54 protein-coding genes (1 of these 54 only partly in view) are annotated in these 55,122 nt (G+C 61.6%); 20 read left to right on the top strand and 34 right to left on the bottom strand.

Annotated elements, in window-relative coordinates; genetic code table 11:
- The 6 genes from ACTJK7_RS09700 to ACTJK7_RS09675 all read right to left on the bottom strand — a co-directional run.
- On the bottom strand, positions 1–677 hold the 5' portion of the coding sequence (locus ACTJK7_RS09700; RefSeq protein ID WP_011332768.1) for an ABC transporter permease. It extends 52 nt beyond the left edge of the window; the window shows 677 of its 729 coding nt (coding positions 1–677); the start codon lies at positions 675–677; its stop codon lies off the left edge, out of view.
- Positions 678–733: 56 nt separating this feature from the next.
- The gene (locus ACTJK7_RS09695; protein WP_011332769.1) at positions 734–1,516 is read right to left on the bottom strand and encodes a transporter substrate-binding domain-containing protein; all 783 of its coding nucleotides are present in this window, start codon (positions 1,514–1,516) and stop codon (positions 734–736) included.
- A gap of 333 nt (positions 1,517–1,849) precedes the next feature.
- A complete protein-coding gene (locus ACTJK7_RS09690; protein ID WP_108559897.1) occupies positions 1,850–3,538 on the bottom strand; it encodes an ATP-dependent DNA ligase in 1,689 nt (562 codons plus the stop codon).
- Positions 3,535–4,569, bottom strand: a complete 1,035-nt coding sequence (locus tag ACTJK7_RS09685; RefSeq protein WP_108559898.1) for a ligase-associated DNA damage response exonuclease — start codon at positions 4,567–4,569, stop codon at positions 3,535–3,537. Before ACTJK7_RS09685 ends, ACTJK7_RS09690 begins: the two co-directional genes overlap by 4 nt.
- Before the next feature lie 137 nt (positions 4,570–4,706).
- Positions 4,707–7,157, bottom strand: coding sequence for a penicillin acylase family protein (locus ACTJK7_RS09680; RefSeq protein ID WP_440780733.1), 2,451 nt, complete (start codon positions 7,155–7,157; stop codon positions 4,707–4,709).
- Positions 7,158–7,369: 212 nt separating this feature from the next.
- Positions 7,370–8,014 (bottom strand): glutathione binding-like protein, encoded by a 645-nt coding sequence (locus ACTJK7_RS09675; protein WP_039771345.1) that lies wholly within the window; start codon positions 8,012–8,014, stop codon positions 7,370–7,372.
- A gap of 147 nt (positions 8,015–8,161) precedes the next feature.
- On the opposite strand from ACTJK7_RS09675, the gene ACTJK7_RS09670 reads away from it, so the two are divergent.
- The gene (locus tag ACTJK7_RS09670) at positions 8,162–8,719 is read left to right on the top strand and encodes a cysteine hydrolase family protein (RefSeq protein ID WP_108559902.1); all 558 of its coding nucleotides are present in this window, start codon (positions 8,162–8,164) and stop codon (positions 8,717–8,719) included.
- Positions 8,720–8,865: 146 nt separating this feature from the next.
- Here the strand turns inward: ACTJK7_RS09670 and ACTJK7_RS09665 are convergent, their stop codons facing one another.
- Genes ACTJK7_RS09665 through ACTJK7_RS09650 form a run of 4 tightly spaced genes read right to left on the bottom strand, consistent with a single transcriptional unit; the run spans position 8,866 to position 10,585 of the window.
- On the bottom strand, positions 8,866–9,069 hold the full coding sequence (locus tag ACTJK7_RS09665; protein WP_003198420.1) for an SEC-C metal-binding domain-containing protein: 204 nt from the start codon (positions 9,067–9,069) through the stop codon (positions 8,866–8,868).
- 5 nt (positions 9,070–9,074) lie between these two features.
- Positions 9,075–9,575: an LEA type 2 family protein gene (locus ACTJK7_RS09660; protein ID WP_064382924.1), complete on the bottom strand. Its 501-nt coding sequence runs from the start codon at positions 9,573–9,575 to the stop codon at positions 9,075–9,077.
- Positions 9,576–9,606: 31 nt separating this feature from the next.
- Positions 9,607–10,083 (bottom strand): YchJ family protein, encoded by a 477-nt coding sequence (locus ACTJK7_RS09655; RefSeq protein WP_064382925.1) that lies wholly within the window; start codon positions 10,081–10,083, stop codon positions 9,607–9,609.
- Between the two features lie 4 nt (positions 10,084–10,087).
- Complete coding sequence (locus tag ACTJK7_RS09650; protein WP_011332778.1) at positions 10,088–10,585, bottom strand: DUF6231 family protein; 498 nt, start codon at positions 10,583–10,585, stop codon at positions 10,088–10,090.
- A gap of 199 nt (positions 10,586–10,784) precedes the next feature.
- On the opposite strand from ACTJK7_RS09650, the gene ACTJK7_RS09645 reads away from it, so the two are divergent.
- From ACTJK7_RS09645 to ACTJK7_RS09630, 4 genes are all read left to right on the top strand, one after another.
- Positions 10,785–11,480, top strand: coding sequence for an OmpA family protein (locus ACTJK7_RS09645; RefSeq protein ID WP_011332779.1), 696 nt, complete (start codon positions 10,785–10,787; stop codon positions 11,478–11,480).
- A gap of 89 nt (positions 11,481–11,569) precedes the next feature.
- Positions 11,570–12,292, top strand: coding sequence for an OmpA family protein (locus ACTJK7_RS09640; RefSeq protein ID WP_039771352.1), 723 nt, complete (start codon positions 11,570–11,572; stop codon positions 12,290–12,292).
- 162 nt (positions 12,293–12,454) lie between these two features.
- On the top strand, positions 12,455–12,733 hold the full coding sequence (locus ACTJK7_RS09635; RefSeq protein WP_085612355.1) for a DUF1145 domain-containing protein: 279 nt from the start codon (positions 12,455–12,457) through the stop codon (positions 12,731–12,733).
- Positions 12,726–13,484 carry a hypothetical protein gene (locus tag ACTJK7_RS09630; RefSeq protein ID WP_108559904.1) on the top strand — a complete coding sequence of 253 codons (759 nt, stop codon included), beginning with the start codon at positions 12,726–12,728 and terminating at the stop codon, positions 13,482–13,484. The genes ACTJK7_RS09635 and ACTJK7_RS09630 overlap by 8 nt, the downstream gene beginning before the upstream one ends.
- 149 nt (positions 13,485–13,633) lie before the next feature.
- Here ACTJK7_RS09630 and ACTJK7_RS09625 read toward each other — a convergent pair whose 3' ends face one another.
- Complete coding sequence (locus tag ACTJK7_RS09625; RefSeq protein ID WP_064382929.1) at positions 13,634–14,098, bottom strand: CopD family protein; 465 nt, start codon at positions 14,096–14,098, stop codon at positions 13,634–13,636.
- Positions 14,099–14,197: 99 nt separating this feature from the next.
- On the opposite strand from ACTJK7_RS09625, the gene dinG reads away from it, so the two are divergent.
- The 5 genes from dinG to pdxH all read left to right on the top strand — a co-directional run bounded on the left by dinG (position 14,198) and on the right by pdxH (position 22,062).
- Complete coding sequence (gene dinG / locus ACTJK7_RS09620; protein ID WP_007952008.1) at positions 14,198–16,342, top strand: ATP-dependent DNA helicase DinG; 2,145 nt, start codon at positions 14,198–14,200, stop codon at positions 16,340–16,342.
- A 95-nt stretch (positions 16,343–16,437) separates the two neighbouring features.
- On the top strand, positions 16,438–18,918 hold the full coding sequence (locus tag ACTJK7_RS09615; protein WP_440780735.1) for a beta-agarase: 2,481 nt from the start codon (positions 16,438–16,440) through the stop codon (positions 18,916–18,918).
- Between the two features lie 106 nt (positions 18,919–19,024).
- Positions 19,025–20,170: a serine hydrolase domain-containing protein gene (locus ACTJK7_RS09610; RefSeq protein WP_108559908.1), complete on the top strand. Its 1,146-nt coding sequence runs from the start codon at positions 19,025–19,027 to the stop codon at positions 20,168–20,170.
- 113 nt (positions 20,171–20,283) lie between these two features.
- Entirely contained in the window at positions 20,284–21,390 is a 1,107-nt protein-coding gene (locus ACTJK7_RS09605) for an OmpA family protein (protein WP_323150778.1), read from the top strand.
- A gap of 24 nt (positions 21,391–21,414) precedes the next feature.
- Positions 21,415–22,062, top strand: a complete 648-nt coding sequence (pdxH, locus tag ACTJK7_RS09600) for a pyridoxamine 5'-phosphate oxidase (protein WP_085655636.1) — start codon at positions 21,415–21,417, stop codon at positions 22,060–22,062.
- Positions 22,063–22,067: 5 nt separating this feature from the next.
- Here pdxH and ACTJK7_RS09595 read toward each other — a convergent pair whose 3' ends face one another.
- Positions 22,068–22,304, bottom strand: coding sequence for a hypothetical protein (locus ACTJK7_RS09595; protein WP_064382934.1), 237 nt, complete (start codon positions 22,302–22,304; stop codon positions 22,068–22,070).
- Between the two features lie 165 nt (positions 22,305–22,469).
- Here ACTJK7_RS09595 and ACTJK7_RS09590 point away from each other — a divergent pair, with 165 nt between their 5' ends.
- Complete coding sequence (locus tag ACTJK7_RS09590) at positions 22,470–22,934, top strand: glycine zipper 2TM domain-containing protein (protein ID WP_007969461.1); 465 nt, start codon at positions 22,470–22,472, stop codon at positions 22,932–22,934.
- A 64-nt stretch (positions 22,935–22,998) separates the two neighbouring features.
- On the opposite strand, the gene ACTJK7_RS09585 is transcribed toward ACTJK7_RS09590, so the two are convergent.
- The 3 genes from ACTJK7_RS09585 to nhaA all read right to left on the bottom strand — a co-directional run bounded on the left by ACTJK7_RS09585 (position 22,999) and on the right by nhaA (position 25,765).
- Positions 22,999–23,250 (bottom strand): pyocin S6 family toxin immunity protein, encoded by a 252-nt coding sequence (locus ACTJK7_RS09585; protein ID WP_011332788.1) that lies wholly within the window; start codon positions 23,248–23,250, stop codon positions 22,999–23,001.
- 18 nt (positions 23,251–23,268) lie between these two features.
- The gene (locus ACTJK7_RS09580) at positions 23,269–24,456 is read right to left on the bottom strand and encodes an S-type pyocin domain-containing protein (protein WP_440780737.1); all 1,188 of its coding nucleotides are present in this window, start codon (positions 24,454–24,456) and stop codon (positions 23,269–23,271) included.
- A gap of 121 nt (positions 24,457–24,577) precedes the next feature.
- Positions 24,578–25,765 (bottom strand): Na+/H+ antiporter NhaA, encoded by a 1,188-nt coding sequence (nhaA, locus tag ACTJK7_RS09575; protein WP_440780738.1) that lies wholly within the window; start codon positions 25,763–25,765, stop codon positions 24,578–24,580.
- 244 nt (positions 25,766–26,009) lie between these two features.
- Between nhaA and ACTJK7_RS09570 the strand changes: the two genes are divergently transcribed.
- Positions 26,010–27,104 carry a PLP-dependent cysteine synthase family protein gene (locus ACTJK7_RS09570; protein WP_440780739.1) on the top strand — a complete coding sequence of 365 codons (1,095 nt, stop codon included), beginning with the start codon at positions 26,010–26,012 and terminating at the stop codon, positions 27,102–27,104.
- A 133-nt stretch (positions 27,105–27,237) separates the two neighbouring features.
- On the opposite strand, the gene ACTJK7_RS09565 is transcribed toward ACTJK7_RS09570, so the two are convergent.
- Both ACTJK7_RS09565 and ACTJK7_RS09560 read right to left on the bottom strand, forming a co-directional pair.
- On the bottom strand, positions 27,238–28,851 hold the full coding sequence (locus ACTJK7_RS09565; protein WP_440780740.1) for an NAD(P)/FAD-dependent oxidoreductase: 1,614 nt from the start codon (positions 28,849–28,851) through the stop codon (positions 27,238–27,240).
- A gap of 95 nt (positions 28,852–28,946) precedes the next feature.
- Entirely contained in the window at positions 28,947–29,600 is a 654-nt protein-coding gene (locus ACTJK7_RS09560; protein WP_064382939.1) for a COG3650 family protein, read from the bottom strand.
- A 164-nt stretch (positions 29,601–29,764) separates the two neighbouring features.
- Between ACTJK7_RS09560 and ACTJK7_RS09555 the strand changes: the two genes are divergently transcribed.
- On the top strand, positions 29,765–30,133 hold the full coding sequence (locus ACTJK7_RS09555) for a hypothetical protein (RefSeq protein WP_064382940.1): 369 nt from the start codon (positions 29,765–29,767) through the stop codon (positions 30,131–30,133).
- Positions 30,134–30,168: 35 nt separating this feature from the next.
- Here ACTJK7_RS09555 and ACTJK7_RS09550 read toward each other — a convergent pair whose 3' ends face one another.
- Positions 30,169–30,768, bottom strand: coding sequence for a short chain dehydrogenase (locus ACTJK7_RS09550; protein ID WP_007959150.1), 600 nt, complete (start codon positions 30,766–30,768; stop codon positions 30,169–30,171).
- A 103-nt stretch (positions 30,769–30,871) separates the two neighbouring features.
- Between ACTJK7_RS09550 and ACTJK7_RS09545 the strand changes: the two genes are divergently transcribed.
- Positions 30,872–31,780: a LysR family transcriptional regulator gene (locus ACTJK7_RS09545; RefSeq protein WP_064382941.1), complete on the top strand. Its 909-nt coding sequence runs from the start codon at positions 30,872–30,874 to the stop codon at positions 31,778–31,780.
- On the opposite strand, the gene ACTJK7_RS09540 is transcribed toward ACTJK7_RS09545, so the two are convergent.
- From ACTJK7_RS09540 to ACTJK7_RS09500, 9 genes are all read right to left on the bottom strand, one after another.
- Entirely contained in the window at positions 31,729–32,244 is a 516-nt protein-coding gene (locus ACTJK7_RS09540) for a DoxX family protein (RefSeq protein WP_108559916.1), read from the bottom strand. The two genes, ACTJK7_RS09545 and ACTJK7_RS09540, sit on opposite strands and share 52 nt — an antisense overlap.
- Positions 32,241–32,999, bottom strand: a complete 759-nt coding sequence (locus ACTJK7_RS09535) for an HvfC/BufC N-terminal domain-containing protein (RefSeq protein WP_108559918.1) — start codon at positions 32,997–32,999, stop codon at positions 32,241–32,243. The genes ACTJK7_RS09540 and ACTJK7_RS09535 overlap by 4 nt, the downstream gene beginning before the upstream one ends.
- Positions 32,996–33,883 carry an MNIO family bufferin maturase gene (gene bufB / locus ACTJK7_RS09530; protein ID WP_085655644.1) on the bottom strand — a complete coding sequence of 296 codons (888 nt, stop codon included), beginning with the start codon at positions 33,881–33,883 and terminating at the stop codon, positions 32,996–32,998. The genes ACTJK7_RS09535 and bufB overlap by 4 nt, the downstream gene beginning before the upstream one ends.
- Positions 33,884–33,908: 25 nt before the next feature.
- On the bottom strand, positions 33,909–34,214 hold the full coding sequence (locus tag ACTJK7_RS09525) for a BufA1 family periplasmic bufferin-type metallophore (RefSeq protein WP_011332799.1): 306 nt from the start codon (positions 34,212–34,214) through the stop codon (positions 33,909–33,911).
- A gap of 157 nt (positions 34,215–34,371) precedes the next feature.
- Positions 34,372–35,073, bottom strand: a complete 702-nt coding sequence (locus tag ACTJK7_RS09520; RefSeq protein WP_003222380.1) for an ABC transporter ATP-binding protein — start codon at positions 35,071–35,073, stop codon at positions 34,372–34,374.
- Complete coding sequence (gene livG, locus ACTJK7_RS09515) at positions 35,074–35,841, bottom strand: high-affinity branched-chain amino acid ABC transporter ATP-binding protein LivG (RefSeq protein WP_064382944.1); 768 nt, start codon at positions 35,839–35,841, stop codon at positions 35,074–35,076. It lies immediately after the preceding gene.
- Positions 35,838–37,094 (bottom strand): high-affinity branched-chain amino acid ABC transporter permease LivM, encoded by a 1,257-nt coding sequence (locus ACTJK7_RS09510; protein WP_064382945.1) that lies wholly within the window; start codon positions 37,092–37,094, stop codon positions 35,838–35,840. The genes livG and ACTJK7_RS09510 overlap by 4 nt, the downstream gene beginning before the upstream one ends.
- Complete coding sequence (gene livH, locus ACTJK7_RS09505) at positions 37,091–38,014, bottom strand: high-affinity branched-chain amino acid ABC transporter permease LivH (protein WP_007959165.1); 924 nt, start codon at positions 38,012–38,014, stop codon at positions 37,091–37,093. Before livH ends, ACTJK7_RS09510 begins: the two co-directional genes overlap by 4 nt.
- Before the next feature lie 231 nt (positions 38,015–38,245).
- Positions 38,246–39,373 carry a branched-chain amino acid ABC transporter substrate-binding protein gene (locus ACTJK7_RS09500; RefSeq protein WP_064382946.1) on the bottom strand — a complete coding sequence of 376 codons (1,128 nt, stop codon included), beginning with the start codon at positions 39,371–39,373 and terminating at the stop codon, positions 38,246–38,248.
- Between the two features lie 351 nt (positions 39,374–39,724).
- Here ACTJK7_RS09500 and ACTJK7_RS09495 point away from each other — a divergent pair, with 351 nt between their 5' ends.
- Positions 39,725–40,030 carry a DUF2288 domain-containing protein gene (locus tag ACTJK7_RS09495; RefSeq protein ID WP_085655640.1) on the top strand — a complete coding sequence of 102 codons (306 nt, stop codon included), beginning with the start codon at positions 39,725–39,727 and terminating at the stop codon, positions 40,028–40,030.
- Positions 40,031–40,363: 333 nt separating this feature from the next.
- Here the strand turns inward: ACTJK7_RS09495 and ACTJK7_RS09490 are convergent, their stop codons facing one another.
- The gene (locus tag ACTJK7_RS09490) at positions 40,364–42,565 is read right to left on the bottom strand and encodes a hypothetical protein (RefSeq protein ID WP_011332804.1); all 2,202 of its coding nucleotides are present in this window, start codon (positions 42,563–42,565) and stop codon (positions 40,364–40,366) included.
- A 197-nt stretch (positions 42,566–42,762) separates the two neighbouring features.
- Here ACTJK7_RS09490 and ACTJK7_RS09485 point away from each other — a divergent pair, with 197 nt between their 5' ends.
- Positions 42,763–43,659, top strand: coding sequence for an NAD(P)-dependent oxidoreductase (locus ACTJK7_RS09485; protein WP_190241492.1), 897 nt, complete (start codon positions 42,763–42,765; stop codon positions 43,657–43,659).
- Here ACTJK7_RS09485 and ACTJK7_RS09480 read toward each other — a convergent pair.
- Both ACTJK7_RS09480 and ACTJK7_RS09475 read right to left on the bottom strand, forming a co-directional pair.
- On the bottom strand, positions 43,550–45,832 hold the full coding sequence (locus tag ACTJK7_RS09480) for a putative bifunctional diguanylate cyclase/phosphodiesterase (protein WP_440780743.1): 2,283 nt from the start codon (positions 45,830–45,832) through the stop codon (positions 43,550–43,552). The genes ACTJK7_RS09485 and ACTJK7_RS09480 overlap by 110 nt on opposite strands.
- Before the next feature lie 163 nt (positions 45,833–45,995).
- Positions 45,996–46,349, bottom strand: a complete 354-nt coding sequence (locus tag ACTJK7_RS09475) for a YkgJ family cysteine cluster protein (RefSeq protein WP_108563651.1) — start codon at positions 46,347–46,349, stop codon at positions 45,996–45,998.
- A gap of 302 nt (positions 46,350–46,651) precedes the next feature.
- Between ACTJK7_RS09475 and ACTJK7_RS09470 the strand changes: the two genes are divergently transcribed.
- Complete coding sequence (locus ACTJK7_RS09470; RefSeq protein WP_236196127.1) at positions 46,652–48,001, top strand: spinster family MFS transporter; 1,350 nt, start codon at positions 46,652–46,654, stop codon at positions 47,999–48,001.
- A 203-nt stretch (positions 48,002–48,204) separates the two neighbouring features.
- Here the strand turns inward: ACTJK7_RS09470 and rapA are convergent, their stop codons facing one another.
- A complete protein-coding gene (rapA, locus tag ACTJK7_RS09465) occupies positions 48,205–51,051 on the bottom strand; it encodes an RNA polymerase-associated protein RapA (RefSeq protein WP_085748196.1) in 2,847 nt (948 codons plus the stop codon).
- Positions 51,052–51,293: 242 nt separating this feature from the next.
- Between rapA and ACTJK7_RS09460 the strand changes: the two genes are divergently transcribed.
- Positions 51,294–51,635 carry a hypothetical protein gene (locus ACTJK7_RS09460; protein ID WP_007959194.1) on the top strand — a complete coding sequence of 114 codons (342 nt, stop codon included), beginning with the start codon at positions 51,294–51,296 and terminating at the stop codon, positions 51,633–51,635.
- Here the strand turns inward: ACTJK7_RS09460 and ACTJK7_RS09455 are convergent.
- From ACTJK7_RS09455 to ACTJK7_RS09445, 3 genes are all read right to left on the bottom strand, one after another.
- Positions 51,605–52,816, bottom strand: a complete 1,212-nt coding sequence (locus ACTJK7_RS09455; protein WP_108559924.1) for an aminotransferase class V-fold PLP-dependent enzyme — start codon at positions 52,814–52,816, stop codon at positions 51,605–51,607. The genes ACTJK7_RS09460 and ACTJK7_RS09455 overlap by 31 nt on opposite strands.
- Positions 52,813–53,283 (bottom strand): RidA family protein, encoded by a 471-nt coding sequence (locus ACTJK7_RS09450; protein ID WP_108559926.1) that lies wholly within the window; start codon positions 53,281–53,283, stop codon positions 52,813–52,815. Before ACTJK7_RS09450 ends, ACTJK7_RS09455 begins: the two co-directional genes overlap by 4 nt.
- 88 nt (positions 53,284–53,371) lie before the next feature.
- Positions 53,372–54,238: a LysR substrate-binding domain-containing protein gene (locus ACTJK7_RS09445; RefSeq protein ID WP_440780745.1), complete on the bottom strand. Its 867-nt coding sequence runs from the start codon at positions 54,236–54,238 to the stop codon at positions 53,372–53,374.
- Between the two features lie 185 nt (positions 54,239–54,423).
- Between ACTJK7_RS09445 and ACTJK7_RS09440 the strand changes: the two genes are divergently transcribed.
- Positions 54,424–54,585, top strand: a complete 162-nt coding sequence (locus ACTJK7_RS09440) for a hypothetical protein (RefSeq protein ID WP_007959203.1) — start codon at positions 54,424–54,426, stop codon at positions 54,583–54,585.
- 145 nt (positions 54,586–54,730) lie between these two features.
- Positions 54,731–54,847: a cytochrome c oxidase subunit CcoM gene (gene ccoM, locus ACTJK7_RS09435; protein WP_007959205.1), complete on the top strand. Its 117-nt coding sequence runs from the start codon at positions 54,731–54,733 to the stop codon at positions 54,845–54,847.
- Positions 54,848–55,122: the final 275 nt, after the last annotated feature.

Raw genomic sequence — 55,122 nt, 5'->3', positions numbered from 1 at the left:
AGGATGAAGTTCGAGGCACTGGTGATGAGCAGGTAAATCAACGCGGCGAGCACCAGGAAGTAAAACAGCTGATAGGTGCTCTTGCCGGCGTCCTGTGCGGCCTTGACCAGATCGGCCAGGCCGATGATCGAAACCAGCGCGGTGGCCTTGAGCATCACCATCCAGTTGTTGCCGATGCCCGGCAGGGCGAAGCGCATCATTTGCGGGAACACCACGAAGCGAAAGCGCTGGCCGCGCTTGAGACCATAGGCGGTGGCGGCTTCGACCTGACCGCGCGGCACGGCGAGAATCGCCCCGCGAAAGGTTTCAGTGAAGTACGCGCCATAAATGAAGCCCAGGGTCAGGACCCCGGCACTGAACGGGTCGATCTCGATGTATTCCCATTCCAGGTAATCGGTGAGCGTCGTCAGCCAGGTTTGCAGGCTGTAGAAGATCAGCAGCATCAGCACCAGGTCCGGCACCCCGCGAATCAGCGTGGTGTAGAGCTGGGCGGGCAGGCGCAGCAGCTTGATTTTTGACAGCTTGGCACTGGCGCCGAGCAGGCCGAGCAACACGGCCACCAGCAGCGACAACGCCGACAATTTGATGGTCATCCAGGTGCCTTCCAACAGCAACGGGCCAAAGCCCTTGAGGCTGAAGGCGGAGAGCCCCAGATTTTGTAAGAGGGTTTCGAACATAAATCAGCAACCTGACTGAATGAAAAAGGCGCCCATCGAGGATGGGCGCCGGGGCATTATTTGCCGCTGTACAGATTCAGATCGCCAAAGTGTTTCTTTTGAATCTCGGCGTATTTGCCGTCATCGTGTAACGCTTTGATACCTTTATCCAAAAGCGCTTTCAGCTCGGTGTTACCTTTCTTAATACCGACAGCGGTCTTGGCTGGCAGCAAGTGGTTGTCGACCGGCTTGCTGACTTCATAATCAGCGCCTTGCGGCGACTTCAGAAAGCCCAGTTCGGCCTGCAACATGTCCTGAATGCCCGCATCGAGACGGCCCGAGGTCAGGTCGGAATACACCTGGTCCTGATTCTGATAGGCCTGGGTTTTCACGCCGGCCTTGTCCAGCACGGCTTTGGCATAGGCTTCCTGGATGGTGCCTTGCTCGTAGCCGACGGTTTTGCCTTTCAGGGAAGCGACGTCGTCGGTGATGCCCGAACCTTTTTTCGACACGTAGGCCGTCGGGCCGGAGAACAGCTCGCTGGAGAAGTCGATGACTTTTTCGCGGGCTTCGGTAACGGTCATCGACGAGATCACACCGTCGAATTTATTGGCCTTGAGGCCCGGAATCATACCGTCGAAGTCACTTTCGACCCATTTGCACTTGACCTTCAGCTCGGCGCAGATCGCGTTGCCCAGATCGATGTCGAAGCCAACCAGGCTGCCGTCTGCCGCTTTCGACTCGAACGGTGCGTAGGAAGGGTCAACGCCAAACCGCAGTTCTTTGTATTCCTTGGCCAGCGCGGAGCCGGCGGCCATGCACAACGCCAGTGCAGAAAGGGTCAGCAATGCTTTTTTCATTATTCAATCCCTAAGAACCAATATGAGCGCTTGTGGCGCGGAATGATTGTTACTGGAGCGCTTACGACTTATAGAAAGTAGCAATTTCCGAACCAGAGTCCCGAACAAGTGTTTTAAAAGGTGCAGCAAGTGCATGCCGGGGCCGGTCAGTGCACGAAAACGGGCGCGCCGCAAAAGCTGCACCAGGATGGTTCAGAGGATCGTTCCCACGCTCTGCGTGGGAATGCAGCCCGGGACGCTCCGCGTCGCAAAGCGGACGCAGAGCGTCCATTGAGGCATTCCCACGCGGAGCGTGGGAACGATCGGGGTGAGGGGGAGTATCGGGGGAAGGAGTCAGACCAACAGGTTTTGCAGGGTCGCCAGGCTATCAGCCTCGTCCACGGTCTTGTCCTGGCGCCAGCGCAACATGCGCGGGAAGCGCACGGCGATGCCGCTCTTGTGCCGGCGGGAGAGGGCGATGCCTTCGAAGCCCAATTCGAACACCAGGCTCGGCTTTACGCTGCTGACCGGACCGAATTTTTCCACGGTGGTCTTGCGCACGATGCTGTCGACTTCGCGCATTTCCGCGTCGGTCAGCCCGGAATAGGCCTTGGCGAAGGGCACCAACGCCCGCGCACTGGCACCGGGCGGGCCGTCCCACACCGCAAAGGTGTAATCGCTGTAAAGGCTGGCGCGGCGACCGTGACCGCGCTGGGCGTAAATCAACACCGCGTCGACGCTGAACGGGTCGACCTTCCATTTCCACCACACGCCCATGTCCTTGGTGCGGCCGACGCCGTACATCGCGTCCCGTGCCTTGAGCATCATGCCTTCGACTCCCAGGCGCCTGGAGGCCTCGCGCTGACGGGCGAGGTCAAACCAGTCATCTCCCGTCAGGATCGGCGAGGGTAGCAGCACCGGGTTGTTGCAGCGGGCGATGACCTGCTCCAGTTGCTCACGACGCTTGGCCTGAGGCTGATTGCGCCAGTCTTCGCCCTGCCATTCGAGCAAGTCGTAGGCGAGTACCACCACCGGCGCGTCTTCGAGGATTTTGCGGTCCAGCGACTTGCGGCCGATCCGTTGCTGCAACAGCGCGAAGGGTTGCACCGCCGGAGCTTCTGTCGACTGCGGATCGAAAGCATCTTCGGTGACCGGGTGCCGGTTTTTCCAGACCACGATTTCGCCGTCGATCACCGTGCCATCGGGCAACCCGTGCAGCAGCGTGTCGAATTCGGGAAAACGCTCGGTGACCAACTCCTCGCCGCGCGACCAGACCCACAATTTTCCGTCACGCTTGACCACCTGCGCCCGAATGCCGTCCCACTTCCATTCCACCTGCCAGTTGCTCGGCGGCCCGAGCAGGGCCTCGAAGGTTTCCACCGGTTGCGCCAGCGCGTGGGCGAGGAAGAACGGGTAGGGCTGGCCGCCGCGTTGGGCGTGCTCTTCGCTGGATTCGGGGGCGATCAGTTTCAGGTAAGCGGCAGCGTTCGGCCGGTTGGACAGGTCGGTATAACCCACCAGTCTTTGTGCCACGCGTTTGCTGTCCAGCCCGGCCATGGAGGCAAGGGCGCGGGTCACCAGCAGTTTGGATACGCCGACCCGGAAACTGCCGGTGATCAGTTTGATGCACAACATCAGGCTCGGCCGATCCAGTTGCGCCCACAGTGCGGGCAACTGACGGGCGAGGTATTCGGGGGTTTCACCGCGCAGGGGCAGCAGTTTGTCTTCGATCCATTCGGCGAGGCCGGCCTCGGAGGTGTATGGATGTTCCGGCAACACCAGCGAGATGGTTTCCGCCAGGTCGCCGACCGCTTGATAGCTCTCCTCGAAAAGCCATGGCGCCAACCCGGACATTTCGACCGCGAGATCGCGCAGGATCCGCACCGGCACCAGTTGCCGCGGCCGCCCGCCGGACAAGAAGTACACCGCCCAAGCGGCATCCTGCGGTTGCGCCTGGGCGAAGTAGGTCTGCATGGCCGCCAGTTTGGCGTTGCTGGAGGTGGTGGCGTCGAGTTCGGCGTACAACCCGGCGAATTCTTTCATGGTTGCACCTCGGCAACGGCGGGCGTGGCGGCAGGAAGCTCCTCCTCATCGTCACCGTATTCGGTGTTGAACCCTTGTGCGTCCAGCCCTTTTTCGCGCAGATGGCGCACCAGCACGCCAATCGAGCCGTGGGTGACCATCACCCGCTCGGCGCCGGTCTGTTCGATGGCCCACAGCAGGCCGGGCCAGTCGGCGTGATCCGAGAGCACGAAACCGCGATCGACCCCGCGCCGCCGACGGGTGCCGCGCAAGCGCATCCAGCCGCTGGCGAAGCTGTCGCTGTAATCGCCGAAACGGCGCATCCAGCTGCTGCCGCCGGCCGAAGGCGGGGCGATGACCAGCGCCTGGCGCATCATCGGGTCGTTCTTTTTCACCTCGCCGGCGTAGATCGTTGGTGGCAGGTAGACGCCGGCCTCGCGGTACACGCGGTTCAGCGGCTCGACCGCTCCGTGGCTGAGGATCGGCCCGAGGGTCTCATCGATGCCGTGGAGAATCCGCTGGGCCTTGCCGAACGAATAGCAGAACAGCACGCTGGCCTTGCCGGCCTCGATGTTGGCCTGCCACCACTGATTGATCTCGGCGAATACCTGCGCCTGCGGCTGCCAGCGGTAGATCGGCAGGCCGAAGGTCGATTCGGTGATGAAGGTGTGGCAGCGCACCGGTTCGAACGGCGCGCAAGTGCCGTCGGGTTCGATCTTGTAGTCGCCGGACGCGACCCAGACTTCGCCGCCGTACTCCAGCCGCACCTGGGCCGAGCCGAGAACATGGCCGGCAGGATGAAAACTCAAGGTGACGCCGTGGTGGGTCAGGCGCTGGCCGTAGTCGAGGGTTTGCAGGTTGATGTCCTGGCCCAGACGCGCGCGCAGAATCCCTTCGCCGGCGCTGGTGGCCAGGTAATGCTGGTTGCCACCACGGGCATGATCGCCGTGGGCATGAGTGATGACCGAGCGCTCGACGGGTCGCCACGGGTCAATATAGAAATCCCCGGCGGGGCAGTACAAACCTTCGGGGCGGGCGATAACAAGGTCCATGGCGTTACCGGAATGGAAGACTTGTTAGCTATGAGGTTGGCGCGAAGTCAGAAGTTCTATTGTTTTTCTGAACTGTCGCATGATCGTTCCCACGCGGACGGTTCGACGCCTCGACGTGGGAACGATCAGGTGGGGATTTACTTGCCGGGGGTAAGCGTCAACCGCGTCTTGCCATACACCCGGTCAAAGTTCTGCGGCTGCATCGGCAAGCCGATGTACTGCCCCTTGAGCCACGGATCGATGCCGTTCAGGTAGTTCGGGCTTACCGGATTCCCGGATTGCCCCGTCCCGTTCTGCCCCATCAGCGGTTCGCTCTGACCGAAGTCGACGATAAAGCGCATCGACGGCGCACGGGTGGTGTTGAAGTCCTGGCCCCAGGCAAATGCCGCCGTGTTCAGGGTGGTATGGTCACCGCCCGCTGCGATTGGCCCGCGAACGGTCTGGCCGTTGGCATTCTTCCACTCGTAACGGTGCAGTTTGCCCCACTGCCAGGCTCTGCGATCACCGCCCAACTGACTGTCGCCGGCGCTGATCGCTGCCGCCAGACTGCGGGCGAGGATCGCCGGTTTGTCTTCTTTTTGCGGGGTGCGGGCGTCGTCCCAGAATGGACTGTCTTCGCGGCCCAGCAAGTGATCGGCCTGGGCGGCGTAGGACAGGTCGCCATTGGCGATAAACGCTTTCCACGCCGGGCTGCCTTGCGGGCCGAGCTCGTCGAGGAAGATCTGCTTCATGCTTTCCTGCAGGAACAACTCGTAGATCGCCGCGTCGGCGGAGGTCGGGCTGAGCTTGCCATCGAACGCCATCAAGCGGGTATAGGCTTCGCGGGCCTTGCTGCGCTCGGCTTCCGGCAGGGCGTCGATCGCCTGTTTCAGCGGCTGCGCCATGCCCGGTGCCTCGAACATTTTCTTCAGTTTGGCGGCGAAGGTGGTGGTCTGGTCGTACTGCATGGCGATCACACTGCGACCGTCATGCTTGCCGCTGCCGGCCAGTTCGGCCAGGCGCTCGCCACGTTCCGGCGCCGCCCAGGAATTGGACAGTTGCATGCCGTAGCCATGGGGAATGACCCGCTGGTTGGCGGTGCCGAGCCAGCCCTGGGCCGGATCCTGATCGTACGGGTGCAGCATCGGGTCGGCGTAACCGTCCCAGTCGTAGCGACCTTCCCAGCCCGGCGACGGCAGCAGGCCTTCGCCTTCACGGCGGTTCGGGAAACGCCCGGTGACTTGCCAGCCAATGTTGCTGGCGTCGGCAAACACCAGATTCAGCGCGATTGCGCGGATTTCCCGGCTGGCGTCCGAGGCGCGCTCAACGTTCTGGGCGCGGCTGAGATCAAAAAACGCATCGAGCGATTTGTCGTCGGTGAAGCTCGGCGTCTGCAAGGCCAGGCCAAAGCCTGCGCCCTGAGCGGCAGCCTGGGTGCTGTTGAGCAGCGCGCCATGGCGGGTTTCGTACACCGCTTCGCGAATCGGCCGCTGGCCTTTGACGAAGTAGGTTTCGTTGCGCACCGCAACCGGTTGCCACTTGCCGTTGACCTCGTAGGACAACGTGCTGCCCTGACGACGGATTTTTTCCAGGAACAGGTCCTGGTTATCGCCGAGCACGCTGGTCAGGCTCCACGCCACTTTGCCGTTGAAACCGCCGAGCACCATCGGCAGACCGGCCACGGTCACGCCGGCGGCCTGGTATTTCGGCGCGCGAATCTGCACGAAACTCCACAGCGACGGCGCGGCCAGCGGGCCATGGCTGTCGCTGGCCAGCAGGCTCTTGCCGCTGCGGCTGCGCTGCGGGGCGATGGCCCAGTTGTTCGACGACTGAGTGCCCAGCAGGTTGAGGGCGGCCAATTGTTCGCTGGCGTTGCTCAGCTCTGTGAGCCCCGGAATCTGCCCGTTGAGCTTGATGCCTTGCAGCTTGTCGGCCTCGGCCAGCGGCAGGTTTTCGTCGGGAGCGGACGGGGTCAGCCACGCCAGTTTGTCGTTGGTCACGGTCTGCGCCAACACCAGCGAAGCGATTTCTTCCGGCAGGTTGGCCGACTGGCTGAAGTTCAGCAGGCAGAAAATCAGCGCCGAATCTTCCGGTTTCCAGTATTCAGGCTTGTAGCCGCTGGAAGCCAGATCCCCCGGCAGTTTGTCGGCGTAGCGGAACAGGTAGGCGTTGACGCCCCGGGCATAAACCTCAAAGAAGCGCTGGAGCCGTGGCGACGAAGCCTTGTACAGCTCGCCGGCGCTTTTCTTCAGGTTGACGGCGCGCATGTAGCGGTCGGCGTCGAGCATCGACGAACCGGACATTTCCGCCAGACGGCCCTGAGCCAGCAGGCGCAGGGTGACCATCTGATTGATCCGGTCGCTGGCGTGCACGTAACCGAGGGCGAACAGTGCGTCGTGGAAGCTGTTGCTTTCGATCAGCGGCATGCCCATGGCATTGCGGCGCACCGAAACGTTCTGCGCCAGGCCCTTGAGCGGCTGCACACCGGAAGTCGGCGGGAGGGTGTCCTGGGCGTTCCAGGTCTGACAACCGGTCAGGCTCAGAACACCGGCCACTGCTGCGGCAACGCCGAACCGGGGAAGAAAATGTGAAAGGGCTGGCGAGGCCATGGCAAAGCTCCTGCGGGGTGTAGAGGCTGGGGGCGCAATAAAGCCGCTACGTTAGTGAGCAGGAGGGGGCCGCGCAAGCGGGGCGAGCGGTTATTTCTTACCGCTCACGTAGATCGTTCCCACGCTATGCGTGGGAATGCAGCCCGGGTCGCTCTGCGGCCCAATTCCACGCGGACGGTTCGACGCCTCTACATGGGAACGATCAAGGCAGGTCAGGACTTCGGCGGATTGATCTTCTGCACCAGCGCGTAGGCCTTCACGGTCGCCGGGCGATCCTTGATGTGGTTGAACCAGCGCTGCACGTTCGGGAAGTCTTCGAGGTTCTGGCTCTGCCATTTGTGCGAGACGATCCACGGGTAGATCGCCATGTCGGCGATGCTGTATTCGCTGCCAGCGACGAACTCATTGTTCGCCAGTTGCTTGTCCAGCACCCCGTACAAACGGGCGGTTTCATCGATGTAGCGCTTGATCGCGTAGGGGATTTTTTCCGGGGCAAACTGGCTGAAATGATGGTTCTGCCCGGCCATCGGCCCCAGCCCGCCCATTTGCCAGAACAGCCATTGCAGCGCCACCTGGCGGCCACGCAGATCCTTGGGCAGGAACTTGCCGGTCTTTTCCGCGAGGTATAGCAGGATCGCCCCGGACTCAAACAGCGACAACGGCTCGCCGCCATCAGCCGGCTCATGATCGACGATGGCCGGGATGCGGTTGTTCGGGGCGATTTTCAGAAAGTGCGGCTGGAACTGTTCGCCCTGGCTGATATTGATCGGGTGCACGTCGTAGCGCAGGCCCGCTTCTTCGAGGAACAGGGAAATCTTGTGGCCGTTGGGCGTGGTCCAGTAATACAGGTCGATCATGGAAAGCTCCAAATCAGGAAAATGGCTTACGTGCGGACAGCAAACGCCAGCTTCAGGTTGTCCTGTGTGCGTTCGATAGCTTGCTTAGTCACAGGAGGTGATGCTCAAGTACGGGAAATTCAATGACCCCGCGTGAGAAAAATCGCCATGGAGCTTCAGGCCAACGCTGCACTGATCATCATCGACCAGCAAAAAGGCATCCTGCAGCCGCGTCTGGGGCGGCGGAATAATCCGTTGGCCGAAGAACGAATCCTCGACTTGCTGAACTTCTGGCGGCGCAGCGGTCGGCCGGTGATCCACGTGCAGCACTTGTCGCGCTCACCGGATTCGGTGTTCTGGCCGGAGCAGTCAGGCGTGGATTTTCAGGAAAGGTTTCTGCCGCAGGACGACGAGTGGCTGATTCAGAAACAGGTGCCGGATGCGTTTTGTGCGACGGGGCTTGAGGCGAAGTTGCGTGAGGCGGGGATCGGGCAGTTGGTCATCGTCGGCGTGGCGACGAACAACTCGGTGGAATCCACGGCGCGCACGGCGGGCAATCTGGGGTTTGACGCGTGGGTAGCGGAGGATGCGTGCTTTACCTTCGACAAGGCCGACTATTTCGGCACGTTGCGTTCGGCTGAGGAGGTGCATGCGATGTCGCTGGGGAATTTGCACGGGGAGTATGCGACGGTGATCAGCAGTGCCGGGATTCTTGAGGCAGTCTGATACTGATCGGGGAGTGCGCCGGCCTCATCGCTGGCAAGCCAGCTCCCACATTCGACCGAGTTGCTCCTGATGGAGCGCGATCCTTGTGGTAGCGAGCTTGCTCGCGAAGGCGGTATCTCAGGCGAAGATGCTCTCCGCCCAAGGCATCAAGCGCCGTGGCACTTCTTGAATTTCTTGCCGTTGCCGCATGGGCAAGGGTCGTTGCGGCCAACGTCTTTCAGGGCGTTGCGCACCGGTTCCTGGTGGGCGTGGCCGCAGTTCGGGCCGTGGACATGGCCATGGTCGTGATCATGGTGATGGTCATGATCGTGGTTGCAGTCTGGGCCATGGACATGAGGTTGCTGGGTCATCGGGGTCACTCCGTAATCAAATCGGCGGGGATTATCACGCCATTGCGCGCCAGGTGCACGTAGTGCGCGATGAATAAACCGGTTTCCATCTCGCCCTCCAGTCGATAGGGAATCTGCTGGTTCGGGTTTTTCAGCATTTTCACCACCTCTTTGACCTTCGGCCACAGGTTGGTACGGATCGGCACCTTGTAAAACGCGCTGCTTTTGGGGTTCACCGTGATCCAGTGTTCGTGCTCGCCTTCGGCCAGCAGCATGTCGGCCAGGTGTATGCGGTATTCCAGACCGCGCACGGTCAGGTCGCTGTCGTTGGGGTTGTCGATGCGAAAGTGCAGAATGAATTTCTGTTCCAGCAACTTGGCGCGCACCACTTCGACTTTCACCAGGTGCACGGCGGGGTCGCGTGTGTCGTCGGTAAACCACGACGCACAGCCGCCGAGCCCCGAGAAGCTGATCCCCAAGAGCATGAGCAGTGAGAAAGCCTGAAATGTGCGCCAATGACCGAGCATGGTTTAACTCCCTTTGCTGCCCAGTCTAGCTTCAGCTGCCGAAATACCCCGCGCAGCATTTCTTGAACTTCTGACCGCTGGCGCACGGGCAGGCGTCGTTGCGGCCCAGCTTCAGTTGCACGGTCGGGTCGATGAAGTACCAGCGTCCGCTGTTCTGCACGAACGACGAGCGCTCGCGGTGGCTGTGCTCGCCCTGACCGTCATGCCAGCGCGCGGTGAAGGTGACGAACGCGTGTTCCGGCTGACCGCCGAGTACTTCCGAACTTTCCACGTCCAGGCCGAGCCAGGTGCTCTGGGCGCTCCAGTCGCTGATCGACTGGCGATCCAGCCCCGCTTGCTGGGCGGGCAGGGTGGTCGCCACCAGATAATCGATCAGGCCCAGCACGTAGGCGCTGTAGCGCGAGCGCATCAGGGCTTCGGCGCACGGGGCCGGGTGGCCGGCGTGATAGTGACCGCAGCAGGCATCCAGCAGGTTGCCGCTGCCGCAGGGGCAAATGGCTGTACTCATTGCATTACCACCAGTATTTCCCGAAGTTTTCCGGATTGGCCCAGAACCGTGAGTTGAGCCAGTCGGGGACTTGTTTGTAGTCAAGCAGATCGTAGGTGAAGAGTGTCAGTACCTGCTCGTCGCGGGCGAAGCGTTCGCTGGCCTGAAGGGCCAGTGAGTAAAAATCGGTCTCCTGCCAGCCGCTGGCCGGCAGATCCGCCAGCACCGCGATGCGGCTGGCGTTGAGGTTGCGGATCCCGCCCAACAGATTCAGGCCGTCACGCTTGGGCAAATGTTCCAGGCAATCGACCACCAGCGCCAGGTCGAAACGCCGGGCCGCCAGTTCCGCCGGCAACGCACCGGGCGCGGCGTGCGCGACGCAGGTGTCCGGGTGCGCTTCCTTGAAGGCAGCCAGCGCCGGGAACTCGCTGGCGCCGATCAGCAGCAGGCGTGCCGGGGCGTAGCGGTCGAGCAGGGCGGCCAATGCCTGCTGCGGCGTGCGGGAAGAAATGGCGACGTTCATCGAAGCTCCTCAATCAGAGCGCCAAGACTAGCCTGCCCGGACGCCAAGGCCTAGATCTCTGTCCTGCGGGTTTGCGGCAAATTCGTCGAAGTCCCGTGAACAGGCGCACAAACAGCAATGGCCTATTGCTGGCGGAGATTAAAACTCCGGTCTTTACTCCCTGAATCGGTTCTAAGCCGATCCCTCAGGAGAAAACTAGATGAGCATAGTTCGGACAGCATTACCCTTGGTTCTGCTAACCAGTGTGTTGACTGGTTGCGCAGGTTTGCAGAAAACCGACTGGCCGACCTGTGCGGCAGTCGGTGGTGTCGTCGGTGCGGGTCTCGGCGCGACCGAAAGCTCCGCATGGGCGGGGTATGGCGCGTTACTCGTCGGCGGTACGGCAGCAGCCTATTGCTGGGTTCACGGTGATGGCGACGAAGACGGCGATGGTGTGCCGGACAGTCGCGACAAGTGCCCGGGCACGCCTAAAGGCGTACAGGTCGATGCTGACGGCTGCCCTCCACCAGCCCCTGCACCAGTGGTCGAAGAAGCTGTAGTGGTCAAGGAAGAAACCATTGTCATCCGCGATGTTCACTTCCAGTTCGACAAGGCCACGCTGACCCCGGCCGACAAACTGGTCCTGGATAAAGTCGCTTCGCGCCTGAAACAGGAATCCAGCACGGCGCAACTGACCGTGACCGGCCATACCGACAGCGTCGGCAGCGATGCCTACAACCAGAAACTGTCGGATCGCCGTGCGCACTCGGTGGTCAAGTACCTGGTCGAAAGCGGCGTACCGCAAAGCAGCTTCGTGTCGGTGACCGGTGCCGGTGAAAGCCAGCCGGTGGCAGACAACAAAACTGCCGACGGTCGCGCGCTGAACCGTCGTACCGAAATCAAAATCAACCGCTAGCCCCCTCGCATCCGCGGCTTGTGCAGTCGCGGATGCGGGTCTTTACTCCTGTGTAACCGGTATGAGCCGGTGACACAGGAGCTTTAACGATGAGTGTTCTTACAAGGTCCGTCTTGCCGGTTCTGCTGCTGGGCAGCCTGTTGACCGGTTGCGCCACCCACAGCGATGGCACCGCTCCCCTCAATCAACGTACCTGGCCGATCTGCAGCCTTATTGGCGGACTGGTCGGCGGCGGTCTCGGCGCGCTCGAAAGCAGCGGTTGGGCCGGCGGTGGCGCTGCGCTGGGGATCCTCACCGGCGGATTGATCTGCTATGCCCAGGATGGCGATGAAGACGACGACGGCGTGTTCGATCGCCGCGACCGTTGCCCCGATACCCCGGCCAACACCCCGGTCGACCACCGTGGCTGTCCGCTGCCGCAATACCCGGTCACCGAGAAACCCGCCGAACCGGCCCCGCAAACCGAAGTCATCACCCTCAACGATGCCGGCAACGTGTTGTTCGACTTCGACAAGTCCGATCTGAAACCGGCCGCGAAAAGCCAGCTCGACACGTTGATGGACAAACTGCGCAATGCTGACGTGGTGAGCATCAAGGTCATCGGTCACACCGACAGCAAGGGTTCGGATGCCTACAACCAGGCACTTTCGGAGCGCCGCGCCAGCAGTGTGGCGGAGTATTTGCTGAGTCAGGGCCTGGCGCCGAACAAACTCACCAGTGAAGGGCGTGGCGAGAGCGAACCGGTCGCCGATAACAACACGGATGAGGGGCGTGCGCAAAACCGTCGGGTGGAACTGCACATCAATCGTTAGGATGCGTCTGTAGTCCGCAGGCTAGAGCTGTCGGTCGATGATCATCGTCGAACCGGCAGCCATCCGGCGATGGATCGGTTTTTTTCATTTTTCCCTCTGGCTTATCCCCTGCAGAAGCCGTTACTGTGCGCCCAAAGAATAATTCGCAACACGGGGGAGCGTATGAAGGTGTTCTGTGGGCTGGGGCGATTGTTGACCCTGCTGTTCTGCTGCGTGGTGCTGGCCAATCAGCTGGTGCCGTTTGTTCATCCGCTGCACCTGCTGGTCAATCTGGCCGGCGCTCTGCTGCTGGCGATCCACGTGCTCGAAGTGCTGCTGTGCAACCGCAGCCTCAAGGGCCGTCCGCACCCTTGGCGTGATCGTGGCCGGATCCTGTTGTTCGGCGTATTCCACCTGCAAACCATCCCGGCCCCGGCCGCTCCGGAGGCTTCCCATGCGTAAACTCTGCCTGCTCGCTGCATTCATCAGTCCATTGGCCTGCGCCCAGGTGGTCAGCGTCGAAACCAATTCCCTGATGCGTCTGCCCAACACCGCCAGCACTTTGCAGCTGGAAAAACTGGTGGTCGCCGATTACGGCACCTTGCTGATTCCCTCGAACGTGACCGAGCTGAGTGTCGGCGAATTGCGACTGGGCCATGAGGCGCGCATTGCCATTGTGCCAAGCGAACAGGCGCTGGATATGAAAGTCATCCGCGCCGAACTCGGCGAGGGCAGCCAGATCACCGCCCGTGGTGCCCCGGGCACCTACGAAAAAGCCGCCCGTGCCGGGCGCAATCTGAACCTGCAATTCAAGGCGTTGAATGCGCCGAAACTGGTGGTCGATGCCCGTGGCGGCACCGGTGCACCAGGTTTTGTCGGTCTTGATGGCGCTAACGGTCAAGAGCCGGGATGCACCTGGGGTCAGGCGGGACACGGTTTTGATGGCAGCAACGGCAGCGACGGTCAGCCGGGTGCACCGGGCGCACTGGTGCGTCTTGAAGTGCCGCGCGAATTTCCGGCCGAGCTGATCAAGGTCGAAGTTGCCGGCGGTGCCGGTGGCCCGGCCGGTCCTGGCGGCAAACCGGGGGCGGGTGGCAAGTCCAAGGGCTGCCTGGTCTATCGCGCCGATGGCGGCAAGAGCGGCAAGCCGGGTGCCGACGGGCAGCCGGGGCCTGCGGGTGCGGCGGGGTCTGTCACCGTACAGCGCTTGTAATCGATTGCACCTACCCTCTACGTTGATCGTTCCCACGCTCCGCGTGGGAATGCCTCAAGGGACGCTCCGCGTCCAGTGACGCGGAGCGTCACGGGCTGCATTCCCACGCAGAGCGTGGGAACGATCAGGTATCAGTCAGGGTGCGCTTGTCAGAACGAGGGCCGCGCAGCCGCCACCGCCACCAGCACGACCCCGACCAGCAGATTGAACCCCACCACCTTGCGAATCCGCCCCAGCACTGCCGCACCGGCCGGCCAGTCCTTCGCCTGCACCGCCGTGCGCAGTTCCGGCAGCATCAAGGCCTGAATCCGGATGAACAGCGCGGTCATCACCACGTACAACCCCATCATCACCTGCACATAACGCGGCGCGTTGTCGAAGGCGATGTGTTGCAGATGCAGCATGCCCACTCCGGTCACCGGCAGCAGAATCACCGCCCCCCACACCCAACGAAAAAAACCTTGAAACACTTCCACCCAGAGCGTCAGGCGCCCGGGGCCGTCCAGGGCCTTCATCGCCGCAGGGCGCAGCACCATCCAGGCGAAAAACATGCCGCCGACCCACACCAGCGCGGCCAGTACATGGATGGGGTAAACGAGGCTAAAAGGTGTCATTGGGGTACTCCGATCTGCGCAGGATTGATTCGCGGGGTATGATAGCCCCCCATCCGAACCACTGAAAATTTATCCAGCGTTTTTTGCGCCCGACACTCAATGATCAGCACTGAACTCAAAACCACGATCCAGGGCGCCTACTCGCGTTTTCTAGAGGCCAAGAGCCTCAAACCGCGTTATGGCCAGCGCCTGATGATCGCTGAAGTCGCCAAGGTCCTCGGGGATATCGACACCGACGACGAAGGCCGGCGCAGTGGCGACCCCGCGATTGTCGCGGTGGAAGCCGGCACCGGTACCGGCAAGACCGTGGCCTACAGCCTGGCGGCGATCCCGACGGCGAAACTGGCCGGCAAGCGCCTGGTGATCGCCACCGCCACCGTCGCCCTGCAAGAGCAGATCGTCTACAAGGATTTGCCCGACCTGATGCGCAACAGCGGGCTGAATTTCAGTTTCGCCCTGGCCAAGGGCCGTGGCCGCTACATGTGCCTGTCCAAGCTCGACATGCTGTTGCAGGAAGGCCATGCGCAGACCGCCACAGCTCAGCTTTTCGAAGAAGAAGGCTTCAAGATCGAGGTCGATGAGGCCAGCCAGAAGCTGTTCACCAGCATGATCGAGAAGCTTGCCGGCAATAAATGGGACGGCGACCGCGACAGTTGGCCCAACGCGCTGGAAGACGCCGACTGGGCGCGCCTGACCACCGATCACAGCCAGTGCACCAACCGTCATTGCCCGAACTTCGGCCAGTGCGCCTTCTACAAGGCGCGCGAAGGCATGGGCAAGGTCGACGTGATCGTCACCAACCACGACATGGTGCTGGCCGATCTGGCGCTGGGCGGCGGGGCAGTCTTGCCCGATCCGCGCGACACCATCTATGTGTTCGACGAAGGTCATCACCTGCCGGACAAGGCCATCGGCCACTTCGCCCATTACACGCGCCTGCGTTCCACCGCCGACTGGCTGGAAACCACCGCCAAGAACCTCACCAAGCTGCTGGCCCAGCACCCGTTGCCGGGCGACCTCGGCAAGCTGATCGAGCAGGTGCCGGAGCTGGCGCGGGAGATCAAGACCCAGCAGCAGTTCATGTTCACCGCCTGCGAACAGATTGCCGATTTCAAGCCCGGTGAAGACGTCGAAGGCCGCGAACGTCCGCGTCATCGCTTCATCGGCGGGGTGATTCCGGAACACATGCGCGAGATGGGCATCGAGCTGAAAAAAGGCTTTGCCCGCCTCAACGACCTGTTCACCCGCCTGACCGATCTGCTCAAGGAAGGCATGGACGGCGAAGTCAACATCGGCATCGCCAGCAATCAGGCCGAAGAATGGTACCCACTGTTCGGCAGCCTGTTGTCCCGCGCCTCCGGCAACTGGGAGCTGTGGACCGCGTTCACCGCTGAAGATCCGGAAGACAACCCGCCGATGGCCCGCTGGCTGACCCTGGCCGAAAGCGGTTCGCTGTTCGACATCGAGGTCAACGCCAGCCCGATCCTCGCCGCCGAAACCCTGCGCCGCAGCCTGTGGAACGTGGCCTACGGCTGTCTGGTGACTTCGGCGACCTTGACCGCTCTTGGTACTTTCGACCGTTTCCGCATGCGCGCCGGCCTGCCGAAGAAAGCCGTCACCGCCGTGGTACCGAGCCCGTTCCATCACGCCGATGCCGGTGTGTTGCGGGTGCCGGACCTGAAGGCCGACCCGCGCGATGCCGCCGCCCACACCGCCGCGATCATCCGCGACCTGCCGGAACTGGTCGAAGGCTCGCGCGGCAGTCTGGTATTGTTTTCGTCGCGTAAGCAGATGCAGGACGTGTTCGACGGCCTCGACCGCGACTGGCGCAAGCAAGTGTTCATTCAAGGCAACTTGTCGAAGCAGGAAACCCTGAACAAGCACAAGGCGCGGGTCGATGGCGGTGATTCCAGCGTGCTGTTCGGTCTCGCCAGTTTCGCCGAAGGCGTGGACTTGCCGGGCGCCTACTGCGAGCACGTGGTGATCGCCAAGATCCCGTTCTCGGTGCCGGACGATCCGGTCGAAGCCGCACTGTCGGAATGGATCGAAGCCCGGGGCGGCAATCCGTTCATGGAAATCTCGGTGCCCGATGCCTCGCTGAAGCTGGTCCAGGCGTGCGGTCGTCTGCTGCGCACCGAAGAAGACCGCGGCACCATCACCTTGCTGGATCGGCGGCTGGTCACCCAGCGCTACGGCAAGGCGATCCTCAATGCGTTGCCTCCTTTCCGTCGTGAAATATCCTGAGACATCGGTGGGCAGTTTTGCCCGCCGCGCTGTCTATCTCTCTGTCACTGCTTTTCCATTGGCCCTTGCGGGTCGTTAGGGAGAATTCCGTTCTCATGATTCGTCGTTCGTTGCCTGCCGTTTTTGCCCTGGTTTTCGCTGGCCCCTTGCTGGCGGCACCTGCTGGCCAGCAGACCCTGTTCAACTTTGTCCGCCCCGCCGATGTGGTGAAAGTGGCGACCGAAAACGCCGACCTGCCGCAAGCCAACGCCGAGCAGACCCCCGAAGGCGAAGTGCTGCGGCGGGTGACGTTCAATCCGACGGCCCGCCCGACCTTGCGTCTGTCCCCGCAGACCGGTGCCTGGGACTGGTCGCAGTCCGGGATGATGAGCCTGCGCATCCAGAGCGCGATGAACTGGGCGGTGACCGTCTACGTTCAGATCCAGAGCAACGACGGCAAGACCCTGGTCAGCCGCGTTGACCTGCCGGCCGGCCCGGCGCAGACCTTGCTCGTGCCGTTGACCGCGACCTCGCCACTGAGTCAGGGCATGAAAGCCGGGCCGGTGATGCCGATGATGATCGACGGGCAGCGCATCCTGCTGGCGAGCAGCAGCGGTGAGCTGGATCGCAGCCAGGTGGTGTCGGTCAGCCTGTCGATGGATCAGCCGAAAGCCGCGCAAAGTCTGCTGCTGGAACGCTTTGGCGTGCAGGACGAAGGCGAGGTGATCAAATCCGCCTACGGCAATCTGGTGGACGCCTATGGCCAGTCGACTCGCGGCAAGTGGCCGGAGAAAGTCGCCAATGACGAACAACTGAAATCCGCCGCCGCCAAAGAACAGCAACAACTGAGCACCTGGCTGGCCGAGCGCGAAAAGTCCTCGCTGGACAAGTTCGGTGGCTGGAGCAAAGGCCCGGTGTTCAAGGCCAGCGGTTTCTTCCGCACTGAGAAACGTGACGGCCGCTGGTATCTGGTGACGCCCGAGGGCCATCCGTTCTATTCCCTGGGCGTGAACACCGTCAGCCCGGAGGTCAACCAGACCTACGTGGCCGGCCGCGAGTACATGTTCGAATCCCTGCCAAAACCGGAAGAGCCGCTGGCCAGCCACTTCGGCGAGGGTGATAACCGTGGCGGCAACGGCGCCGATCAGGGCCGTGGCTACAACTTCGGGCGTTGGTACGACTTCTACGGCGCCAACCTTCAGCGGCTTTATGGCGAGCCATGCATCCCGGATAGCGGCAACAAGGCCGGTGTCGCCGAAGCCGCCAAGGCTGGCGCCGCCGAAGAGGCGGCAACCAACGCCAGTGCACCGGTAGCCGCCTCCGAACAGCCGAAAGCCGGGGTCGCCGAGTCGGCAGCCACCAGCGGGCAAAGTGTCGCGACGCCGTGCAAAAACACCGTCGACGAGCAAAAGTGGGCCAGCCACACCCTTGATCGTCTGCAAGCCTGGGGCTTCAACACGGTCGGTAACTGGAGCGCCCCCGTCCTAGGTGACGCCGAGCGCATGCCGTACACCTTGCCGCTGTCGATCGTCGGCGATTACACCAGCATCAGCACCGGCACCGACTGGTGGGGCGGCATGCCTGACCCGTTCGACCCACGATTTGCCATGGCCACCGAGCGCGCCGTGGCCATCGCCGCCCGCGATCATCGTGATGATCCGTGGCTGATCGGCTACTTCGCCGACAATGAACTGGCCTGGGCCGGCCCCGGCGATGATCCGAAATCCCGTTACGCGCTGGCTTACGGCACCTTGAAAATGACCACCGACGTTCCGGCCAAACGTGCGTTTCTCAAGCAGTTGCGCGACAAGTACCGCAATCAGGCGGGTCTGTCGAAAGCCTGGGGGATTGATCTGCCGGCGTGGGAATTGATGGAGGATCCCGGGTTCGAGGCGCCGCTGCCGAATCCGGAGCATCCGGAAATCGAAGCCGACTTCAAATACTTCCAGAAGGTCTTCGCCGACACTTACTTCAAGACCATTTCCGACTCGCTGAAATGGCACGCGCCGAACCAGTTACTGCTCGGCGGCCGTTTCGCCACCAGCACCCCGGAAGCCGTGGCGTCCTGCGCCCAGTATTGCGACGTGCTGAGCTTCAACATGTACACCCTGCAACCGCAGGACGGTTATGACTTCGCCGCGCTGCGCAACTTCGACAAACCGGTGCTGATCACCGAATTCAACTTCGGCTCCACCGACCGTGGCCCGTTCTGGGGCGGCGTGACCCCGTTGAGCAAGGAAGAAGACCGCGGCCCGGCTTATGCCAACTTCCTCAAACAGGCCCTGAGCGAACCGTCGATTGTCGGCGTGCACTGGTTCCAGTATCTGGACCAACCGGTGACCGGGCGCCTGCTCGATGGCGAGAACGGTCACTTTGGTCTGGTCGGAGTCACTGATCTGCCGTTTCAGGGCTTTGTCGAAACGGTGCGCAAAAGCAACCTGGCGACCGTCGATCAGTTGAGCAAAGAGGCGCAGAAAGCGGCTGCCGCAGCGGACAAGGCCGGCCACGAAACCGAAGGCGGCCGCAAGGCTGACGCCGGCAAAGGCCCGGGGCAGGGCGCAGGCCACACCGGCGGGCATTCCGGCAACGGTCACTGATCATTACGAAGCCTGAAGACCGCCCGGCCCGCAGCGGTTCCCAAAAGCCTCTTGGGCTGGAACAATGCGGGCCACTTTGTAGAGCGTTTTCGCGGGGGAGTTGCGGGTGCAGATTCAGGGACATTACGAGCTTCAATTCGAAGCGGTGCGCGAAGCCTTCGCCGCACTGTTCGACGATCCCCAGGAACGCGGCGCCGCGTTGTGCATCCGGGTCGGCGGGGAATCCGTCCTCGACCTCTGGTCCGGTACCGCTGACAAGGACGGCGCCGAAGCCTGGCACAGCGACACCATCGCCAACCTGTTCTCCTGCACCAAGACTTTCACCGCCGTCACCGCGCTGCAACTGGTCGCCGAAGGCAAGTTGCAGCTCGATGCGCCGGTAGCCCGTTACTGGCCGGAATTCGCCGCTGCCGGCAAGGAGTCCGTCACCCTGCGCCAACTGCTTTGCCATCAGGCCGGTCTGCCGGCCCTGCGCGAGCTGTTGGCGCCTGAAGCGCTGTACGACTGGCAAACCATGGTCGACGCCCTCGCCGCCGAAGCACCGTGGTGGACGCCGGGCACCGGTCACGGTTATGCCGCGATCACCTACGGTTGGCTGATCGGCGAATTGCTGCGGCGTGCCGACGGTCGCGGGCCGGGGGAGTCCATTGTGGCGCGGGTCGCCAAACCGCTGGGGCTGGATTTCCATGTCGGTCTGGCCGACGAAGAATTCCATCGCGTGGCGCATATCGCCCGGGGCAAGGGCAACACCGGCGACGCTGCTGCCCAGCGCCTGCTGCAAGTGACCATGCGCGAACCAACAGCGATGACCACCCGAGCCTTCACCAATCCGCCGTCGGTGCTCACCAGCACCAACAAGCCGGAGTGGCGCCGCATGCAGCAACCAGCAGCCAACGGCCACGGCAATGCCCGCAGCCTGGCCGGGTTCTACGCCGGTCTGCTCGACGGCAGCCTGCTGGAAAGCGAAATGCTCGACGAACTGACCCGCGAACACAGCCTCGGCGAGGACAAGACCTTGCTGACCCGCACCCGTTTCGGTCTCGGTTGCATGCTCGATCAACCCGACGTGCCGAACGCCACCTACGGCCTCGGCCCGCGTGCATTCGGCCATCCGGGGGCGGGCGGTTCCATCGGTTTTGCTGATCCGGAGCACGATGTGGCCTTCGGATTTGTGACAAATACCCTGGGGCCGTACGTCTTGATGGATCCGCGCGCGCAGAAGCTGGCGCGGGTACTTGCCACTTGTCTGTAAAGCATCGTCCGAGGTTCCAGGGCCGGAACCTCATGGCGATTTTCGTTTCAAAGCGTCTGTTTATCCGGGCGAAAGTCCTCTGATTGTTCACTAATTCTTTTTGTGGGTTTCCAATGTCGTCCAAACAAACTCTCGCCCTGGCCCTGTGTTTCGCAATCACCGGTTGTGCACAGACTCCGAAGAACGACACCGATGGCGGCAGCTGGTGGCCGTTCGGTTCTTCCGACAAAGTTGCAGCCAAGGAGCCGGCTCCGGCGCCTGCCCCATTGAAACCGGCCGCCACCGCGCCTGTGGCCAAGGCCGAGAGCAGCAATCCGTGGTACTGGCCGTTTGGCTCGGACGACTCGGCGGCAGCCAAGCCAGAAGTGAAAGCTGAAGCCAAGCCCGAAGCAAAACCGGTCGAAGTCGCCAAGGCAGAGGCCGACAAGGGTGGCAAATGGTGGTGGCCGTTTGGTGGCAAGGAGCAGGACACTGCCAAAGTCGTGCCGATGCCCGATCCGAAAGTGACCCAAGCGTGGCTGGATGACTACGAACCGCGCCTGCGCACCGCGATCAAGGACAGCAACCTGCAACTCGAACGCCGTGAAAACGTGCTGGTCGTGACCGCGCCGGTGGAAGGCTCGTTCAACCCGGATCGTCCGGCGATGCTGCTGCCAGTGACCCTCGGCCCGTTCACCCGCGTGGCGAAAATCCTTGAAGCCGACCCGAAAACCGCCGTACTGGTGCTCGGTCACAGTGACACCACCGGTGCCGCTCCGGCCAACGTCAAGTTGAGCCAGGAACGCGCCCAGGCCGTGGCGGCAATTTTCCGCCTCAGTGGTCTGCAGCGTGACCGCCTGATGCTGCGCGGCATGGGCTCCGAAGCGCCGCGTGCCGCCAACGACAGCGTTGAAGGCCGTGCCCTGAACCGCCGTGTCGAACTGCTGGTGACCCCGCAGAACACCATGGTCGCGCTGCTGAGCAAATACAACATGCCAGCACCTAAGCCAGTGACGATGGTCGCCGCCCAGGACGTCAAGCCTGCCGCCAAACCGGTGACTCCGGCACCGGCTGCTAAGAAAGCCGCTGTACCGGCCACCAAAAAGGCTCCAGCCAAGAAAGCTGCTGCCAAGGCTCCAGCGAAGAAGGCCCCGGCCAAGGCTCCGGCGAAAAAGACCGCGCCCGCCAAAGCCGCCGCAACCGACAAGAAAGTCGCTGCGACCGATACCACTAAAAAGTGATCCGCTAACGAAAAGGAATGCGCCGTGACCCAGTCTCTGGCAGATATGCGTCGTGATTACACCCGGGATGGCCTGACCGAGGCGCAAGCCCCGGCGGAGCCCTTTGCGTTGTTTCACCAGTGGTTTGCCGAAGCGGTGAAAACCGAACAGGCGCCAGTGGAAGCCAACGCCATGACCCTGGCCACGGTGGATGCGAATGGCCGTCCGCATTGCCGCATTCTGCTGCTCAAGGGGCTGGACGAGCAGGGCTTCACCTTCTTCACCAACTACGAAAGTGCCAAGGGCCAGCATCTGGCGGCGAACCCGTTTGCTGCCATGACATTCTTCTGGCCGACTTTGGAGCGCCAGGTGCGGATCGAAGGGCGGGTGGTGAAGGTCACGCCCGAAGAGTCGGATGCGTACTATCAGGTGCGACCGCTGGGGAGCCGACTCGGCGCCTGGGCTTCACCGCAGAGCCGGGTGATCAACGGCCGGGGTGAGCTGGAAGATTTGCTCAAGGCGACCGAGCAACGCTTCACCGACACTCAGCCTCACTGCCCGGAACACTGGGGTGGCTACCGCTTGCTCCCCGAGCGCATGGAGTTCTGGCAGGGCCGCGCGAGCCGCCTGCACGATCGCCTCAACTACCGTGTGCAGGGCGCCGACTGGATTCTTGAACGTCTGGCACCCTGAGCAGTCTACCGAGCGGGATAGTCTGCCGCAGCGGCTTGGAGCCACTTCGGCAGGTCCCGGCGCTTGATCTTCTGCGCCTGAGCCTGCTCCAGCCGTTCGAGCATGAACGCGCGTTTGCCTTCATCCTTGCCGGCCAGTGACAATGCCAGATCGCGATCCATCCAGCGTTTGATCCGCACATACAGCCACCAATGGAAGTACAGGCCGGCGGCTGTGGTGACGACAATGATGAAGTAATCCATGGAAATCCTTGGGTCGGCGGCGCAGGAAATGGAATTTGGCGCTACTGTTGGGGAGTTCGCGGGTGCCTGTACCGGGCCTGAATGAAAGCAACTTTATCCGGGCGACGCCGTGACAGGCGTCAAGCTGCGGAGTTTAATGAATACCTGTCCTTTGGAGTTGATGCTATGCGTAAGTCTGTTCTGCTGGTTGCTTCCTTTTCCACGATGGCGATGTTGCTGACCGGCTGCCAGTCGAGCCTGACCGGTGACTCCTACTCCCGTGACGAAGCGCGTCGCGTGCAGACGATTCGCATGGGCACCATCGAATCCCTGCGTCCGGTGAAAATCGAAGGCACCAAAACCCCGATCGGTGGTGCTGCCGGTGCAGTGGTTGGCGGTGTTGGCGGCAGTGCCATCGGCGGCGGCAAAGGCAGCATCGTTGCAGCCGTTATCGGTGCCGTGGCCGGCGGCCTGATCGGTTCGGCCACTGAAGAAGGTCTGACCCGCACTCAAGGTGTTGAAATCACCGTACGTGAAGACGACGGCAGCATGCGCGCCTACGTGCAGCAAGTGCAGGAGAATGAAGTGTTCCGCGTGGGTGAGCGGGTACGGATTTCCACCGTTGGCGGGACCAGCCGCGTTTCGCACTAATCGCGAACGAGCGGTAAAAGAAAACCCCGGTCAGGTGACTGGTCGGGGTTTTTTTATTGGTTGTTTACGAGCCCGCCCGAGTGCCAATGAAATATTCCAGGCCTTTCGGAAAGTCGACTTTCAAAAGCTCTGACGCCTGCCTGACCTGACTTTCAGTCATCTCCAGCTCTCCTGGTTCAACTTCCTCAAGAGTTTTGGATTCAGTGATTTGCGCTAATGCTTGGCTCAGTTCGTAATCTTTTACCTTGAGCTCGAATTGCAATGAGTCATCCTGCTTCTCATCCGGGAAAAATCCGGTGATCGATAAATAGCGCATCTTTCTCTCTTCAGTGAGTTATCTGGGAGTCGTTCTGCCTGGCTTTGCTTTTTTTGTTCGCTCTCCCGTCAAATGATTGAATTCTCCCAAATGAATTCCCAGCTTGTCGTACAGCTCTATAGCGCCGGTTTTGGAGTCCCATTCATATATCCGGCCTTTTCCATCAAGCCAGCGGGCTCTCTTTTTTCCACCACCTCGCACTGAGGCCTTTGACTTCACCCTTTGAGTGTCGGGGAACGCAGGAAGCGTTTCGGGATCATCGTAGTACTTATGGTCTCCAGGCTTGCTGACAACAATGTACAGCGGCCGAACCCCGGACTCCGCCGGAAACACCAATATGAAATCCCGATACTCCGGTGGATAAACCGGATTCACCAGAATCCCGTCCGCCGCTTTCGTCGGCGGATACACCCAGATATGCGGCGCCTGCGGAGCAGCCTCCAGTGCAGGAATACCGAGGATATCGGAACCGTCCACAGCAGGCGTCCAGACCAGCTCAACACCTTCACCAAGGTCTGCAACAAACCGGCTATCGCGTGCCGCGAACTGCACGACATCAACCATCTCCCAGTCGCGATTCTTGCCGGTATAGAAGCCGTAACCCTTAAGGCTGCCATCGGCCTGCTGTTCAACACGCAAGCGCACGCGGGTTCGGGCCTGTTTGAGGGCGAGTAACTGGTCTTCGGTGTAGAGAGCGCTGTCGCCCAGGTTCGAGGGCATCAACATCGCCAGCAAACCGAGCAGCGGGGTCGCGACAGCAGCAGAGGCCATCGCGGGCAATCCCTTGACCGCCTCACCGGCAAGGGCAAAAGTGCCCAGCCCCGCAGGAATGGCAGTGCCGATGATTTTCTTGAGTTCAACCCCACCGCTGTCATTGGCCTCACGGCCACCGAGCAAAATCAGCTCGCCGTAATCCTTCAGGCTGTCTGTCGGCACCATCCCCGACGGATTTGAGTAATCGATGATCGCGTCCGGCAACTTGCAGGACTTGGCAAACGTGCAGCCGGCGCGCACCGGCTCAGGCTTGTTCGCCGCGACCTCTCGATTGCGCTCGAAGGCGTCCTGCCGCGCCAGCATGGCGTCGTACTTGTCTTGTCGGTCTTGCTGATCGGCCAGTTCGGTAGCCGTCATATAGCGGTAGGAGACGTGATGCCCGTCGCCCGCCGGTGGGTTGGGAACCCGGGGAATGTCCTTTTGAACAGCCACTGATTGTCCTTTCGTTCATGCATCGGCAGCCCCTCGAAAGGGGCTGCACGACGTTAACGAAGCAGGAAAATCGTGGCTGTAGGACGTATCTCTAAAGACGTGGGGATTGTTCGCTACGGCATCAGGAAGGCCGTGCGGCGTTCTTTCTGCTCGCCGCCAATGTCACCGCATAACCGATCAATGCCGCAAACACCGACCCGGTGAGAATACCCATCCGGTCCATCCCGGCGTATTCACTGGAGCCCGGCACGAAGGCGAGTGAGCCGACAAACAGGCTCATGGTGAAGCCGATCCCGCAGAGGATCGCCACGCCCAGCACCTGGCCCCAATTGGCGCCCTGAGGCAGGGCGGCGATGCCGATTTTTACGGCGAGCCAGGTCAGGCCGAACACGCCGAGGGTCTTGCCCAGCAGCAGGCCGACGGCGATGCCCATCGGCACGTGGTGGGTGAAGCTCTCGACAGTCACGCCGCTCAGCGACAGACCCGCGTTGGCGAAGGCGAACAGCGGCAGAATGCCGTAGGCCACCCACGGGTGCAGCGCGTGTTCGAGGGTCAGCAGCGGCGAAGGCTCGGCATTCCTGGTGCGCAGCGGGATGCAGAACGCCAGGGTTACGCCGGCCAGCGTCGCGTGGACACCGCTCTTGAGCACGCAGACCCAGAGGATTAGACCGATGATCATGTACGGCCCGAGTTTGACCACGCCGAGCCGGTTCATCGCCACCAGCGCCGCGATGCACGCGGCCGCGAGGCCCAGCGACAGGGTCGAGAGTTCGCCGGAATAGAAGATCGCGATGATCACGATGGCGCCGAGGTCATCGATGATCGCCAGGGTCATGAGGAACAGCTTCAGCGACACCGGCACCCGCTTGCCGAGCAAGGCCAGCACGCCAAGGGCGAAGGCGATGTCGGTGGCGGTCGGAATCGCCCAGCCGTCGAGGGCTGCCGGGTTGTCACGGTTGAGGAACCAGTAGATCAGCGCCGGCACCAGCATGCCGCCAATTGCGGCCGCACCGGGCAGGACGATCTGCGACGGTTTAGACAACTGACCGTCGAGCACTTCGCGCTTCACTTCCAGGCCGATCAGCAGGAAGAACAGCGCCATCAGGCCGTCGTTGATCCACAGCAGCAGGGGTTTGGCGATTTTCAACGCGCCGATCTGCGCCACCACCGGCGTGTCGAGCAGGCCGTTGTACAACCACGACAGCGGCGAGTTGTTGATGATTAGAGCCAGGATGGCTGCGGCGATCAGTAACAGACCGCTGGCAGCTTCCAACTGAAAGAAACGCGTGAAAGTGCTACGCAGAGGCAAGGTCGCTCTCCATCGATAAAGTCAAAAGGTGGCACACCCTAACCCGTACCGTTAGTTGTTAAAACAAAAGTTATATTCTTTTTTGTTATATATGGTTACAGGGCGCCGGCCAACGTGCAGGAGAGCCTAGCAGTTGCCCAAGGTATTGAAGTTCAGCTGTATCTGTCGGTGCTGTAGGTTTTTTCCTAAGCTTGGGGCTGAGCCTGTGAAGGCATTTTTGCCCGATTCAACGAGAACAACAGCCATGAGCGACAACCGACAGTGGGCCCGCGAAGCCATCCGGATCATCGAAGCGGACTTCCAGCGCAGCGCCGACACCCACCTGATCCCCTTGCCGTTGCCGGGCTTTCCGGGCATCGAGTTGTACTTCAAGGACGAGTCCAGCCACCCGACCGGCAGCCTCAAGCATCGGCTCGCCCGCTCGCTGTTTCTCTACGCCTTGTGTAATGGCTGGCTCAAACCCGGCGCGCCGGTGATCGAGGCGTCCAGCGGTTCGACGGCTATTTCCGAAGCGTACTTCGCACGGATGCTCGGCTTGCCGTTCATTGCGGTGATGCCGGCGACCACCTCCAGAGAGAAGATTGCGCAGATTGCGTTCTACGGTGGCCAGAGTCATCTGGTGGATGATCCGACCCAGATCTACGCCGAATCCGAACGCCTGGCCCGCGAGCACGACGGTCACTTCATCGACCAGTTCACCTACGCCGAGCGCGCCACCGACTGGCGGGCGAACAACAACATCGCCGAATCGATCTTCCAGCAAATGCGCTACGAACAGCATCCATGCCCGGCCTGGCTGATCTCCAGCCCCGGCACCGGCGGCACCACCGCGACCCTCGGGCGTTACGTGCGTTACCGCCAGCACTGCACCCGCGTACTGTGCGCGGATGCCGAGCGTTCGGTGTTCTTCGACTTTTACCAGACCGGCGATGCCAGCCTGCGTCTGGACCACGGTTCGCGGATCGAAGGGATCGGCCGGCCGCGGGTAGAAGCGTCGTTCCTGCCGAAGGTAATCGATGCGATGGTCAAGGTGCCGGACGCCTTGTCGCTGGCGGCCATGCATTACCTGGCGCAGCGTCTGGGCCGGCATGTGGGAGGGTCAAGTGGCACCAACCTGATCGGCGCGCTGATGGCGGCGCAGCAGATGAAAGCAGCGGGGGAGTCAGGCTCGATCGTGGCGATCCTGTGCGATGGCGGCGAGCGCTATGCGGACACGTATTACGATCAGGCGTGGCTCAAGGCGCAGGGCTATGAGCTGGAGGGATTGATGGCGGCCGTGACGGCGAGTGCCGAGCAGGGTGAGGCGCTGCCGGCTTCAGTGTTGCGCGCAAATATTTGAGTCACCGGTAACCAATGTGGGAGCTGGCTTGCCAGCGATAGCGGAGTGTCAGTCAACATTAAATGTGAATCTGAGTCCGTCATCGCTGGCAAGCCAGCTCCCACAGTTTTTGCAGTGTTTCAGGCGGTGCAGGTCAGTCTTTCAGACCGAGAATGTCACGCGCCACGGCTTCAGCAATCCGAATCCCGTCAACACCCGCCGACAGAATCCCGCCCGCATAACCCGCGCCTTCACCGGCCGGGAACAGACCCTTCACGTTCATGCTCTGCAGCGATTCATTTCGGGTGATGCGCAGCGGCGACGAGGTGCGGGTCTCGATCCCGGTCAGCACCGCATCGTGCAGCGAATAACCGCGAATCTGCTTCTCGAACGCCGGCAGTGCTTCGCGGATCGCTTCGATGGCGAAGTCCGGCAGGGCCAGGGCCAGATCGCCCAGCGAGACGCCCGGTTTGTACGACGGCTCGACTTCGCCCAGCGCGGTGGATGGTGTGCCGGCGATGAAGTCGCCGACCAGTTGCGCCGGCGCCTTGTAATCGCTGCCGCCGAGGATGAAGGCGTGGGATTCCAGACGTTCCTGCAACTCGATCCCGGCCAGCGGGCCGCCCGGATAATCGACTTCCGGGGTGATGCCGACGACGATGCCGGAGTTGGCATTGCGCTCGTTACGCGAGTACTGGCTCATGCCGTTGGTGACCACGCGGTTCGGCTCGGAAGTCGCCGCCACCACGGTACCGCCCGGGCACATGCAGAAGCTGTAGACCGAACGGCCGTTCTTGGCGTGGTGCACCAGTTTGTAGTCGGCGGCGCCCAATTTAGGGTGGCCGGCATACTTGCCAAGACGTGCGCGGTCGATCAGCGATTGCGGGTGCTCGATACGGAAACCCACCGAGAACGGCTTGGCTTCCATGAACACGCCACGGCTGTGGAGCATGCGGAAGGTATCGCGGGCACTGTGGCCCAGCGCCAGGATCACGTGTCTGGAGTGCAGGGTTTCGCCGCTGGCCAGCTCGACGCCGACCAGTTGACCGTCCTCGATCAGCACGTCGGTGACGCGTTCCTGGAAGCGCACTTCACCGCCCAGAGCGCGGATCTCTTCGCGCATGGTCTCGACCATGCCGGTCAGGCGGAACGTACCGATGTGCGGTTTGCTGACGTAGAGGATTTCTTCCGGCGCGCCGGCCTTGACGAATTCGTGCAGCACCTTGCGGCCGAGGAATTTCGGATCCTTGATCTGGCTGTACAGCTTGCCGTCGGAGAACGTGCCCGCGCCGCCTTCGCCGAACTGCACGTTGGACTCGGGGTTGAGCACGCTTTTGCGCCACAGGCCCCAGGTGTCCTTGGTGCGCTGGCGCACTTCGGTGCCGCGTTCGAGGATGATCGGCTTGAAGCCCATCTGCGCCAGCAGCAGGCCGGCGAAGATCCCGCACGGGCCGAAACCGACCACGATCGGGCGCTGGCTCAGGTCGCTTGGCGCCTGGCCGACGAATTTGTAGCTGACATCCGGCGCCACGTTGACGTTACGGTCGTCGGCGAATTTGCCCAGCACTTTGGCCTCCTCGCGCACTTCGAGGTCAATGGTGTAGATGAAGCACAGTTCGGAAGACTTTTTGCGCGCATCGTAGCTGCGCTTGAACAAGGTGAAATCGAGCAGGTCATCGCTGGCGATGCCCAGGCGTTGCACGATGGCGGCGCGCAGGTCTTCGTCGGGATGGTCGATCGGCAGCTTGAGTTCGGTGATTCGTAACATGACAGGATCCGGTTCGCGGGGCGCACAACTGCGCCAGGGCGTTTGAAGGCGGCGATTATAAGCCGCATCCGCCGGATCCCGTGAGGGTAAAACGATCAGTCGTTACGCGAACCGCCGAAATACCCGCAACCGCGCTGTACCTGGCCGTCGATACGCAACTCGGCGCTCATGTGCTGCACGCTGCCGGTGCTGGTGTCGACGCAACGCTGCGGCGCGACCCACAACTCGATGCGCTGGTTGTTGGCTTCGCTGCTGAGATTGAAACGGCCATCGCCCAATTGCTCTTCGACGTAAGGCACGGCGAGCGGTGGCTGGCCTTCGCGGTCGATGACCAGGCCCTTGCCGCTGACCTTGACGTTCCATTCCGGGCCATGGCCGGCGGCGCGCAGGATCAGCTGTTTGAAGTTGGGATCGTCGCAGGCAGTGCCGGAGCGTTCGACGCGATAGAGCTGGGTCAGGTCGAGGCGGTCGCCGGCGATCTTCCCGCGCACGTCGGCGAACAGCTTGCCCTGCTGATCGGCCAGGGTGGCGGCCTCTTGCAGGACGCTGGTGCCGCCGATGTCATTGACCACGTACTGACGCTGCTCGCCGCAGGCCTGAAACACCAGTTTGCCGTCGGCAGCGGTCAGTTGCCCCTGCATCCGCGTCTGGCCGACGTGGGAGGCGCTTTCCCGCGCACCGTCGAACAATTGGCACGCGGCAAACAACGGGAGCAGGGCAACAACAATCAGGGAACGGGCAACACGCATCTTTGGCTCTCCAGACAAGTGCCGCCACGTTACGCAGGCTGGCCGCTGATCACAACCATGAGTTGGACCTGCCATGTACCGGAAACATTTGGCTTAACTTTGGAAGTCGGGGCGAAAGGTATTTGGCAGTACCTTGTCCGCCTTTTGGATGCGCGAGGTTTTGTATGAAAGGATCAGGCAGGGTGCTATTGGCAGTACTGGCATTGATGGCTTCATTTCCGTCGGTGGCGGCAGAAATTGCTTTTTCATCAGCGGCGGATTTCTCCGAAATGAGCCTCGAGCTCAAACGAATCGATGATCCGAATCCGCAAACGGTCGAGCTCAATGTCACCTTGAGCCCGGATGCACAGCGTCGCCTGGAGCGGGCGACGACTGAGGGAATGCACAAGCTCCTGCAGGTATCCATCAATGGCATTCAAGTGTCGAGCGCGATGGTTGGATCGGTGGTCCGCGGGCCGGGCCTGAGGATAGGCGTGCCGCGTGAGGTCGCCAGAAATCTGGTGCCGACGCTGCTGGAGCCTTTGACACCTTGATGCGACGCTGACCCAGCGTCGCAAGCCGAAGTTTTTCAACCCACGTGAAACGTCTGACCTGTCTGCAAGCCTTCGACACTTTTGGCGTAGGCCAACGCCACATCCGCCGCAGGAACCGGCTTGTAGCCGCGGAAGTACGGGGCGTAGCTGCCCATGGCTTCGACCAGCACGGTCGGGCTGATCGAGTTCACGCGCAGACCGCGCGGCAGCTCGATGGCGGCGGCGCGGACGAAGCTGTCCAGCGCGCCGTTGACCAGTGCAGCAGAGGCGCCGCTGCGGATCGGGTCGTGGCTGAGCACGCCGGTGGTGAAGGTGAACGATGCGCCGTCGTTGGCGAATTCGCGGCCGATCAGCAGCAGATTGACCTGGCCCATCAACTTGTCTTTCAGGCCGAGGGCGAAGCTGTCTTCGGTCATTTCACCCAGCGGGGCGAAGGTCACGTTGCCGGCGGCGCAGACCAGCGCGTCAAACTTGCCGGTCTGTTCGAACAGCTTGCGGATCGATGCGCTGTCGCTGATATCCACCTGGAAATCGCCGCTGCTGCGACCGATACGAATGACTTCATGACGCTGCGACAGTTCTTTGTCCACGGCCGAACCGATGGTGCCGCCCGCGCCGATCAACAGAATTTTCATCGTGATTGCCTCAATTGATTGAACGAGGTTTCAGTCTAGAGTGGTTTTTTCTGCGGATAAGCGCACTAATGGGCAACCTTTGGTTTTCAAATGGAAACAATCCATGAGCGAAATGGATGATCTGGCGGCGTTCGCGGTGTTGATCGAGGCGGGGAGTTTTACCCTGGCGGCGCAGCAATTGGGGTGCAGCAAGGGGCAATTGTCCAAGCGCATCAGTCAGTTGGAGGCGCGGTTTTCCGTGGTGTTGCTGCAACGCACCACGCGTCGGCTGAGCCTGACGGCGGCCGGTGCGGCGTTGTTGCCGCAGGCTCAGGCGCTGGTAGTCCAGGTGGAGCGAGCGCGTCAGGCATTGGCGCGATTGAAGGACGACATGGCTGGCCCGGTGCGTATGACCGTTCCGGTGTCGCTGGGGGAAACCTTCTTCGACGGTTTGCTGCTGGATTTCTCGCAGAAATACCCCGAGGTACAGATCGAACTGGAGCTGAACAACAGCTACCGCGAGCTGTCCCGCGACGGTTTCGATCTGGCGATCCGCACCGAGGTGGCCAATGACGAGCGACTGGTGGCCAAGCCGCTGCTGGCCTGGCAGGAAATGACCTGCGCCAGCCCTGAATATCTGGAGCGCTTTGGCGAACCGCTGACGCCGCAGGCGCTGGCTGAACACCGTTGCCTGCTCAACAGTCACTACAGCGGTCGCGAGGAATGGCTCTATCACCAGCAGCACGAACTGCTGCGGGTGCGGGTGTCGGGGCCGTTCGCCAGCAATCACTACAACCTGTTGAAGAAAGCCGCACTGGCCGGCGCCGGCATTGCTCGCCTGCCGTCCTACCTGTTGCAGGCAGAATTGGCTGACGGCCGATTGCGCTGGCTCCTGCGTGATTTTCAGACCCGGCGCATGCCGATGTATCTGGTGCACCCGTATCAGGGCGGTCTACCGAAACGCACCCAGGTACTGGCGGATTACCTGATCGGCTGGTTCAAGCTCAGCGGCGAGGCGCTGGACCGGTTGTAGTACCTGGCGATCAGGTGATCGATCGACAGTTTGCCCGGCCCGGTCGCCATCAAGTACAGCAACACCGCCATCCAGGTGCCGTGGGTCGGGTAGGCATCCGGGTACACGAACAGCTGAATGGTCAGGGTCATGCCCAGCAACGCCAGCGCCGAAAACCGTGTGGCGAAGCCGATCAGGATCAGAACCGGAAAGAAGTGCTCGGCAAACGCCGCCAGATGCGCGGCGATTTCCGGCGCCAGCAGCGGCACGTGGTATTCGCTCTTGAACAGTGGAATCGTCGAGTCGGCCAGACGCGGCCAGCCTAACTCGAAGGTGCCATCGATCAGGTCGACGGCCAGTCCTTCGATCTTGGTCTGCCCGGATTTCCAGAACACCGCTGCGATGGAAAAACGCGCGATGAAAGCGATCAGGCTGTGGGGGATTTTTTCCAGCAGCACGATGGCGCGGGCAATGAGGCTGTTCATGACGACACCTTTGGGTGGAAATGTGTGATGACTTGGCGACTGATCAGCAGGGCGAGGGTCTGGCTGAGGTCGAAGGCCTCGGCGGATTCCAGCGCCTGCGTGAGTGACAGGCCGGCCTTGAGCTGGCGAATGAACTGGCTGGCGCCGCGATCCACGGAGAACACCTCGACTTCCAGTCCATTGCGCAGGATCAGCGCGTGTTGGGCGTGATGCAGATTGATCCCGGCCAGCGTCGCGTCGTGCTGATGCGCGGCCCAGATGTCCACTACGGCGAAGTTTGAATCGAGCAGATGCAGCGAAGGGTGCAGGCCGATGCGCAATTCATTCAGCGCATCGGCATCTGCAAACACAGCAGCGATCCGCTCCTGACTCAGAGGCAAAGCATCGGCCGCGTGGTAGGCCAGCGTGCGCAAGCGTTCCAGCCTTGCGACGTCGGCCAGATAGGGAACACTCGCAGCAGGTTCGAAGCCGCTGATGAAGTCCGCCAGCTCACCGCCGTAGTCACTCATCAACGGACTGTGTGGTGGATGGCTTTGTACGAAAACTCCGGCCATGGCCCGGAAGAATTCGTCCCCCACCAACTGCACCACCACGGGATAACTGTCGGCCAGTGCGTTGATCAACGAGCTCTGAACATTGTTGCGGTACACCGCGAAACGGCTGGCCGGGTCGGCACCGTTGGCGCTGCACAAACCGTCGGGGCAGGGCAGGTCCATATCGAGCAACGCTGCGCTGAATGCGGCTTGAGTGCTCATGGCCGACCTCCCGCGCACAGCAACAGCTCATCGGCCTGATGCGCTTCGGCCAACAGCACGTTGAAGGCCGGCACCTGATTGTCCCGTTCGATCAGCGTCGCCACCGGGCCGACACGTTCCAGCGCTTTCCGGTACAGCGACCAGACGGCTTGATCGATAGGCGCGCCGTGATCGTCAATCAGCAAGCGATCACCGAGGCTGTCGGAATCTTCAGCAAAACCTGCCAGATGAATTTCGCCCACCGCGTGCAGTGGCAGTGCATCGAGGTAAGCCAGGGGATCGCGTTGATGGTTGATGCACGAGACGTAGACATTGTTCACGTCCAGCAACAGCCCGCAGCCAGTGCGCCGGATGACTTCACGGATGAAATCCGCTTCGTCGATGGTCGAGCGCTGGAACGCCAGATAGGTCGCCGGGTTCTCCAGCAGCATCTGGCGCTTGAGGGTGTGCTGTACCTGATCGATGTGGTCGCAGACGCGGTTCAGCGTCGGCCTGTCGTAGGCCAGGGGCAACAAGTCATTGAGGAACACCGGGCCGTGGCTCGACCAGGCCAGGTGTTCGGAAAAGGAGTGGGGTTGATAGCGCTCGATCAGCGCCGCCAGGCGTTTGAGGTGCTGAACATCCAGCGGGCCTTCGGCCCCGATGGACAGCCCGACGCCATGCAGCGACAGCGGATACGCCTCGCGAATCAAGCCCAGAAAATGATGAAACGGTCCGCCGGCCACCATGTAGTTTTCGGCGTGGACTTCGAAGAAACCGATGTCCGGACGTGAAGCGAGCACTTCGCTGAAGTGCTCGCTCTTGAGCCCCAGCCCGGCACGGGACGGGAGCCCGGTGAGGGCTGCCCGAGTGCGGCGCAAGGCATGGTCGCAGGATGTGCTCATGATCGACACTCGGGCGGCTCCCGGATCAGGACTTGGCTTTGAACGCTTCGAGCTGACCGAAACCGGTCGGCGAGGTTTTGCTTTCGGTGGTGGTGCAGGTGCCTTTCGGAACCAGTTTCCAGGCGTTGGCCTGATGATCCATTTTCGCGGTGCCGGCACAGGTGGTGCCCGCGCCTGCGGCGCAATCGTTCTTGCCTTTCATGGCCACGCCGAAGCATTTTTCCATGTTGTCGTCAGCGGCGTGGGCGGTGGAGACGGCAGCGATGCTCAGAGCGGAACCGAGGGCCAGAACCAGGGCGGTGGCGGACAGGGTGCGGGTGGTAGCAGTCATGATGTTTCTCCGGTTTGAACTTGGGTTTGAACAAGCGATTGCGCTTGCTTGCCCTACTAGAGAAACGACTTGGGGATGCGTTACAGCGATCGATAAAAGATTTTTTGCCGGGCACAAAAAAACGGCCCGAAGGCCGTTTTCTGTTTGAAGCGATCCATCAACCGCCGAGGTACGCCTCGCGCACTTTCGGGTCGGTCAGCAGCGCTTCGCCGGTGCCTTGCATCACCACCCGGCCGTTCTCCAGAACGTACGCACGGTCAGCGATTTTCAGCGCCTGGTTGGCGTTCTGTTCGACCAGGAACACCGTCACACCGTCCTTGCGCAGTTGTTCGATGATGTCGAAGATCTGCTGGATGATGATCGGTGCCAGGCCCAGCGACGGCTCGTCGAGCAACAGCAGTTTGGGCTTGCTCATCAGCGCACGGCCGATGGCGAGCATTTGCTGTTCGCCGCCGGACATGGTGCCGCCGCGCTGGTTGAAGCGTTCTTTCAGGCGTGGGAAAAGTCCGAGAACCTTGTCCATCTGTTCCTGATAGTCGCCCTTGTCGGTGAAGAATCCGCCCATGGACAGATTTTCTTCGACGGTCAGACGGGCAAACACCCGACGACCTTCCGGCACCACGGCGATGCTCTTGCGCATGATCTGCGACGAGTCCTGGCCGACCAGTTCCTCACCCATGTAGCGGATGCTGCCGCTATGGGCCTGCGGCGAACCGCAGAGCGTCATCAGCAGGGTGGACTTGCCGGCACCGTTGGCGCCGATCAGGGTCACGATCTCGCCCTGGCGGACTTCGACGTTGACACTGTGCAGGGCCTGGATCTTGCCGTAGAAGGTGGAAACGTTTTCGAACTGCAGCATTTACGCTTCCCCCAGGTAGGCTTTGATCACTTCAGGATTGTCGCGGATCTGTTCCGGCGTACCGTTGGCCAGGGGCGTGCCCTGGTTGATCACGACGATGTGGTCGGAAATGCTCATGACCAGTTTCATGTCGTGTTCGATCAGCAGCACGGTCACGTTGTGCTCTTCACGCAGCACGCTGATCAGCGCCTTGAGGTCTTCGGTTTCCTTCGGGTTCAGGCCGGCGGCCGGTTCGTCGAGCATGAGGATCCGCGGACGGGTCATCATGCAGCGGGCGATTTCCAGGCGACGCTGCTGACCGTAGGCCAGGGTGCCGGCGGGGCGGTTGGCGAACTCTTTCAGGTTGACCTTTTCCAGCCAGTATTCGGCGAACTCCATGGCCTCGCGCTCGCTCTTGCGAAACGCCGGGGTCTTGAACAGGCCGGACAGGAAGTTGGTGTTCAGGTGACGGTGCTGGGCGATCAACAGGTTCTCGACCGCCGTCATGTCCTTGAACAACCGCACGTTCTGGAAGGTGCGCACCACGCCTTTGAGGGCGATCTTGTGGCCCGGCAGGCCGTGGATCGGCTCGCCGTCCAGCAGGATGCTGCCGCCCGATGGCTGGTAGAAGCCGGTCAGGCAGTTGAACACGGTGGTCTTGCCGGCGCCGTTCGGCCCGATCAGTGCCACCACCTGTTTTTCCTTCACGGTCAGGGCCACGCCGTTGACCGCCAGCAGGCCGCCGAAGCGCATGCTCAGATTTTCGACTTTCAGGATCTCGCGGCTCATTTGCGCAGCTCCATGTGAGGACGTTGCATGGGCAGCAGGCCTTGAGGTCGCCAGATCATCATCAGCACCATCAGGGCGCCGAACATCAACATGCGGTACTCACTGAACTCACGCATCATTTCCGGCAGCAGGATCATCACCACGGCCGCGAGAATCACGCCCAGCTGCGAGCCCATGCCACCCAGCACCACGATGGCGAGGATGATGGCGGACTCGATGAAGGTGAACGACTCCGGCGTCACCAGACCCTGACGGGCGGCGAAGAAGCTGCCGGCGAAACCGGCGAAGCTCGCGCCCAGGGTGAACGCCGACAGCTTGATCACGGTCGGGTTGAGACCCAGCGCGCGGCAGGCGATCTCATCTTCACGCAGCGCTTCCCACGCACGGCCGATCGGCATGCGCAGCAGTCGGTTGATGATGAACAGCGCAGCCAGCGCCAGCAGCAGGGCAACCAGGTACAGGAAGATCACCTTGTTGATCGAGTTGTATTCCAGGCCGAAATACTCGTGGAAGGTTTGCAGGCCTTCCGCAGCCTTGCGTTCGAAGGTCAGGCCGAAGAACGTCGGTTTCTCGATGTTGCTGATGCCGTTCGGGCCGCCGGTGATGTCGGTCAGGTTACGCAGGAACAGGCGGATGATTTCCCCGAAGCCGAGGGTCACGATCGCCAGGTAGTCACCGCGCAGACGCAACACCGGGAAGCCGAGCAGGAAGCCGAACGTCGCCGCCATCAGGCCGGCAATCGGCAGGCAGATCCAGAAGCTCAGGCCATAGTAGTGCGACAGCAACGCGTAGCTGTAGGCGCCGACGGCATAGAAGCCGACGTAACCCAGGTCGAGCAGACCGGCCAGACCGACCACGATGTTCAGGCCCAGGCCGAGCATCACGTAGATCAGGATCAGCGTCGCGATATCCACTGCGCCGCGGGAGCCGAAGAACGGCCACACCAGCGCACCGATGATCAGCGCGATGATGAAGTAACGCTGGGTGGTCGGCAGGGTCAGGAAGTTGCTGGCCTTGGCCGGGATCAGCGGCATGCCCGGCGACGAACGCCACGCCTTGCTGATCTGCTGGTTGAACAGCACCCGCAGGAACATCAGCACCGAGCAGATCGCGATGGTCGCCAGAATGGCCGGGCTGGTGTTGTGCACTTCCAGGTTGATACCGACGATGGTCAGTTTCAGACCCAGTACCGGATAGGCCACGGCCCAGACCAGCAAGGCGCTGAACAGCGCCTGTTTAAGATTCCTAGTCATACTTTCTCAACCTCCGGACGGCCCAGAATGCCGGTCGGACGGAACAACAGCACCAGAACCAACAAGCCGAAAGCCACGACGTCCTTGTACTGGTCGCCGAAGATATCGGCGCCAAAGGCTTCCGCTACCCCGAGCACCAGCCCGCCGAGCATGGCGCCGGGGATGCTGCCGATTCCGCCCAGTACCGCGGCGGTGAAGGCCTTGAGGCCGACCAGGAAACCGGCGTTCGGGTTGATCACGCCGTATTGCATGCTCAGCAGCACGGCCGCGACGGCCGCCAGCGCAGCACCGATGACGAAGGTCAGGGCGATGATGTTGTTGGTGTTGATGCCCAGCAGGTTGGCCATCTTGATGTCTTCGGCGCAGGCGCGGCAGGCGCGGCCCAGGCGAGAGCGGGAGATGAACAGCGTGAGGCCGAGCATGGCGATCAGGGTCACCACGAACACCACGATTTGCATGTAGGAAATCAGCACTTCATGTGCGCCACCCGGGCCGAAGGCGAAGTTGCCCGGAATCAGGTTGGGGATTGCTTTGTCCTTGGAGTCTTGCGCCAGCAGAACTGTGTTCTGCAGGAAGATCGACATACCGATCGCGGAAATCAGCGGGATCAGACGGTTGCTGCCGCGCAACGGGCGGTAGGCAATGCGTTCGATGCTGTAACCGTAGGAACTGGTGACAACGATGCTGGCGATAAACGCCACGGTCATCAACAGCGGGACGCTTTCGAGTCCCATCATGGTCAGCCCGGCGATGGCGATGAACGCCACGTAGGAACCGATCATGTACACCTCGCCGTGGGCGAAGTTGATCATTCCAATGATGCCGTAGACCATCGTGTAGCCGATGGCGATCAGGGCATACATGCTGCCAACGTTCAAGCCGTTAACCAGCTGTTGGAAGAAGTGATAGATGTCAGGCATTACAGCGCTCCTAAAAACCTGATACGCATTTCACTGGTGGAGTCATTTTCCCGCCCGGTCCCGTGGATCTTTATCCACTTCGAATCCGGGTTTTGCCAGCGAACCGCTGATGACGGTTTTGAGATTTTCAGGTGGGGAGACTGGCGGATCACGCCAGCGCGGCCCAATACATTCGTAAAACAAAGCCCACGGCACGCCGTGGGCTTTATTGGCAGTCAGTCAGGCAGCGCCTTACTGAGGCGACACTTCGGTTTTAGGTTTGCCGTTGTGCCACTCGTAGACCACGAATTTGAAGTCCTTCAGGTCGCCCTTGGCGTCGAAGCTCAGGTCGCCGGTCGGGGTCTTGAAGGTGCCGGCGTGGATGGCTTCAGCCACTTTGGCAGGGTCTTCGGACTTGGCCGCAGCGATACCGCCGACAATCACTTCAACTGCCGAGTAGGACGGGAACACGAACGGACCGCTCGGGTCTTCTTTCTTGGCCTTGAATGCATCGGCCAGGGCCACGTTGGCCGGATCCTGGTCGAAGGATTTCGGCAGGGTCACCAGCAGGCCTTCGGACGCGTCCTTGGCGATCTGGGTGATCGAGTCGTTACCCACGCCTTCCGGACCCATGAACTTGGCCTTCAGGCCTTTTTCCTGGGCTTGACGCAGGATCAGACCCAGCTCCGGGTGGTAGCCGCCGTAGTAGACGAAGTCGACGTTGGCTTGCTTGAGCTTGGCGATGATCGCGGAGAAGTCCTTGTCGCCGGCGTTGACGCCTTCGAACACGGCAACCTTGGTGCCTTTCTTCTCGAGGGTGGATTTGACGGCGGTGGCGATGCCTTCACCGTACTGCTGCTTGTCGTGCAGCACGCCGACGATTTTCGGCTTCACGTGATCGGCGATGTAGTTACCGGCGGCAGGGCCTTGGGCGCTGTCCAGACCGATGGTGCGGAAGACCATTTTGTAACCACGGTTGGTGATGTCCGGGCTGGTGGCAGCCGGGGTGATCATGATCACGCCTTCGTCTTCGTAGATGTCCGAAGCAGGCTGGGTGGAGCTGGAGCACAGGTGACCGACCACGAACTTGACGCCGTCGTTGACGACCTTGTTCGCAACCGCTACCGCTTGTTTCGGATCGCAGGCGTCATCGTATTCAACGGCTTCGAGCTTCTTGCCGTCGACGCCGCCTTTGGCGTTGATCTGTTCGATGGCCATTTTCGCGCCACTGAACTGCATGTCGCCGTACTGGGCTACTGGACCGGTTTTAGGGCCGGCGATACCGATCTTGATGGTGTCAGCTGCGAACGAATGGCTGGCAACCCCGGCCAGAACCATAGCGGCAAACAGTTTGGAAATCTGCTTAGTAGCCTTAGTCATAGTGCTCCACTCTTACTGTTGTATTTTTTTAGAGTCCTGACGCCGTAGCAGCAGAACCGGGACAGATATCTAGGCGATACCCTCCGGAAAAGCCCCCGGCAACTGTACCGGTACAGTGTAGAGCGCCGGTTGTTGGCCTGGGAAGCTGGCGCCAGGGGGCAAAACCTGAGGGTGTCGCTTTAATGAAAGAAAAAGACAGAATTGCGGCGGGACGTTCAGAGGGCTTATGCCCAATCATCAGCATTCCTTGGCGTTCCTGCTCTTTTCGTTCGGTACGACCTTTTGCAACCGGGTTTTTCTGCCGAACCACCGACGTTATCATTCGCGCCGATTTCTTTTCCGGACAGCCCCATGAATCAAGAACCTAGCACCCTCTATGCCAAGCTGCTTGGTGAAACCGCATCTATTACCTGGAAAGAGCTGGAGCGCTTCTACGCCCAGGGTGCCCTATTGTGGGTCGACCCCGGTCTGGATTTGATCGCGGTCGCCGAGGCCGTGGCGTCGGATCAGGGCGAGAAAGTCGCCGCCTGGCTGGCCGAAGACAAGGTCGCCAAGCTGTCTGAAACGCGGGCGCTGGATATTTTCGAGCGTGATCCCGAGATGTGGGCGGTGGTGGTCCGGCCATGGATCCTGGTCCAGGAAAGGGCAGCGGCCTGACGGGTTGCACCTTGTTGGTGCGAGTGCATGTCGGCAAAAAGTGTGTAGCGGAGTAGCGTGATGGCACGTTGCCGTAGAGAAATGCCACAAGCATGGGTGGCATAACGGTGACGTAAACGTAACGGGCACAGTTTAGTAAGCAGCCTAACGGCTGCTTAATTGTTTCGGGATGTTGGAAAGGCTGAAATCTTCAGTGAATTTCGGGGCCTCATCGCTGGCAAGTCGAATCGTCGCACCGCAGCTCCCACAGGGTTCAAGTGAACACGAATATTGTGGACACCACGAAAACTGTGGGAGCTCTCTTGCCAGCGATCGGGGCGACCCGGTCTTCGATCAGACCGAGTAAGACTTGCCAGTATGGTTATTGAGGGAAATAACCTTGGTCTTGCCTATCCGGTGACGGTAGATCTCGCGCAGGTACTTGATCGACTTCTTCACGCAATCGCGCGACAGGCGAATGTCATTGATCGAGACAAACTTCTCTTTGTCGTTGATCAGTTCGCGGTACTTCTTCTCGTACATCGGCTTGATCGCGTACCAATTGGTATCGAGGATCTTTGCCGGGTTCTCGAATTCGTTGAGCAGGTCGTCGATGCGGTCTTCGTCGAACTCTTCCTGGATGATGAAATCGAGGATCGAGTTGTCCAGAGTCTCGTCAAAACGGTATGGGGTTTTGGCGAAGCAACGCTTGATGAACGCCACGATCAGCGTCAGGAAGTCGTCCGACAGGCACGGGCTCTTGGCGATCAGAGTGGTCAGCGACAGGTTGGCCGAGGCGCCGATCACCAGCGCGTAACGCTTGAGCGTGGTGTTGGGGAACAGGCTGTTGAGGTGGGTCTTCAACCGGTTCAGGTCCATGTATGACAGCTTGTAGTCTTTCGGCAGCGAAACGATCGAGACCACCGACGAGCAGTTCTTGAAAAAGTGCAGGTCATGCAGCGCGGCCGCGTCGTAACCGGAATTCTTGTACTGCTCGAGCGACGCGCGATAGCGCTTGGACTCGATCGGCAGCAGGCTGATGCCTTCGATGGCCTGGGTCACTTTGTTGAAGTGCGGCAGGTCGATCGAGCGGAAGAACAGGTCGTCGATGTTCAGGCGCTGCGGCTCTTTGTCGAACACCTTGAACTTGTCGCTGCTTGGCGGCGGGGTTTCCGGCACTACCGATTCTGCATAGGCAATCGCCACCGGGCCGGCCAGGCTCATGAACAGGTCGTTGGCGTCCAGGCGAATGGTCTCGCCGATGTCGATCCCGGCGCGACGGAAATAGTTCTGGTCGTAGTCGGTCGTAACCGCCTGGGCCGTCAGAATGTTGAAGATCTGCTGCGAGATGTACTGGTTGGCGTGCTTCTCCATCGCATTGACATCAATGTTCTGGATGTTGCCGTCATCGCTCTCTTCGGCGTAACGCATGATGTCGTTGGAGATCAGCATCATTGCGTTCCATGGGCGGATACGGCCCATGACGCTGGCTTCGCTGCTGTCTTCGTTGGCGAAGTTGTATGAGAAATCCCATTCTTCCGACAGGTATTTGCACAGCAGGCGACCGGCGTTGATGTGCAGCGCCTCGGACATTTCGCTGCGGTGGTCGGAAATGTTCGGCAGCACGCAGATGCCGCTGGTGAAGATCGGCTCGAACACGAACGAATGACCGCTCTTGCCGTCGTGCTCGTCCATCGGCTTGGTGTCGAACGTCTTGTTCATGTACGAGTGCTGCTGGGCCAGGCCGAATTCCGAGGCCATGCCCGAACCGGTACCGCCGCCGGCACTGAAGATCGAGAAATACAGGCGCGACTGGTTGGCCTTGATGCCGCAGCTGTCGATCAGGTACGAGTGGATCATTTTCCAGTCAGGGCTGGAGAAGCGCTGGGTGTCCTTGTTCAGGATGATCTTCGCCAGATACTGGCCGAGAATAGGTGCGTTACCGGCACCACCGGCGTGGACTTCCGACAAGTCCATGATCTTCATCTTGCTGTAGTCGCGCAGGAAACCGCTCTTTTCGCCCTTGCGCGAGAAGCGGATACGCCCGGCAATGTCCTTGTCCAGGTCGCCGAGCATCACCAGCGGTTCTACCAGGAACACCGGTTTGGTCGACTTGTTCGGGCCGATCCGCAGATTCTGCTTGATCCACTGGGCCGGGCTGTAGCCTTTGTCGGAGGCCAGGCGACGGTCAGCCGCGCGATCCTCGTTGTTGAATTCGTTGAGGTAGAACTTGCGCGCGTTGTACACCAGCTCCGCCACGTCGAGGGCGATGTTGGAGCCGCAGCGACCGAGGCCGATCAGGCACACCGACGGGAATTCCTGATCGTTGTGCTGTTCGTTGTCGCCTTCCAGGTGCGGCGGGCGCGGGAACACCAGGTCACGCAAGCCATCGAGGTTGTCGAGGATGCGGTCGGTGTTGGTTTCGGTGAAGTACAGGTATTGCTGGGTGCCCAGCGGGCGCGAGGGGGGCAATGGCTTCATCGGGGCAGGGCTGTTCGCCGCAGGGCTCAGAGTCAGATCGGATACCGCAGTGGCCGGATTGTTTTTAGAAGTCATTGAGCGCCATCTACCTGGACTGGTTGGTTCAACGACCGCTGTCGTCGAACCTCACGGAATGGGAATCTCGCGTCTTTTTTCTGCGCGTATTTGGCCCGTGCGTCAGGGTTATGGCCTGAGTGCCGCGCGGGGGAATCCTTTCCTGATTGATGATGGATCGGCCATTATTCGGCGATCTTTAATCAAAAGGAGGCTAAATGATGTCAACGCGACCTTCGTTGGGTTTTGCCGGAATCGGCCTGATGGGCCTGCCGATGTGCCGTCGTCTGCTGGCCGCCGGTTACCCGCTGACCGTGTGGAACCGCAACCCGGCCAAGTGCGCGCCGCTGGTCGAGGCCGGCGCCCGGCAGGTGGCGACTCCCGCTGAACTCTGTGAACAGGCTGACGTGGTGATGCTGTGCCTGGCGGACACGGCGGTGGTGCGCGAGGTGGTGTTCGGCCCGGCCGGCGTGGCCGAAGGGGCGAAACCCGGTCAGTTGCTGGTGGATTTTTCCAGCCTCGAACCGACGGCGACCCGTGAGATGGCGGCTGAACTGGCCGACAAGACAGGCATGGCCTGGCTCGATTCGCCGGTGTCCGGCGGGGTGGTCGGGGCCGAGGCCGGCAGTCTGGCGATCATGGTGGGCGGTGATGCAGCGGATCTTGATCGCGTACGACCGGTATTGCTCGAACTCGGGCAGCGCGTCACGCACATGGGCGGCGTCGGCGCCGGTCAGGTGACCAAGGCCTGCAATCAGATGATCGTCGCCTGCAACGCCCTGGTGATCGCCGAAGTGGTGGCGCTGGCCGAGCAGGCCGGGGTTGATGCCAGCCTGATCGCCGAGGCGCTGGCCGGTGGCTTTGCCGATTCCAGACCGTTGCAGATTCTTGCCCCGCAAATGGCCGAAAGCCGTTTCGAACCGGTGAAGTGGCACGTGCGCACGCTGCTGAAAGATCTGGATACCGCCGTGAAGTTTTCCCGGGAAACCGGCTCGGCCACGCCGATCAGCGGATTGGCCGCACAACTGATGCGCCTGCATGGGGCGCAGGGTTTTTTGCAGAAGGATCCAGCGACACTGGTGCAAATGTACCGCGCGCCAGACTCAACGGATTGACCGCGTGCGCGTGTTTGCGCTGGTTGATTTCCTCAAGCACCGGGCGCAGTTCGGCCAGTGGCACCGGGCGGCTGAGCAGGTAGCCCTGAATGAAGTCGCAGCCCGAGCGCTCGAGGAATTCGTATTGCTCCAGGCTTTCGACGCCTTCGGTGACCACCTGCAAATGCAGGGTGTGCGCCATGACGATGATCGCCTGGACGATCTCCATGTCGGCGGTGGCCTTGGGAATGTCGAGGATGAACGAGCGGTCGACCTTCAGGGTGTTGAGCGGCAAGCGCTTGAGATAGGCCAGCGACGAATAGCCGGTGCCGAAGTCGTCGATCGACAGTGACACGCCGAGGGCGCGGATCTGTCGCAACAACACCAGGGTGTTGGCGATGTTGCCCATCAAGGCGTTTTCGGTGACTTCCAGTTCCAGCCGTTCAGGCGCGACCCCGGCGCTGCGCAAGGCATGCTCGATTTCATTGGCCAGTTCTTCCCGGGCCAGATTCAGCGGTGAGCAGTTCCAGGCGATCTTCAGCTCTTCACAGCCATGGCGCGACAGTTCGCCAAGGTCCTCACAGGCCTTGCGCAGAACCCAGTTGTCGAGCTCGGCAATCAGCCCGTTGTTTTCGGCGATGGCGATGAAGCGATCCGGGGTGAGCAGGCCGTGCACCGGGTGCTGCCAGCGGATCAGCGCTTCGAGCTTGGTGACCTTGCCGGTCTTGAGTTCGAAGATCGGCTGGTAATACAGCAGCAGACCGTTCTCCTGACGCAGAGCGTGGCGCAGTTCTTCTTCCAGTTGCAGTTCGAGGCTGGCGCGATTCTTCAGGTTGGAATCGAAGAAGTGTACGCCGTTGCGCCCGGCGCCCTTGGACTGGTACAGCGCCAGATCCGCATGCTTGAGCAGTTCATCGCAGGTGGACCCGTCTTCGGGAAACAGGCTGATGCCGATGCTGGTGGTCATCACCATGCGCCGCCCGGCGAGTTCGATCGGCTCCTTCATCTTGAGCATGATGCGTTGCGCCAGATTGCGTGCCTCTTCGCGGTCGCGCAGACCGATAAGGATGCAGAACTCGTCGCCGCCGAACCGCGCCACCACATCTTCGTGGCTGCGCACCGAGCCCTTGATGTGCTGGGCGATGACTTTGAGCAGCTGGTCGCCGGCGTCATGGCCGAGGCTGTCATTGATGCGTTTGAAATGGTCGATGTCGAGAAACATCACTGCCAGCATGCCGCCTTCGCTGGTTTTCTGGCTGAGTTTTTCGGCGAAGATCTGATTGAATCCACGCCGGTTGATCAGGTTGGTCAGCGCGTCGTAGTTGGCCACGTGCTGCAGCGACATGCGTGCCTGATCCAGCTGGCTGAGCAAGGCGTTGACCCGGCGCAGATCGTGCTCCTTGTTCTGCAGCTTCTTGTCGGCCAATGCGGCGCTGATGGCGCTGCCAAGAATCAGCAAGGTGATCAGCGCGACGGTCAGGCCCAACTGCAAATGGCTGGTTTGCGACGCCAGGGTCGGCAGTTGCCCTTCGGGCAGCACCAGTTGCAGCGCCGCCATGCCGGTGAAATGCATGCTGAGGATGCCCGCACCGAGAATCAGCGCCGCCACGTATTTGAGCATCTGGATGTGCAGGCCGCTGCCTTCGCGCAGATAACCGGCCACCCACAGTGCGGCGAAGCTGGCGCCGATCGCGATCACGATCGAGGCCAGAAACAGAGTGGGGTCGTAGTAAGCCGAGGCGGCGGATTCGATGGCGGCCATGCCGACGTAGTGCATGCCGGCGATGCCCAGACCAATGACGATGGCGGTCTTGAGGTACTGCAGCAGGCTCGGCTGGGGCGTGCTCAGGGTATGCATCGCCAGCCAGGACGCCAGTAGCGCGATCACCAGGGAAAACAGGGTCACGGGCAGGTTGTACTGAATGCCGATCGGCGCCTGGAACGCCAGCATGCTGATGAAGTGCATGGCCCAGATGCCGCCGGCCAGACAGGTGGCACCGATCCAGCGCCATATCCGCTGCGAGCCGGGCTCTTCAGCGTGGGCGACCCGTTCGGCCATGTCGAGGGTGGCGAAACTCGCGGCGCAGGCGACCAGGTAGGCCACCAGCACCAGCAGGGGATTGTGTGTGCAATTGAGGATGACCTGCCCGCTCTCCGGCTGCTCGGCAACAAACTGCAAACCAAGCCACTCCATAGCATGCCCCGTCTCTGAGTGCGTCCTTACTGCGTCATCAACGCAGGCGAATGGTTGCAGTATAGAGGCGGTTTTTGCCGTGCAAGCGGTAGTGGCACATTGGCGCTAATGATTTCGGCATTAGCGTCATAGCGTTTGGCACTAAGCGTTGAAAGGCTTGGACTCAGGCGACTTCGTTCCAGTGCGGTTGCAGCGGCGGCAGGCCGAAACGGGCCCGCGCCTTGTCGCAATCGGTGTTCTGTTCGCCGTTTTCCCACGAGGCTTCAAATTCGCGGCAGGGGCTGGAACGCTTGTCGTAGATCGTGCAGCTCACGGCTTTTCCGACTTCGCCCTCCAGCGCGGTACAGCGCGGCGCCTTGCGGTCGGTACCGATCATCGCGACCCGGCTGGGCGTGATCTGAGTGACCAGTTCATCGGGCACGGTCCCGCCGGAGGATGCGCATTCACCCCAGAAAAAAGAAACACGAAAATGGGAACAGCAGGCACCGCAATTCAGACACGGACTGGCTTCGGACATGGGCGGGATATCAAAGGGGTTGATCGGCAGGAACCGGACGGATCCGGCGGCCATTCTAGGCTTCGCCACGGCGTTGGGAAGGGGGGCGTGAAAGTATTTTTTCATTGCCGGATTTTTCCGCAAAACCCCCGGTTTTCGGGGGATTCGAAGCATTTCAAGGGCTTACGTTTCGTTACACGGCCATGGCCCGTCATCAGGCTTGCGAATGATCACAGACAGCCCCGACGAGCGTGACTAGATTGCAGGTTCCGGGCTCGGATGCGTTGGCAGTGAAGCCCTCATAACAATAAAGAGACGGACCCATGCAGAACTCGACCCAAGCGGCGAATGCCTGGCGCATTCTGTTCCTGCTGTTCCTTGCCAACCTGTTCAACTTCTTCGACCGCACCATTCCGGCGATCATCATCGAACCGATCCGCATGGAATGGCACCTCAGCGACTTTCAGCTGGGGATCGTCGGCACTGCGTTCACCCTGGTCTATGCGATCGCCGGCTTACCACTGGGGCGCATGGCCGACACCGGTTCGCGCAGCAAACTGATGGGCTGGGGTCTGGCGACCTGGAGCGCGCTGACGGCGGTTAACGGTCTGGTCGGCAGTTTCTGGAGTTTTCTGCTGGTGCGCATGGGCATCGGCATTGGTGAAGCCAGTTACGCGCCCGCCGCCAACTCGCTGATCGGCGACCTGTTCCCGGCCCATCGCCGGGCCCGGGCCATGGGCATTTTCATGCTCGGCCTGCCGCTGGGGCTGCTGCTGGCCTTCTTCACCATCGGCTGGATGGTCAAGGCATTCGACAGCTGGCGCGCACCGTTTTTCATCGCCGCCGTGCCGGGGCTGGTGCTGGCGGTGTTCATGTTTTTCATCAAGGAACCCAAGCGTGGCGCGGCGGAAACCGTGCAGGTGTCCCAGGAGAAAGTCGACAGGCCGATTCGTCGGGTTCTCGCCATTCCGACCTTCCTGTGGCTGGTGATGGCCGGATTGTGCTTCAACTTTGCGACGTACGCCTGCAACTCGTTCCTGGTGCCGATGCTGCAGCGTTATTTCCTGATGCCGTTGCAGGACGCGGCGGTGGCGACCGGGGTAATCGTCGGTGTGACCGGGCTGATCGGCCTGACCCTCGGCGGCTGGATCGCCGACAAGATTCACCAGCGGGTGGCCAACGGGCGACTGCTGTTTGCCGCGTTCAGCCTGATCATCTCGACCCTGTGCACGGCGTGGGCGCTGCATGCCGGGCGCATCGAGATCGGCGTGTTTGTCGCGGTGTTCAGCGTGGGCTGGCTGTTCGCCTACAACTTCTACACCTGCGTGTATACGGCGATTCAGGACGTGGTCGAGCCACGCCTGCGGGCCACGGCGATGGCGCTGTTCTTTGCCGGGTTGTATTTGCTCGGTGGTGGTCTGGGGCCGGTGGTGGTCGGCGGTTTGTCGGATCACTTCGCCAAGTCGGCGATGGCCTCGGCGGGCGCCGAGCAGATGACCGAGGCGTTTAAGGCCGTCGGTCTGCATGATGCGATGTACCTGATCCCGGTGGCGCTGTTCCTGACCATGGTGTTCCTGTTCCTCGCGGCACGCTGTTTTGTGCGGGATGCCAAGCGGATGAAGGACGGGCTGGTAGCGGTGGTTGAGCCGCAGAGTCAGGCCGTTACCGCTTGATGACCTGCATCGCCTGATCGTTCCCACGCTCTGCGTGGGAATGCAGCCCGGGACGCTCTGCGTCCCATTCGAGAGCTGGAACGCGGAGCGTCCCTTGAGGCATTCCCACGCGGAGCGTGGGAACGATCGGCGGGGGGGACAGGCAAACAAAAAGGCCCGCATCGCTGCGGGCCTTTTCGTTTTTGGCGATGGAGCAGGGCGGTTTAGCCCGCCACCAGCACCCGGATCGCTTCCAGTCGCAGCGCCGCTTTGTCGAGCATCGCCAGACCCTGTTCACGCTGCTTGCGCAGGGCGTCCAGTTCGCTGTCGCGTACGGTCGGGTTGACCGCCTGCAACGCGGTCAGGCGTGCCAGTTCTTCGTCGGTGTCGGCTGCCAGACGGCGGCGGGCCTCGGCCACACGCTCGGCGTGGCGCGGGGTGACCTTGTCTTCACCGGCGTTGATCCGTGGCGTCAGCTGATCGCGCTGGGCCTGGATGAACTTGTTGGCGCTGGCGCGCGGCACGCTTTCCAGTTGATCGTTGAGAGTTTCGAACGCCACGCGCGACGACAGGTCGTTGCCGTTGGCGTCGAGCAGGCAGCGCAGGGCGGCCGGCGGCAGGTAGCGGCCCAATTGCAGCGAACGCGGGGCAACCACTTCGCTGACGTAGAGCAATTCCAGCAAAACAGTGCCTGGCTTGAGCGCCTTGTTCTTGATCAGCGCAACGGCGGTGTTGCCCATCGAACCGGACAGCACCAGATCCATGCCGCCTTGCACCATCGGGTGTTCCCAGGTGATGAACTGCATGTCTTCGCGCGACAGCGCCTGGTTACGGTCGTAGGTGATGGTCACACCTTCGTCGTCGCCCAGCGGGAAGCTGGCGTCGAGCATCTTCTCGCTCGGCTTGAGGATCAGGGCGTTTTCCGAATGGTCTTCGCTGTCGATGCCGAAGGCGTCGAACAGGGTTTCCATGTAGATCGGCAGGGCGAACTGGTCGTCCTGCTCGAGGATGGCCTCGACCAGCGCTTCACCTTCGCCGGCGCCGCCGGAGTTGAGCTCCAGCAGACGGTCGCGACCGGTGTGCAGCTCGGCTTCCAGACGTTCGCGCTCGGTGCGCGCCTCGTCGATCAGCGCTTGCCACTCGCCGTCGTCGGCTTCTTCAAGCAGCGGCAGCAGGCGCGGTCCGAACTGATGCTGCAAGGCGTTGCCGGTCGGGCAGGTGTTGAGGAACGCGTTCAGCGCTTCGTGGTACCACTGGAACAGGCGCTCCTGCGGGCTGGTTTCCAGGTACGGCACGTGCAGTTCGATGATGTGCTTCTGGCCGATCCGGTCGAGACGACCGATCCGCTGCTCCAGCAGGTCCGGGTGCGACGGCAGATCGAACAGCACCAGGTGGTGGGCGAACTGGAAGTTGCGACCTTCACTGCCGATTTCCGAGCAGATCAGCACCTGCGCGCCGAACTCTTCGTCGGCGAAGTAGGCGGCGGCGCGGTCACGCTCGAGGATATTCATGCCTTCGTGGAACACCGTGGCCGGGATGCCGGAGCGCACGCGCAGGGCGTCTTCCAGGTCCATCGCGGTTTCGGCGTGGGCGCAGATCACCAGCACTTTGGTGCGCTTGAGCATTTTCAGCTGGTCGATCAGCCACTCGACGCGCGGGTCGAATTTCCACCAGCGTTCTTCTTCGCTGGCGTCCGGCTGGGCCTGGAAGCTGACTTCCGGGTACAGCTCGGCGTGTTCGCCCAGCGGCAGTTCGAGGTATTCGTCCGGGCACGGCAGCGGGTACGGGTGCAGCTTGCGCTCCGGGAAGCCCTGCACTGCGGCGCGGGTATTACGGAACAGCACGCGGCCGGTGCCGTGGCGGTCGAGCAGTTCACGCACGAGGCGGGCGCTGGCTTCGGTGTCGCCATCGTTGACGGCGGTGAGCAGGGCTTCACCTTCGTTGCCGAGGAAACCGTGGATGGTCTTGTGCGCGGCCGGCGACAGGCGACCCTTGTCCAGCAGCTCCTGAACGGCTTCGGCCACCGGGCGATAGTTTTCGCTCTCGGCGCGGAAGGCGGCCAGGTCATGGAAACGGTTCGGGTCGAGCAGGCGCAGACGGGCGAAGTGGCTGTCCTGACCGAGTTGTTCCGGGGTGGCGGTGAGCAGCAGCACGCCGGGAATGACCTCGGCCAGCTGTTCAACCAGCGAATATTCCGGGCTGACTTTGTCTTCGTGCCACACCAAGTGGTGGGCTTCGTCGACCACCATCAGGTCCCAACCGGCAGCGAACAGGGCGTCCTGCGCCTTTTCATCGTCGACCAGCCACTCCAGTGCCACCAGGGCCAGTTGGGTGTCTTCGAACGGGTTGGTGGCATCGCTTTCGATGAAGCGTTCTTCGTCGAACAGCGCGACCTGCAGGTTGAAGCGGCGGCGCATTTCCACCAGCCATTGGTGCTGGAGGTTTTCCGGTACGAGGATCAGCACGCGGTTGGCGCGGCCCGACAGCAGCTGGCGATGGATCACCAGACCGGCTTCGATGGTCTTGCCCAGACCCACTTCGTCCGCCAGCAATACGCGCGGCGCGATGCGGTCGGCGACTTCACGGGCAATGTGCAACTGGTGGGCGATCGGTTGTGCGCGCACGCCACCCAGGCCCCAGAGCGAAGACTGCAACTGGCGGCTGGTGTGTTCCAGGGTGTGATAACGCAGGGAGAACCACGCCAGCGGGTCGATCTGGCCGGCGAACAGACGGTCGCTGGCAAGACGGAACTGAATGAAGTTCGACAGTTGGGTTTCCGGCAGGGTGACCGCTTCGTTCTGCGCGTTGAGGCCGTGGTAGACCATCAGGCCGTCGACGTCGTCGACCTGCTGGACCGTCATCTTCCAGCCTTCGAAGTGAGTGATCGAATCGCCCGGCGAGAACCGCACGCGGGTGAGGGGCGCATTCCGTAGCGCGTACTGGCGAGTTTCGCCAGTGGCCGGGTAAAGCACGGTCAACAAGCGGCCGTCCTGTGCCAGAACGGTGCCTAAACCAAGCTCTGCTTCGCTGTCACTGATCCAGCGTTGCCCCGGTTGATACTGCTGCGCCATGCTGCCTGACTCCCACCTTGAAAAAGCGGGCTATCTTAACGGAATGAGGGCCCGAGGCCAAAGGATAAGGAGCCACAGCCCGGCTTTTAACCGCAATCGGCCAATTGCAGGGAAGATTAGGTCATGCATCGGTTTTACGGGATGTTGCGGCACCCCTGAGTGCCAAACCGGTCACAAGTTTGCGACCGATGGCTCAAGGCACCCTTGGCGCCGCCGATAACCTGCTGACAGGAGACCTTCATATGCTGCCACCGATGCTCCCCCTGAGCGCCGTGCCGATCACCTCCCAGCAGGATCCGATCCGCCAGCGACCGGATATTCCCCCTGTGGTGCCGGTGCAGGAAAGCTCCAACGAAAGCACCATCGACCTGCAAAAGCGCGACCCGGAAGAGGACGGCTATCTGCTGCGCGAAGAGCAGCGCCGCCAGCAGGAGCGCGATCGCCGGCGCCGCGAAGCCGACGACGACCCGGAAGCGCACCTTGCCGTGCCCGGCACCGAATTGAATGCCGACAACACCGTTCCGGTGGCGCCGCTGATGGAAGATCAGCCACGTCAGGGGCTTTGGGTCGACATCGAAATCTGAGGCCGGGTTGCCAGCTCCATCAGATTTTCCAGCAGCACGTCGATCTCTTCTTGTGTGTTCAAGTAACTCACCGAGACCCGCGCGATATTCGTCAGCCCGCGCGCCTGCATGTCCAGCGGCGTGTAGGCCACGCCATTGGCGCCGATGTTGATTCGTCGTTCGGCCAATGTCTGTTTGAGCGCCACACTGTCCCAGCCTTCCAGCGTGAAGGCGATCAGCCCGGATTGTTGATTGGCCGCGCCAAGATTCCGCAGCGTCAGGCCGGGAATCGCCTTCAGGCGTTGGCGCAGTCCATTGCTCAGGTGTGCGATGCGTTGGCGGATCGCGAACGCGCCGAGGCGATTGTGCTCCTCCAGCGCATTGGCCAGCCCGGCCAGCAGCGCCAGCGACACCTCGCTGGTTTCAAAGCGGCGGGCGTCGTCACGCAGGGTAAAGCGCTTGCCGTCCCACGGCGCCGACAATACATCGCGTTGCACGGGGAGCAGCCGTTGCAGAAATTGCTGCCGGATGTACATCAACGCCGTGCCGCGCGGCCCGCGCAGGAACTTGCGTCCGGCACCCTTGAGCACGTCGCACTGCAAGTCTTGAACATCGCAAGGCAACTGCCCCAGCGCCTGACCGGCATCGATGAAATAAGGGATGCCGTGACGCCGCGCCACACTGCCGATCTGCGCGGCGGGGTTGATCAGGCCACCGTTGGCCGGCAGCCAGGTCAGGGCGATCAGGCGGACCTGGCCGTCGATCATCTGCGCCAGGGCTTGCGGGTCGACTGCCCCGTGGGCGTTACAAGGAATCACTTCGAGCCGCGCGCCGGCCTTCACTGCTTCGGCCATGCACGCCAGATTGCCGGCCCATTCATGGCGACCCACCAGAATCCGCTCGCCGGGCTGCCACGGCCCCAGCGCGTTGAACGCCTGGCTCCAGGCCGCCGAGCCGCTGCTGGCGAAGGCAACATCCTCGGGTTCAGCGTTGAGCAGGGCGGCGGCCGCGTTGCGCGCGCGTTCCTGTACCCGGTTGTCCGCCGCTTCCATCGGCCCGCCGAGCGCTTCGCGTTGCAACTGTTCGATCACCGCGTCGAGGGTGGCCTGGCTCGGTAAGGAAGCGCCGGCGTGGTTGAAGTGGATCAACTGAGCGCAGCCAGGTGTGGCGGTGCGCAGACGCAGGATGTCGTCGATATTCACGGCTTGAGCTCGAAGATCGCGTCGATTTCCACCGCAACGCCGGCCGGCAGGCTCGCCACGCCGACCGCGGTGCGCACGTGTCGGCCCTTGTCGCCGAGGGCGTTGACCAGCAGGTTCGAGGCGCCGTTGGCGACGGCGCCCTGAGCCTTGAAGTCCGGCGTGGCGGCCACGAACACCCCGAGGCGCAGGATGCGCACCAGTTTCGACAGGTCATCGCCCAGTGCATGGCTCAACTGGGCGAGCAGGCCCAGGGCAGCCAGTTCAGCGGCTTTAACTCCTTCCTCGTCGGAAATCGCTTCGCCCAGACGCCCGATGAACGCAGGTTTGCCGTCGAGCAATGGAATCTGCCCGGAGATGAACAACTGATTCTGGCTGAGCACATGGTTGACGTAATTGGCGATCGGCTGGCTCGGTTCGGGCAGGCGCAGGCCGAGTTGTTGAACGCGTTGGCTGAGGGAATCGGTCATGGGAAGTCCTCCTGAGTGAGGGCTTCAGCATGTTGGCGCGAGCGGAGGGCGACAAACGGATAGATTTAATCCGACGCATCCAAAAAACTCATGCGTTCGCGGTGGCCTCTAACCATTGGCAGAAACATTGCGCTGGCGACGTGAGCGGGCGTTGCGGGGTGACCAGCCAAAAACCGATCTCGCCGAGCATCGGCGGCGTGTCGAAGGCTGGCACCAACGCGCCGTCCTTGATCCGCCGTTCGATCATTCGTTGCCGGCCCATGGCAATGCCCTGACCAGCGACGGCCGCTTCGACGACGATGTTGTAGTCGTGCAGCATGACGCTGGGCACATGAGTCAGATCGATGCCGCTGTTTTGCTGCCAGTCGATCCATTCGAACGGCTGGCGCGATTTGGCCATCAGCAACGGTCCGTTGCTCACGCCCTTGGCCTTGAAGGCCGGGCTGCATACCGGCATCAGGGTTTCGCCCATGAACCGGCGGGCCTGGACTTTCGGCCAGCCGCCCTTGCCGTAGCGGATCGCCAGATCCACCTCGCCCGCGTCGACGTCGGCCAGTTGCACGGCGGGCAGCAGTTCGACATGGATGTTCGGGTATTTCGCGTTGAAATCCGCCAGACGCGGCGCCAGCCATAAAGTGGCGAAAGAGGCGAGCAGACCGATGCGCAGGTTGGTGGGGCGTTCGCCGCGCAGGTGGAGGGTGGCGGCGGCAATCGCGGCGAGGGCCGGTTCGATCTGCCGGTAGTAATGTTCGCCGGCGGGTGTCAGATCAATCGCCCGGGTGCGGCGCACGAACAGTCGCTGATCGAGGAATTCTTCGAGTTTGTGCACCTGATGGCTGATCGCGCTTTGGGTCACCGACAGCTCATCGGCAGCCTTGATGAAACTCAAATGGCGGGCCACGGCCTCGAAGGCGCGCAAGGCCATCAGCGGTGGCAGATCCTGATGCAGGGGCACGGCGCAGATCCTTCGGGTTCAGGGCGAGGTGCCGATTGTGCGGGCAAATCCGGTGGGCGGTACATGAATTGTTGTAGAGCGTTCAGGTCAGTGGCTGGTCAGCGCTTGCGTCAGGCCGCATTATTGGCGCAGTCCTGTCGGAGATCCGGCAGTTGTGATTCAGTCCAAGCGATGCACCGAACGCCATGAGCCAAGACGACAAGCTGATTGACCTCAACACCGAACGCGCCAAGCGGGTGCATGACCTCAACGAGAAGCGCCTGAATGAAGTTCGCCAGGCTTTCGAGCAGGCCATGCCTTTGGGTAAACCGAAGAAAAAGCCGAAAAACAAACCGAAAAAGCGTTGATCTCCTCTGCATCCGTTGATGCAGGTCAGTTATTTTCCCTCCTTTCTTCTGCGTATTGACCGGCATTGATCCCGGTCAATTCCTGCGCCTGCCTGATTGGTTAACTTAGCTCCATCGCAGCAGAGCAGGGGCCAGGAGGCCAGTCATGTTTTTCGATAACGTGGTGTTTGCCGGGGTCCTGACTGTGGGCCTGATGGTTCTGTTTTTTGCAGGGTTTGGATTTTTTATCTGGAAGGATGCGAACAAGCGCAAGAAGCCTTGATTCTTCCGGGTTTGATGAGCACGCAAGGCATTTTGGGCAACTTCGGTTGCCCTTTTTTTTGTCTTCTTGGCGGCCTTTGGGCCGACCATGCTTTGGGTTGTTTGGGGTGAATATCCGATGCTGCGGTAACGGCTTCTTAGGGTTCCGCCCTTACGGCGGGTCACTTTGGCAAACGCCCCAAAGTAACCAAAACGCTGGGCCCCGGCGTTCGGCGCCTCGCTGTGGCTCGGCGTTCCTTCGTTCCGGGATTTATCCGGGGGCATCGCCTACGGTTT

Source organism: Pseudomonas sp. 22085 (assembly GCF_052045815.1).
GTDB classification, from domain to species: Bacteria; Pseudomonadota; Gammaproteobacteria; order Pseudomonadales; family Pseudomonadaceae; genus Aquipseudomonas; species Aquipseudomonas glycinae.
The sequence above is the reverse complement of the archived record's forward strand: the minus strand, read 5'-3'. Positions and strand labels throughout refer to the sequence as shown.

Excerpts from the sequence above, each read along its gene's own strand:
- ACTJK7_RS09695 (WP_011332769.1), bottom strand. The coding sequence starts at position 1,516 with ATGAAAAAAGCATTGCTGACCCTTTCTGCACTGGCGTTGTGCATGGCC.
- ACTJK7_RS09690 (WP_108559897.1), bottom strand. The coding sequence starts at position 3,538 with ATGAAAGAATTCGCCGGGTTGTACGCCGAACTCGACGCCACCACCTCC.
- ACTJK7_RS09685 (WP_108559898.1), bottom strand. The coding sequence starts at position 4,569 with ATGGACCTTGTTATCGCCCGCCCCGAAGGTTTGTACTGCCCCGCCGGG.
- ACTJK7_RS09680 (WP_440780733.1), bottom strand. The coding sequence starts at position 7,157 with ATGGCCTCGCCAGCCCTTTCACATTTTCTTCCCCGGTTCGGCGTTGCC.
- ACTJK7_RS09675 (WP_039771345.1), bottom strand. The coding sequence starts at position 8,014 with ATGATCGACCTGTATTACTGGACCACGCCCAACGGCCACAAGATTTCC.
- ACTJK7_RS09670 (WP_108559902.1), top strand. The coding sequence starts at position 8,162 with ATGGAGCTTCAGGCCAACGCTGCACTGATCATCATCGACCAGCAAAAA.
- ACTJK7_RS09665 (WP_003198420.1), bottom strand. The coding sequence starts at position 9,069 with ATGACCCAGCAACCTCATGTCCATGGCCCAGACTGCAACCACGATCAT.
- ACTJK7_RS09660 (WP_064382924.1), bottom strand. The coding sequence starts at position 9,575 with ATGCTCGGTCATTGGCGCACATTTCAGGCTTTCTCACTGCTCATGCTC.
- ACTJK7_RS09655 (WP_064382925.1), bottom strand. The coding sequence starts at position 10,083 with ATGAGTACAGCCATTTGCCCCTGCGGCAGCGGCAACCTGCTGGATGCC.
- ACTJK7_RS09650 (WP_011332778.1), bottom strand. The coding sequence starts at position 10,585 with ATGAACGTCGCCATTTCTTCCCGCACGCCGCAGCAGGCATTGGCCGCC.
- ACTJK7_RS09645 (WP_011332779.1), top strand. The coding sequence starts at position 10,785 with ATGAGCATAGTTCGGACAGCATTACCCTTGGTTCTGCTAACCAGTGTG.
- ACTJK7_RS09640 (WP_039771352.1), top strand. The coding sequence starts at position 11,570 with ATGAGTGTTCTTACAAGGTCCGTCTTGCCGGTTCTGCTGCTGGGCAGC.
- ACTJK7_RS09635 (WP_085612355.1), top strand. The coding sequence starts at position 12,455 with ATGAAGGTGTTCTGTGGGCTGGGGCGATTGTTGACCCTGCTGTTCTGC.
- ACTJK7_RS09630 (WP_108559904.1), top strand. The coding sequence starts at position 12,726 with ATGCGTAAACTCTGCCTGCTCGCTGCATTCATCAGTCCATTGGCCTGC.
- ACTJK7_RS09625 (WP_064382929.1), bottom strand. The coding sequence starts at position 14,098 with ATGACACCTTTTAGCCTCGTTTACCCCATCCATGTACTGGCCGCGCTG.
- dinG (WP_007952008.1), top strand. The coding sequence starts at position 14,198 with ATGATCAGCACTGAACTCAAAACCACGATCCAGGGCGCCTACTCGCGT.
- ACTJK7_RS09615 (WP_440780735.1), top strand. The coding sequence starts at position 16,438 with ATGATTCGTCGTTCGTTGCCTGCCGTTTTTGCCCTGGTTTTCGCTGGC.
- ACTJK7_RS09605 (WP_323150778.1), top strand. The coding sequence starts at position 20,284 with ATGTCGTCCAAACAAACTCTCGCCCTGGCCCTGTGTTTCGCAATCACC.
- ACTJK7_RS09595 (WP_064382934.1), bottom strand. The coding sequence starts at position 22,304 with ATGGATTACTTCATCATTGTCGTCACCACAGCCGCCGGCCTGTACTTC.
- ACTJK7_RS09590 (WP_007969461.1), top strand. The coding sequence starts at position 22,470 with ATGCGTAAGTCTGTTCTGCTGGTTGCTTCCTTTTCCACGATGGCGATG.
- ACTJK7_RS09585 (WP_011332788.1), bottom strand. The coding sequence starts at position 23,250 with ATGCGCTATTTATCGATCACCGGATTTTTCCCGGATGAGAAGCAGGAT.
- ACTJK7_RS09570 (WP_440780739.1), top strand. The coding sequence starts at position 26,010 with ATGAGCGACAACCGACAGTGGGCCCGCGAAGCCATCCGGATCATCGAA.
- ACTJK7_RS09565 (WP_440780740.1), bottom strand. The coding sequence starts at position 28,851 with ATGTTACGAATCACCGAACTCAAGCTGCCGATCGACCATCCCGACGAA.
- ACTJK7_RS09560 (WP_064382939.1), bottom strand. The coding sequence starts at position 29,600 with ATGCGTGTTGCCCGTTCCCTGATTGTTGTTGCCCTGCTCCCGTTGTTT.
- ACTJK7_RS09555 (WP_064382940.1), top strand. The coding sequence starts at position 29,765 with ATGAAAGGATCAGGCAGGGTGCTATTGGCAGTACTGGCATTGATGGCT.
- ACTJK7_RS09550 (WP_007959150.1), bottom strand. The coding sequence starts at position 30,768 with ATGAAAATTCTGTTGATCGGCGCGGGCGGCACCATCGGTTCGGCCGTG.
- ACTJK7_RS09545 (WP_064382941.1), top strand. The coding sequence starts at position 30,872 with ATGAGCGAAATGGATGATCTGGCGGCGTTCGCGGTGTTGATCGAGGCG.
- ACTJK7_RS09540 (WP_108559916.1), bottom strand. The coding sequence starts at position 32,244 with ATGAACAGCCTCATTGCCCGCGCCATCGTGCTGCTGGAAAAAATCCCC.
- ACTJK7_RS09535 (WP_108559918.1), bottom strand. The coding sequence starts at position 32,999 with ATGAGCACTCAAGCCGCATTCAGCGCAGCGTTGCTCGATATGGACCTG.
- bufB (WP_085655644.1), bottom strand. The coding sequence starts at position 33,883 with ATGAGCACATCCTGCGACCATGCCTTGCGCCGCACTCGGGCAGCCCTC.
- ACTJK7_RS09525 (WP_011332799.1), bottom strand. The coding sequence starts at position 34,214 with ATGACTGCTACCACCCGCACCCTGTCCGCCACCGCCCTGGTTCTGGCC.
- ACTJK7_RS09520 (WP_003222380.1), bottom strand. The coding sequence starts at position 35,073 with ATGCTGCAGTTCGAAAACGTTTCCACCTTCTACGGCAAGATCCAGGCC.
- livG (WP_064382944.1), bottom strand. The coding sequence starts at position 35,841 with ATGAGCCGCGAGATCCTGAAAGTCGAAAATCTGAGCATGCGCTTCGGC.
- ACTJK7_RS09510 (WP_064382945.1), bottom strand. The coding sequence starts at position 37,094 with ATGACTAGGAATCTTAAACAGGCGCTGTTCAGCGCCTTGCTGGTCTGG.
- livH (WP_007959165.1), bottom strand. The coding sequence starts at position 38,014 with ATGCCTGACATCTATCACTTCTTCCAACAGCTGGTTAACGGCTTGAAC.
- ACTJK7_RS09500 (WP_064382946.1), bottom strand. The coding sequence starts at position 39,373 with ATGACTAAGGCTACTAAGCAGATTTCCAAACTGTTTGCCGCTATGGTT.
- ACTJK7_RS09495 (WP_085655640.1), top strand. The coding sequence starts at position 39,725 with ATGAATCAAGAACCTAGCACCCTCTATGCCAAGCTGCTTGGTGAAACC.
- ACTJK7_RS09490 (WP_011332804.1), bottom strand. The coding sequence starts at position 42,565 with ATGACTTCTAAAAACAATCCGGCCACTGCGGTATCCGATCTGACTCTG.
- ACTJK7_RS09485 (WP_190241492.1), top strand. The coding sequence starts at position 42,763 with ATGATGTCAACGCGACCTTCGTTGGGTTTTGCCGGAATCGGCCTGATG.
- ACTJK7_RS09480 (WP_440780743.1), bottom strand. The coding sequence starts at position 45,832 with ATGGAGTGGCTTGGTTTGCAGTTTGTTGCCGAGCAGCCGGAGAGCGGG.
- ACTJK7_RS09475 (WP_108563651.1), bottom strand. The coding sequence starts at position 46,349 with ATGTCCGAAGCCAGTCCGTGTCTGAATTGCGGTGCCTGCTGTTCCCAT.
- ACTJK7_RS09470 (WP_236196127.1), top strand. The coding sequence starts at position 46,652 with ATGCAGAACTCGACCCAAGCGGCGAATGCCTGGCGCATTCTGTTCCTG.
- rapA (WP_085748196.1), bottom strand. The coding sequence starts at position 51,051 with ATGGCGCAGCAGTATCAACCGGGGCAACGCTGGATCAGTGACAGCGAA.
- ACTJK7_RS09460 (WP_007959194.1), top strand. The coding sequence starts at position 51,294 with ATGCTGCCACCGATGCTCCCCCTGAGCGCCGTGCCGATCACCTCCCAG.
- ACTJK7_RS09450 (WP_108559926.1), bottom strand. The coding sequence starts at position 53,283 with ATGACCGATTCCCTCAGCCAACGCGTTCAACAACTCGGCCTGCGCCTG.
- ACTJK7_RS09440 (WP_007959203.1), top strand. The coding sequence starts at position 54,424 with ATGAGCCAAGACGACAAGCTGATTGACCTCAACACCGAACGCGCCAAG.
- ccoM (WP_007959205.1), top strand. The coding sequence starts at position 54,731 with ATGTTTTTCGATAACGTGGTGTTTGCCGGGGTCCTGACTGTGGGCCTG.